The 57671-nt window shown below is 64.1% G+C and carries 39 protein-coding genes and 1 pseudogene (2 of these 40 running past the window's edge); 15 read left to right on the forward strand and 25 right to left on the reverse strand.

The window, feature by feature from the left end:
• From I4U41_RS18510 to I4U41_RS07735, 7 genes are all read right to left on the reverse strand, one after another.
• A protein-coding gene (locus I4U41_RS18510; protein WP_206860571.1) for an autotransporter-associated beta strand repeat-containing protein crosses the window boundary here: on the reverse strand, positions 1 to 6484 show its 5' portion. Its footprint begins 5018 nt before the window's first position; only the first 6484 of its 11502 coding nucleotides appear in the window; its start codon is at positions 6482 to 6484; the stop codon falls past the left edge of the window.
• A 222-nt stretch (positions 6485 to 6706) separates the two neighbouring features.
• Positions 6707 to 7168, reverse strand: a complete 462-nt coding sequence (locus I4U41_RS07710; protein WP_206860572.1) for a YMGG-like glycine zipper-containing protein — start codon at positions 7166 to 7168, stop codon at positions 6707 to 6709.
• Positions 7169 to 7223: 55 nt separating this feature from the next.
• Positions 7224 to 7970: a hypothetical protein gene (locus I4U41_RS07715; RefSeq protein WP_206860573.1), complete on the reverse strand. Its 747-nt coding sequence runs from the start codon at positions 7968 to 7970 to the stop codon at positions 7224 to 7226.
• A complete protein-coding gene (locus I4U41_RS07720) occupies positions 7970 to 8458 on the reverse strand; it encodes a phosphate-starvation-inducible PsiE family protein (RefSeq protein ID WP_206860574.1) in 489 nt (162 codons plus the stop codon). Before I4U41_RS07720 ends, I4U41_RS07715 begins: the two co-directional genes overlap by 1 nt.
• Positions 8459 to 8528: 70 nt before the next feature.
• A complete protein-coding gene (locus I4U41_RS07725) occupies positions 8529 to 10910 on the reverse strand; it encodes an arylsulfatase (protein ID WP_206860575.1) in 2382 nt (793 codons plus the stop codon).
• 426 nt (positions 10911 to 11336) lie between these two features.
• The gene (locus tag I4U41_RS07730; protein ID WP_206860576.1) at positions 11337 to 11807 is read right to left on the reverse strand and encodes a 2,4'-dihydroxyacetophenone dioxygenase family protein; all 471 of its coding nucleotides are present in this window, start codon (positions 11805 to 11807) and stop codon (positions 11337 to 11339) included.
• Between the two features lie 81 nt (positions 11808 to 11888).
• Positions 11889 to 12392, reverse strand: a complete 504-nt coding sequence (locus I4U41_RS07735) for a hypothetical protein (RefSeq protein ID WP_206860577.1) — start codon at positions 12390 to 12392, stop codon at positions 11889 to 11891.
• Between the two features lie 302 nt (positions 12393 to 12694).
• On the opposite strand from I4U41_RS07735, the gene I4U41_RS07740 reads away from it, so the two are divergent.
• The 3 genes and pseudogenes from I4U41_RS07740 (at position 12695) to I4U41_RS07750 (ending at position 15669) form a co-directional block, all read left to right on the forward strand.
• Positions 12695 to 13741 (forward strand): helix-turn-helix transcriptional regulator, encoded by a 1047-nt coding sequence (locus tag I4U41_RS07740; protein WP_206860578.1) that lies wholly within the window; start codon positions 12695 to 12697, stop codon positions 13739 to 13741.
• A gap of 665 nt (positions 13742 to 14406) precedes the next feature.
• Positions 14407 to 14796, forward strand: a pseudogene (locus I4U41_RS07745) (tyrosine-type recombinase/integrase); the annotation flags it as partial.
• Between the two features lie 45 nt (positions 14797 to 14841).
• Positions 14842 to 15669: a DUF6216 family protein gene (locus tag I4U41_RS07750; protein ID WP_206860579.1), complete on the forward strand. Its 828-nt coding sequence runs from the start codon at positions 14842 to 14844 to the stop codon at positions 15667 to 15669.
• Positions 15670 to 16636: 967 nt separating this feature from the next.
• Here the strand turns inward: I4U41_RS07750 and I4U41_RS07755 are convergent.
• The 5 genes from I4U41_RS07755 to I4U41_RS07775 all read right to left on the reverse strand — a co-directional run bounded on the left by I4U41_RS07755 (position 16637) and on the right by I4U41_RS07775 (position 20987).
• Positions 16637 to 16981 (reverse strand): hypothetical protein, encoded by a 345-nt coding sequence (locus I4U41_RS07755; RefSeq protein ID WP_206860580.1) that lies wholly within the window; start codon positions 16979 to 16981, stop codon positions 16637 to 16639.
• Positions 16932 to 17507, reverse strand: coding sequence for a TniB family NTP-binding protein (locus tag I4U41_RS07760; RefSeq protein WP_206860581.1), 576 nt, complete (start codon positions 17505 to 17507; stop codon positions 16932 to 16934). The genes I4U41_RS07755 and I4U41_RS07760 overlap by 50 nt, the downstream gene beginning before the upstream one ends.
• The gene (locus I4U41_RS07765) at positions 17504 to 19021 is read right to left on the reverse strand and encodes a Mu transposase C-terminal domain-containing protein (protein ID WP_206860582.1); all 1518 of its coding nucleotides are present in this window, start codon (positions 19019 to 19021) and stop codon (positions 17504 to 17506) included. Before I4U41_RS07765 ends, I4U41_RS07760 begins: the two co-directional genes overlap by 4 nt.
• A gap of 692 nt (positions 19022 to 19713) precedes the next feature.
• A complete protein-coding gene (locus I4U41_RS18640) occupies positions 19714 to 19944 on the reverse strand; it encodes an antitoxin Xre/MbcA/ParS toxin-binding domain-containing protein (protein WP_425492567.1) in 231 nt (76 codons plus the stop codon).
• Positions 19945 to 20027: 83 nt separating this feature from the next.
• A complete protein-coding gene (locus I4U41_RS07775; protein WP_206860584.1) occupies positions 20028 to 20987 on the reverse strand; it encodes a YeeE/YedE thiosulfate transporter family protein in 960 nt (319 codons plus the stop codon).
• Between the two features lie 786 nt (positions 20988 to 21773).
• On the opposite strand from I4U41_RS07775, the gene I4U41_RS07780 reads away from it, so the two are divergent.
• Both I4U41_RS07780 and I4U41_RS07785 read left to right on the forward strand, forming a co-directional pair.
• Positions 21774 to 22988 (forward strand): epoxide hydrolase family protein, encoded by a 1215-nt coding sequence (locus I4U41_RS07780; RefSeq protein WP_206860585.1) that lies wholly within the window; start codon positions 21774 to 21776, stop codon positions 22986 to 22988.
• 97 nt (positions 22989 to 23085) lie between these two features.
• Positions 23086 to 24297, forward strand: coding sequence for an epoxide hydrolase family protein (locus tag I4U41_RS07785; RefSeq protein WP_206860586.1), 1212 nt, complete (start codon positions 23086 to 23088; stop codon positions 24295 to 24297).
• Between the two features lie 10 nt (positions 24298 to 24307).
• Here the strand turns inward: I4U41_RS07785 and I4U41_RS07790 are convergent, their stop codons facing one another.
• Entirely contained in the window at positions 24308 to 24763 is a 456-nt protein-coding gene (locus tag I4U41_RS07790; RefSeq protein WP_206860587.1) for a MarR family winged helix-turn-helix transcriptional regulator, read from the reverse strand.
• A 278-nt stretch (positions 24764 to 25041) separates the two neighbouring features.
• Here I4U41_RS07790 and I4U41_RS07795 point away from each other — a divergent pair, with 278 nt between their 5' ends.
• The 5 genes from I4U41_RS07795 (at position 25042) to I4U41_RS07815 (ending at position 28047) form a co-directional block, all read left to right on the forward strand.
• Positions 25042 to 25488, forward strand: a complete 447-nt coding sequence (locus tag I4U41_RS07795; protein ID WP_206860588.1) for an Ohr family peroxiredoxin — start codon at positions 25042 to 25044, stop codon at positions 25486 to 25488.
• Positions 25489 to 25565: 77 nt separating this feature from the next.
• On the forward strand, positions 25566 to 25841 hold the full coding sequence (locus I4U41_RS07800; protein WP_206860589.1) for a hypothetical protein: 276 nt from the start codon (positions 25566 to 25568) through the stop codon (positions 25839 to 25841).
• Positions 25842 to 25862: 21 nt separating this feature from the next.
• The gene (locus I4U41_RS07805; protein ID WP_206860590.1) at positions 25863 to 26558 is read left to right on the forward strand and encodes a cytochrome c biogenesis CcdA family protein; all 696 of its coding nucleotides are present in this window, start codon (positions 25863 to 25865) and stop codon (positions 26556 to 26558) included.
• 3 nt (positions 26559 to 26561) lie between these two features.
• The gene (locus I4U41_RS07810) at positions 26562 to 27119 is read left to right on the forward strand and encodes a thioredoxin family protein (protein WP_206860591.1); all 558 of its coding nucleotides are present in this window, start codon (positions 26562 to 26564) and stop codon (positions 27117 to 27119) included.
• Between the two features lie 190 nt (positions 27120 to 27309).
• The gene (locus I4U41_RS07815; protein ID WP_206860592.1) at positions 27310 to 28047 is read left to right on the forward strand and encodes an SDR family NAD(P)-dependent oxidoreductase; all 738 of its coding nucleotides are present in this window, start codon (positions 27310 to 27312) and stop codon (positions 28045 to 28047) included.
• Between the two features lie 1356 nt (positions 28048 to 29403).
• On the opposite strand, the gene I4U41_RS07820 is transcribed toward I4U41_RS07815, so the two are convergent.
• The 3 genes from I4U41_RS07820 to I4U41_RS07830 all read right to left on the reverse strand — a co-directional run bounded on the left by I4U41_RS07820 (position 29404) and on the right by I4U41_RS07830 (position 42028).
• A complete protein-coding gene (locus tag I4U41_RS07820) occupies positions 29404 to 37572 on the reverse strand; it encodes a calcium-binding protein (RefSeq protein WP_206860593.1) in 8169 nt (2722 codons plus the stop codon).
• Between the two features lie 875 nt (positions 37573 to 38447).
• Complete coding sequence (locus tag I4U41_RS07825; protein ID WP_206860594.1) at positions 38448 to 39869, reverse strand: HlyD family type I secretion periplasmic adaptor subunit; 1422 nt, start codon at positions 39867 to 39869, stop codon at positions 38448 to 38450.
• Complete coding sequence (locus I4U41_RS07830) at positions 39866 to 42028, reverse strand: type I secretion system permease/ATPase (RefSeq protein WP_206860595.1); 2163 nt, start codon at positions 42026 to 42028, stop codon at positions 39866 to 39868. The genes I4U41_RS07825 and I4U41_RS07830 overlap by 4 nt, the downstream gene beginning before the upstream one ends.
• Positions 42029 to 42653: 625 nt before the next feature.
• Here I4U41_RS07830 and I4U41_RS07835 point away from each other — a divergent pair.
• The gene (locus I4U41_RS07835) at positions 42654 to 42791 is read left to right on the forward strand and encodes a DUF3653 domain-containing protein (protein ID WP_206860596.1); all 138 of its coding nucleotides are present in this window, start codon (positions 42654 to 42656) and stop codon (positions 42789 to 42791) included.
• A 131-nt stretch (positions 42792 to 42922) separates the two neighbouring features.
• Here I4U41_RS07835 and I4U41_RS07840 read toward each other — a convergent pair whose 3' ends face one another.
• Both I4U41_RS07840 and I4U41_RS07845 read right to left on the reverse strand, forming a co-directional pair.
• The gene (locus I4U41_RS07840; RefSeq protein ID WP_206860597.1) at positions 42923 to 43588 is read right to left on the reverse strand and encodes a hypothetical protein; all 666 of its coding nucleotides are present in this window, start codon (positions 43586 to 43588) and stop codon (positions 42923 to 42925) included.
• On the reverse strand, positions 43585 to 44010 hold the full coding sequence (locus tag I4U41_RS07845; RefSeq protein WP_206860598.1) for a DUF4124 domain-containing protein: 426 nt from the start codon (positions 44008 to 44010) through the stop codon (positions 43585 to 43587). Before I4U41_RS07845 ends, I4U41_RS07840 begins: the two co-directional genes overlap by 4 nt.
• 554 nt (positions 44011 to 44564) lie before the next feature.
• Between I4U41_RS07845 and I4U41_RS07850 the strand changes: the two genes are divergently transcribed.
• Positions 44565 to 44840, forward strand: a complete 276-nt coding sequence (locus I4U41_RS07850; protein ID WP_206860599.1) for a hypothetical protein — start codon at positions 44565 to 44567, stop codon at positions 44838 to 44840.
• 377 nt (positions 44841 to 45217) lie between these two features.
• Here I4U41_RS07850 and I4U41_RS07855 read toward each other — a convergent pair whose 3' ends face one another.
• On the reverse strand, positions 45218 to 45487 hold the full coding sequence (locus I4U41_RS07855) for a hypothetical protein (RefSeq protein ID WP_206860600.1): 270 nt from the start codon (positions 45485 to 45487) through the stop codon (positions 45218 to 45220).
• A gap of 318 nt (positions 45488 to 45805) precedes the next feature.
• Between I4U41_RS07855 and I4U41_RS07860 the strand changes: the two genes are divergently transcribed.
• Entirely contained in the window at positions 45806 to 46801 is a 996-nt protein-coding gene (locus I4U41_RS07860; protein ID WP_206860601.1) for a GlxA family transcriptional regulator, read from the forward strand.
• Positions 46798 to 47931, forward strand: coding sequence for a heavy metal-binding domain-containing protein (locus tag I4U41_RS07865; RefSeq protein ID WP_206860602.1), 1134 nt, complete (start codon positions 46798 to 46800; stop codon positions 47929 to 47931). Before I4U41_RS07860 ends, I4U41_RS07865 begins: the two co-directional genes overlap by 4 nt.
• Before the next feature lie 142 nt (positions 47932 to 48073).
• Here I4U41_RS07865 and I4U41_RS07870 read toward each other — a convergent pair whose 3' ends face one another.
• The 6 genes from I4U41_RS07870 to I4U41_RS07895 all read right to left on the reverse strand — a co-directional run bounded on the left by I4U41_RS07870 (position 48074) and on the right by I4U41_RS07895 (position 57110).
• Positions 48074 to 48751, reverse strand: a complete 678-nt coding sequence (locus I4U41_RS07870; RefSeq protein WP_206860603.1) for an alpha/beta hydrolase family protein — start codon at positions 48749 to 48751, stop codon at positions 48074 to 48076.
• 11 nt (positions 48752 to 48762) lie between these two features.
• Positions 48763 to 49470: a DUF72 domain-containing protein gene (locus I4U41_RS07875; RefSeq protein ID WP_206860604.1), complete on the reverse strand. Its 708-nt coding sequence runs from the start codon at positions 49468 to 49470 to the stop codon at positions 48763 to 48765.
• Between the two features lie 97 nt (positions 49471 to 49567).
• The gene (locus tag I4U41_RS07880) at positions 49568 to 51685 is read right to left on the reverse strand and encodes a DNA/RNA non-specific endonuclease (RefSeq protein ID WP_206860605.1); all 2118 of its coding nucleotides are present in this window, start codon (positions 51683 to 51685) and stop codon (positions 49568 to 49570) included.
• 32 nt (positions 51686 to 51717) lie between these two features.
• Positions 51718 to 53451 (reverse strand): gluzincin family metallopeptidase, encoded by a 1734-nt coding sequence (locus I4U41_RS07885; protein WP_206860606.1) that lies wholly within the window; start codon positions 53449 to 53451, stop codon positions 51718 to 51720.
• Positions 53452 to 53540: 89 nt separating this feature from the next.
• Positions 53541 to 56435, reverse strand: a complete 2895-nt coding sequence (locus I4U41_RS07890) for a caspase family protein (RefSeq protein ID WP_206860607.1) — start codon at positions 56433 to 56435, stop codon at positions 53541 to 53543.
• Positions 56436 to 56549: 114 nt separating this feature from the next.
• A complete protein-coding gene (locus I4U41_RS07895; protein WP_206860608.1) occupies positions 56550 to 57110 on the reverse strand; it encodes a flavin reductase family protein in 561 nt (186 codons plus the stop codon).
• A gap of 287 nt (positions 57111 to 57397) precedes the next feature.
• Here I4U41_RS07895 and I4U41_RS07900 point away from each other — a divergent pair, with 287 nt between their 5' ends.
• Positions 57398 to 57671 carry the beginning of a BCCT family transporter gene (locus I4U41_RS07900; RefSeq protein WP_206860609.1) on the forward strand. It continues 1295 nt past the right edge of the window, so 274 of the gene's 1569 nt are visible here — the first part of the coding sequence; it begins with the start codon at positions 57398 to 57400; the stop codon falls past the right edge of the window.

Raw genomic sequence — 57671 nt, forward strand, 5'->3', positions numbered from 1 at the left:
CCACATCCAGTACGTCGTTGCCCGTGCCCAGATTGCCGTTGGCCAGCAGCGTGCCGCCCTGCCCTATCGCGACAGTGTTGTCGCCGGCGCTGCCAGTGATCACCGCTGCGGTGCCGGCGCCGCCTGCGACCGTGCCGTCCACGTTCAGTGCGGCGCTGTCGGCCAGATCGATGGTTGGCGTCTGCAGCGTGCCATCGACGTCCAGCGTGCCGCCGTCGATCGTCGTGCCGCCGATGAAGCTCTGGCTGCCGGTCATGCTGGCGGTGCCGGTGTTCTGCTTAAGCAGCGTTTCGAAGCCGGCGGCCTGGCCGCCGTCGAAGGTGAGCGCCAAGGCGTTGTCCAACACCAGTTGGTCGTTGCTGCCAATGCCTGCGTCGACGCCCGTGCCGGCGATTTCGGCACCGTCCTGAAGGATGAAGGTGTCGTCGCCATCACCCAAGGCCAGGGTTCCGGTATCGGTGTTCAGAAGCCCGGCCAGTGTGACCGCGTCGGCGCCGCCGCCCAGGTCGCCGTCGGCATGCAGGGCGCCGCCGCTGTTGACGTTGACTGTGTTGGTGCCGGCGCTGCCGGTGAGCGTGGCGATGCCGTCGCCGCTGGCAATGGACCCGTCGACGTTCAGGATGGTGTCGTCTGCCAAGGCCACCGTGGACGTGTCCAGCGTGCCGTCCACATCGAGGGTGCCACCGTCGAGGTGGGTGCCGGCGCTGTAGAGATGCTCACCGGTCAGGGTTAGCGTGCCGGTGTTCTGCTTGGTCAGAATGTCGAAGGTGTCGATGGCGCCGCCGTCCAGGGTGTAGCCGAGGACGGTGTTGACCACCAGCGTGTCGGTGCCGCCACCGGAGGCGTTCACGCCGCTCCCCAACATCTGTGCGCCGTCGTTGAGCACCAGGGTGTCGTCGCCGTCGCCTAGGCTCAGCGTGCCGGTACCCGTGTCCAGGGTACCGGTAAGGTCGATCGTGTCGTTGCCGTCGCCCAGGTCGCCGCTGGCCAGCAGCGTACCGCCGGTGTTGACGGTAACCGTCTGGTTGCCGATGTCGCCGGCGAGCGCGGTGGGCGCCGGGCCGTCCGCCTGCACCGTGCCGTTCACGGTCAGGGCGGAGGTGCCGGTCATCCCGACGGTGGACGTCTCCAGCCCGCCGTCCACCTGCAAGGTGCCGGCGCTGAGGGTGGTCGCGCCGATGCTGTTGCCCGCCGAGGTCAGCACGCTGGTGCCGCTGCCGACCTGCGCCAGCGTGCCGGGACCGCTCAGGGTGCCGTCGAACGTGAACGTGTCGCTGCGATTCAACGACAGCGTCGATGTCGGCGAGTCCACGATCACGTCGCCGGCGCCGGCATTGCCGGTGGTGCCGCCGTTGCCGATCACCAGGTTGCCGTCGTTGATGACGGTATTGCCGGTGAAGGAGTTGTTGCCGGTGAGGATCCAGGTGCCACTGTCGTTCTTGGCCAGGGTGGTGGCGCCCGTGCCGTTGTCGCCGATCGCACCGCCGAAGATGTTGTCGCCGGTGTTGGTGCCGCCCACGGCCATGGTGCGGGCGGTGTTGGTGCCGGTCAGGGCCACCGCGCCGGTGTTGGTGAACTGCAGCGCGCCGGTGCCGGAGGACTCGAGGAAGGTAACCCCGGTATCCAGGGTGAACTGACGGTTGCTGCTGTCACCGGTGCCGGTGTAGCGCAGCGTCGAGCCGTTGCCGATCACCAGGTTGGCCGCCGCGCCGGACGAGGCGCCGATGGAACTGGCCACGCCGCCGTCGGCGAACTCGTCGACCTCGAGGATGCCGCCGTTGATACGGGTTACGCCGGTGTAGGTGCTGTTGGCGCTGGTCAGACGCCACAGGCCAGTGCCGGTCTTGGTGAGGGACGTGACGCCGGCGCCGCTATTGTCCAGTTGCGCGGCGAAGATGTTGGTGCCGGTGTCGGTGCCAGTGAGCGTCAGCGTGCGCGCGGTGGTGCCGGTCAGGGTGACGGGCCCGGTGAAGTCGAACGCGATGGCACCGCTGCCGGCGGATGCGATGGAAGCACTGCCCCCCAGGGTGAACTGACGGTCGGTACTGCCGCCGGTCCCGACATAGTTGAGGGTGCCGCCGTTGAGGACCAGATTGGCAGGATCGGACGTGGACGCGCCGATCGAACTGTTGACGCCACCGTTTGCCAGGCAATCTACCGACAGGAATCCGGCATTGACGGTTGTGGTACCGCTGTACGTGCTGTTGCAGCCAGCGAGCCTCTGGTTGCCGCCACCATTCTTGACCAGGTTGCCGGTGCCGGTGACAGCACCACTGTAGGACTGATTGCCGCCATCGAGAATGGTCAGCGTGGCGCTGCCCAGGTCGATATTGCCGCCGTTGGTGCCGCCGCCGATCAGCGAGGTCACCGCGGCATTGAAGCCACTGAGATCCAGCAGCACGCCGGCGGCATTGTTGAGCGTCATGTTGCCGCTGGGACCGAACGCATTGGTCGCTCCTGCACGCAGCACGCCGCCTTCGACCTGGGTATGGCCGGTGTAGGTATTGGTCCCTGACAGCACCAGGGTGCCGGCGTTACGCTTGATCAGCGTTCCCCCGCCGGTCACGGCCCCTCCGAACTCCAGAGTGGTGCCAGCATTGATGACATTGATGCCGCCGGCGGCGGTCAGTTGAAAGCCGCGATCGATGGAGACGCTGCCACCGGTGTACTCCAGCGAGCCGTTGTTGAACACCAGGTTGGTGGAAGCGGCATTGGAGGCACCGATGCCGCTGGCCAGGCCGCCGTCGGCCAGGCAGTCCACTCTAAGGTTGGCGCCTTGCAAGATGGTGGCACCCGTATAGGTGTTGTTGCAGCCGTTGAAGGTCTGGGTGCCGCCGTCGGTGCGCAAGATGCCGCCGGTGCCGCTGATGACGCCCGAGTAGTTGCCGTCGCCGCTGACAATGCGCAAGGTCGCCGAGCCCAGTGTGACGTTGCCGCCGTTGGCCCCACCACCATTTAGCGGGCCGATGGTGTTGTTGAAGTTGTTGAGGTCCAGTGCGACGCCAGCCGCATTGGCTAGCTCCATGGTCGCGAAAGAATTGCCGGGGGTGCCGAAAGCCTGGGTGGAACCGGCGCGCAGGGTGCCGGCATTGACCGTGTTGCCGCCGGTGTAGGTGTTGGTGCCGGAGAGCACCAGCGTGCCGGCACCGTTCTTTATCAACCGCCGGTTCCCGCCTGCCGCCTCTACCACCGTGCCGCTGATGGTCAGCGTGGTCGCCGCATTGCTCACGTCGACGGTGCCGATGCTGGTGTTCCCCCCCAGAGTGAAGCCGCGGTTGGTACTGGTGGTGGCGCCGGTGTACTGCAGGCCGCCGCCATCCAGCACCAGATTGGACGATGCCGCCGAGGACGCGCCAATGCCGCTGACCTGGCCGCCGTTGGCCAGCGTTACCACCGACAGCAGACCGCCGGCGACGGTGGTAACGCCCGTATAGTCGTTGGTGTCGTTGGCCAGGGTCAGCGTGCCCGCGCCGGACTTGGTGAGTCCCGCACCGTCCGGACTGGTGACCAGGCCGCTGAAAGTCAGGTTGGCACCGGCATTGGTGACCTCGACAGTGGCGCCGAGGATGTCGCCGGACTTGACGGTGGTGAAGCCGCGATCGCTGCTGGCGGTGCCGCCGGTATAGCGCAGGGTGCTGCCTTCCAGCACCAGGTTGGACGAATCTGCTGAGGAGGCGCCGATGCCGCTGGCCACGGCGCCGTTGCCGATGTTGCTCACCGACAGGGTCCCCTCCAGGACCTGGGTCGCTCCGGTATAGCTGTTATTGGCGTTGCCCAGGGTCACCAGTCCGGTGCCGGCCTTGGTGAAGCCCAGGTTGTTGCCGTTGTCTACGACCTGCGAGGCAATGGTGAAATTGCCGCTGCCGTTCTGCTGGATGGTCAGCGCATCGCCGATACCGCTGCCACCGGTGATCATGCCGTCGGTGATCTGCTGGTTGGTGCCCAGCACCGAGGGCGCAACGATGATGGGTGCATCCACGCCCAGGATCTCCCCCCCTTGCACGGTCACGGTGGTGGAGACCGGCTGGGTGTAGCGCAGGCCGCCCAATTGCACGCTGCCGTTCACCGTGCCGAAGAAGCCGTCGACATCGGTGATGACTTCGCCGCTCAGCCAGTTGGCCGCGTTGTCCTTGTCGGAGTAGTCGTCCTCGACGAACGCGAGGATGTTGCCACCCTCTACCTTGGCGTAGTCGGTGCCGTTGACCGTGGCCCAGGCCAGGAACATGTCCGCGTTGGTGGTGGTGATGTTGCCGCTGCCGGGCAGGTTGAAGTTCAGCAGCCCGCCGGTACGGGTGATCGTGCCCAGATTGACGGTCATGCTGCCGCCGCTGCCCGAGCTGGCGCCAATGGTGTTGTTGCCAGCGGTGATGTTCACGCCGTCGAACGTCTGGGTGCTGGCCTCGCCGGCGGCACCGATCACGTTCAGGGTGCCGCCGTTCATGTTCAGGGTGGAGGCGCTGGAGAGGATGTTGCCGGTAGGTCCGCCGGCGCCGCTGAAGTCTAGGTTCAGAGCGCCACCACCGATCGTGGTGTCGCCGGTGTAGGTGCTGGCGCCGGTCAGGGTCTGGGTGCCGGCCCCGAGCTTGGTCAGGCCGCCGATGCCGGAGATGCTGCCGGCATACGTGGCGCTCACGCCTTCGTCCATCTCCACGGTCAGCGTGGCGCTGCCCAGGTCGACGGTACCGCCGGTGCCGGTCAGTCGGGCGATGGTCTGGTCGAAGCTGCTCAGGCCGAGGGTGCCGAAGTTGACGACGAAGGTGTCCGAGGCACCGAAGGCGCCGGCCGTTCCTGCACGCAACACACCGCTGTCGACGATGGTCTGGCCCGTGTAGGTGTTGGCGCCGGTCAGTATCCAGATGCCGTCGCCGCCGCTGCGCAGGTTGCCGGCGCCGGAGATGACGCCGGTGATCACATTGTTGTTGCCGGTGAAGCTGCCGCCGAGGGTGGCGGTGTTGGTGATCGCCATGCTGCCGCTCAGCGTGAGCGCGCCGGTGCCGTCGTTGCTGAGGGTGCCGTTGCTGAGCGTCCAGTTGCGGTTGCTGCTGGCGACGGCGCCGGCATAGCTCAGGGTGCCGTTACCGCTGATGGTCGTGCCCGTTCCGGTACCCAGCGAGCTGGCGACACCGCTGTCGGCGATGGTGCCTGCCACTGCCTTGCCCGCGCCGCTGATGCTGGCGCCGCCGCTGAAGGTATTGGTGTCGCCCAGGGTGACCGTGCGTCCGGCATCCGCGACGAAAGTGACCGGGCGCCCGTTGTTGCTGCTGATCACGCCCAGCAATCCCAAATCGGCGGTTTGCGCGTGGAACTGCGCACCGTTGCCCGAGCCGCCGCCCAACGCGATATTGCCAGTCAGGGCCAGCGTGCCGGTGCCTGAGTTGCGGAACGTAATCGTGTTGCCCGGGCCGGCGCCGGGGTTGATGTTCCAGTTGCGATTGGAGCTGTCGCCATCGCCGACGTAGCTAAGGGAAGAAGCAACTTGAGACACGCCCGACAGCGTGATCGTGCCGTTGGCGGCAGTGGTCGGCGCCCCGAGCGAACTCGCTTCACCCAGGTTTCCAATCGAGGTGAAGAACTTGGTGCCGCCACCGACGAAACTGGTTGCGCCGGTATAGTTGTTGGCGTCGTTGCTGATACCGCCGCCGCCATTGAAGGTCAGGCCGCCGGCGCCGGTGAAGAAGGCACTGCCGACGCCCGCGCCTGCGATGGTGGACTGGCCCGGTCCCCCGAGGATGACGGTGCGGTTGGCCAAGTCGCCTCCGGTCGTTCCGGCGGTGAGTGAGGCGCCCGCGGCCAGGTTGATCGTGTTGCCTGCGGCGCCCAAGGCGGAATTACCGTTGACGCTCAGGCCGCCTGCGTTGATGTTGATAGCGCCGCTGAAAGTATTGGCACCGTTCAACGCCAACGTGCCCGTGCCGGTCTTGGTCAGGCCAGCATTGCCGGCGATGACCGAGTTGATGGTCTGGGTGACCGCGCCGTTGCCCGTATTGATGCTCGGCGTGGTGCCGGCCAGCGTCAGGGTGCTGCCGCTGAGCGTGTAACCGTTGCTCAGGAAAGTCAGGTTGTGCACGGTGATCGGCGTGCCCAGGGTCACCGTGCCGGCGGTGCCGCCAAAGAAGGCGTCATCCAGCGCGGCGTTGTTCCAGGCGCTGTAGGGGCCGCTGACGCCGTCGTTGTTGGGGCTCCAGAACGAACCGATCGTGTTCCAGGTGCCCGTGCCGCCCAGGCCGATGCCGGTGTTGTTGGGGTCCCACCACCGGTCCGCGGCCCACGTCGGCAGATGCACGTTCAACAGCGCAAGCGCAATGCTCACGCGAAGCCGCCAGCGCCCCCTTGATCCGGCGTCGTTGACTCCTTCCATCGAGGGCCCTGAGCAATCAACGCTGGCATCCACGCCCCTGCCCTTGCCGCACCGCGTGGCCAGTTCCGAGGCGACGACCCACGCACCCAATGCCCTGGACCAGATGATGCGGAATACGCGATTCATGACGCCTCCTTGGCTCGTTACGCACACGTGGGCATACGATGACCGGACAGGGATGCCGCCTTTTGCGCCGCGAGAAGCCGGAGGCCGGGGACTGACATCAGCTAGTCGGCGATCAGGAACCTCGACGCCTCTGCGTTATCGGTACAGCGCGCCACACCGATCAAGCCGAGCCATCCGCATGCGGCGGTCTGCATTGCTCACGCTGAGCATCCCGTCCACCACTCACTTCACCGTGTACCCACGTCCCTGCATGCAGGCCCCGTAGGCCCGGTAATAGGTGTCCATCGTCTGCGCTTGCGCCGCTTGCGCCTGCTGGGCTTGGGCCGCATGGTTGCGGCGGGCACGCGCACCACCGGCCAGCACACCGGCGGTCGCGCCGATTCCCGCGCCTTTGCTCGAATCGCCGTTGGCGATCTCTCCGATGACCGCACCGCCCGCAGCGCCTCTCAACGCGCCGGCCATCCGTTCGCCGTGCGGGCCTGTCTGCGGCGGCGGCGGCGTCGCGGAAGCAGCCGCCGGGTCGATGCCCGTGGTCTGCTTGGACCAAGCCAGGCACTGTGCGTCGTCGTTGGCCTGCTGTGTCGCATCCTGGTTCTTCGCCGGATACGCGACGGGCTTCTGCGCCCAGGCGAACGTGCTCACTGCTGCCAGGAACGCAAACGCGAGACATGAAGCGGTACGCATTCCACACCTCCTGATCGGAACATCCACAAGGGTTCCCTCGCCGCGCCAGCTTCGGTCAGAACACGAATCCGAAGCCGACCACCGGCCCGTTCAACGTGATGTCGGTGCTGCTGTTTCCGGTTTCCACTTCGACCGACAGGTAGCGGTAGCCGAACAGCCATGCGCCGTGCTTCACGCGGTATTGCGCGAAGGCGCTGGCATTCCACGTCCCTTCGGTGTCGCCGAAGGAACCGTCGCCGCGCAACGTCAGCCCCCACCGGTCCGACAAGGCCCACGTGTAGCGCGCGCCGAGCATGAAGTCGCTGTAGGACTTGTCGATGTTGCGCTCCGACGGCACGAATACGGGATTTACCGGATCGAACCGGACCTTCAGGTCCACGTCGACGTAACGCAGGCCGCCGAAGACGTCGAGTCCGCGGTAGCGCCCTTCGCCCGGACTCCACACGGCAGCCAGTTCGAACAGTTGCGAATCCAGGTCGGACTGGGTCCGGATGCGCGTGAAATCCTTGTCGTCCTCGAGCCCTAGGAAGATGTAGTCGGCGAATATGCCGAACCGTTCGCCCTGGCCTTCGGCGTGAACCTGGAAGGCGCCGTCGATCTTGTCGACGATGTCCGAGAACGAGGTGTCGGTTTCCGCCGGCGGCTGGCCGGTGCGCAGGTCCGTGCCGATGCTGGCCGCCCACAGGTACGGCGCGACCATCCATTCCCATTCCTCGTCCTGCGCGGCCCGTGAAGGAAAGGAAGCGCACAGGATGCAAAGCGCGGCGACCGCGGCCGCCGGATGTTTCGATAGCCTGCTCATCAGTCGATCTCCTCACGGTCGGGGCCGGGCGCGGTCGCCGCGCCCGTGGTCCGGTCGGTCCTTGCCCGGTGGCGGACCAGGAAATAGCCGGTTGTCAGCGCCAGGATCAGTGCCGCGACGCCGAGCAGGGTCACGCCGTTGGCGGATTTCAGGTCGATGTCCACGATGTGCCTGGCGACCGCGATCACCGCCACGACCATCACGATCTCAAGGCGCACCCGGTGCCCGTGGAGGTACGCGCGCACCGTTTCGATCAGTTCCAGGCCGATCAGTATCAGCAGGATGCCGGCGAATCCCTGCTGCATCGCCGCGTGCAGCTGGCCCACCGAACCGATCGCCATCAGGTGGGCCTGGATACCCCTCACCAGCAGATAGATCAGCTCGAGCAAGCCCAGCACAATCAGCGCCATCAGGAGCATTTGCACGCCCGACAGCGCGATCTTCTCGAAGACGCGGGTGAAACGTTCGCGTGGCCACAGGTCGTTCATGCCGTCGGTTCCAGGCCAGTCATTCGGGAAAGAGACGGCGTTCGTACACCGTCTCCGGTCCGCGGAACGTCTACTTCAGGTACTGCACGTTGAGGCGGTCGATCTTGCCGTTGAACGCGAACGGCTTGCGGTCGAAATACGCCAGCGAAACCGGCGAGTAGCTGTCGCGACCCACGTCGAAGGCGTCGTTGGCGGTGAACGTGAGCGGCGCCGAACGCGGCACCCTGCCCTTGGCCACTTCCTTGCCATCGATACGGACGACGACATCAAGCGGCCCTGCGTGCTCCGTGCCGGCCTTGCGCGTCTCGACCTCGATCTTCACCTTGCCGCTTGGCAGTGGGGCGGACGACGCCAGCTGCGTGCGCTCGATCTCGAACAGGTTGTACTCGTAGGTCAACATGCCCTTATCCACCCACAGCGCGACGCCACCCGAAAACGCACCCAGTGCGTAAAGCACGCCTTGCGAGTCCGGCCCGAGTTCAGTCTCGATGGTGACCAGGTTGCTGCGCGCGCCGACCTTCGGCGCGGTGAACTCGGGCACCCCGATGACGTCCTGGGTGAAGGCGAATTCGGTGGCAGGGTTGGACGGCGCATCCTCCGGATGGAACACCGCCGACCACAGGCCGCCGCCGACCGGCCACACCTTGTTGGCCTGCGCGTCGCTGTCGAATGCGCGCTTCAGTTCGGCGACCTTGTCAGGATGCTTCGCCGCCACGTCCTTTGCCTGCGAGTAATCGGTGCGCAGGTCGTGCAGTTCCCAGGTGTCGTTGCTCGGCGACCACGTCATGATCGCCGGGTCCACCCCGGCCTTCCACGGGATGCGGGGCCCAAACACGGACGCGATCCAGTCGTCCTGGTAGTACGCGCGGCTGCCCATGATTTCGAAGTACTGGCCCTTCTTTCGCCCCGGCGCCTTCGGCGCGTTGAACGTGTAGGCCATGCTGATGCCGTCCAGCGGGTCCTGGCTGATGCCATCGACCTGTTTGGGCGGCGTGATGTCGAGGACGTCGTAGATCGTCGGCACGATGTCGTTGACGTGGTGGAATTGCGAGCGCGGTGTCCTGTCGGGCTTGATCGTGCCCGGCCAGGACACCACCAGCGGGGTGCGTGTGCCGCCGAAGTGCGCGGCGACAAGCTTGGTGGAGCGATGCGGCGTGGAGCCCGCCCAGGCCCAGCCGGCGTGGTACATGTTGTCGGCCTTGGGCGAACCGAGCACGTCCAGACCGCCCAGCTCGTTCATGGCGGCGATGTGGTCCTTGATCTCGGTGCGGATGCCGTTCTGCGCGAGCAGCTCGCTGAGCGAGCCGTTCTGTCCTTCCGCGCTGGAACCGTTGTCGCCCCACACGTAGAAGATCAGCGTGTTGTCGCGCACGCCCATCTCGTCCAGCGCATCGAGGATGCGACCGGCCTGGTGGTCGGCATGCTCGGTGTAGCCGGCGAACACCTCCATGAGGCGGCGCTGGAATGGTTTCTCGTCCTCGGGAATGTCGGCCCATGCAGCGAGGGAGTCCGGGCGCGGCGTCAGCTCAGTGTCCTTCGGGATCCAGCCGAGCTTCTTCTGCCGGGCGAAGACCTCCTCGCGCATCTCGTCCCAGCCACCGTCAAACTTGCCCTTGTAGCGATCGGCCCACGACTTGAAGATGTGGTGCGGACCGTGCGCGGCACCGGGCGCCCAGTACACGAAGAAGGGCCGATCCGGCGTGAGCGCGTGGACCTGCTTCATCCACGACACGGTCTTGTCGGTCATGTCCTCGGTGAAGTGGTAGTTCTCCTTACCGTGGGACGGGTCGATGCGGACGGTGTTCTCGACGATGGCCGGCTCCCATTGCGACGATTCGCCGGCGAGGAAGCCATAGAAGTAGTCGAAGCCGATGCCCTCGCCCGCCGGCCAGTCGGCGTAGGGGCCGACCGCAGTGGTTTCGTTCGCGGGCGTGTTGTGCCACTTGCCGAAGGCCGCCGTGGCATAACCGTAGTAGCCGAGCACCTTCGCGGCGGTGGCCGAGGTGCGCGGAATCCGGCCGGAGTAACCGTCCCAGTCGTTGGCGAGTTCGGCGATCTGCCCGTTGCCGACGCGATGGTGGTTGCGACCGGTGAGCAACGCGGCGCGCGTGGGCGAGCACATCGCGGCATTGTGGAAACGGTTGTAGGAAACGCCCTGCTTTGACAGGCGGGTCAGGGTCGGCGTGTGGATTACACCACCGAAGGTCTCGGGCAGCGCGGGTCCGACGTCATCGAGCATGATCACGACGATATTGGGCGCATTGGCCGGCAGATGCGGCTTGGCCTGCAACGGCGTGTACGTCGACTCGGCGATGGTCGGACCGGCCTTGCTGCCCGAAGGTTTCGGCGGGAAAGGCAACGACTCCTGGGCGAATGCGGGCGCCGACAGCAACAGCGCGCCGATCGTGATGGCCAGACTGCGAACCTTCAAGCGCTTGCTGGGAGCCTTCATGTGATCCTCCTGTCCGGATGACGGATCCAGACCGGGCATGCCCGGTCACGTTTCGATGGCTACGGCGTGGTGTTGCGGCGCGCTCGGCCCGCCAATCGGCGGAGGGCGCCGGCAGCGAAGCAGGCATCTGCGGCGGAATCGTCATCACGCGTAGGCAGCCGGCCTGTTCGCGCCTGCGGCTTCCCATGTGCCGTCCTGGCTCGAATGCCGGGCCGTGCATGACTCGTCCGTACGTCTCTCACACGCGTATCCTTACCGTGCAGGCCGCGTCGAAGACCTGTTAAATAGCCTCCAGATACGTCAAGGCTTCGTGAATGCATGTGACGTAGCGCGCACGGGCGCGGCGGCAGACCGCTCCGATCCCGTGGGGCCGAGCCGATAGCAAGTCGTGAAGACAACCACTGTTCGTCTAGCACATGGGCGCCCTCATTCGAACGATGTCAGGTCGCGCGGCGTGATGCCGGCACGCTCGCAATACGCCAGATAGCGCTGGAGTCCGCTCTTCCAGTTCTCGACGGCCAGCACTCGCTCGGAGTCGTCAAAGAAAATCACGTCCCCGACGACGATGTTTAGCGCTACCACGCGCCCTCCCCGGCTGACCGCTTCGGGTGTGTGGCTGGAGGCGGCGGTCTCGAAGACAATGCTCCCGGGGCAAACGATCCAGTCGTGCTCCCTATACTTCCAGCGGCCTTCGATGGTGTAGACGATGACCGTTCCCGAATGCCGATGGCGCGGCAGCGCGGTCCCCGCCGCAACCTTGATCAGCACGATCATCTCGCCTCGGATTGGATCCAGTCGAAAGTACTTCAGCAGGACATTGTCGGCGTAGGGAGAAAACGGCACCCACGGCAGGGCCTCATCGTCGACGAGCGAGGTCCGGACGTGTTCGTAATACATGGCGCCTCCCGTGACTGCTTCACCAAGCGGTACCGGCCGTGCAGTACCGAATCAAACTAACCCTCGTCCCGTGTCCGACGCCTAGTAATCGCTCAGCACTTCCCCACCGGTCGCGATCGAGAGATGCGTGGATTTCCGCCTGGATTCGTGCTCTCTTGCCAGATGAGTGATGACGGCGTTCATGCCTGCATCGCTCCCGATAGCGATGTCATGGACGGGCTCGCCGTCCTGGTGCACAGTTCTCAGCCACTGAGGTGCCCTGTCGCCGTGCACGGCGGTCGCAGCGGCCAATGCTGTCCGGTAGCGCGCATCCCGCAGCGCGCCCTGGTGGAACTCCTCGAACACTTCAAGGAAGTCCCGACCCCGTGCGAGTTGCAGTCCCGGAAGCTGCGGCGTTAACGTGAAGTCGAAGCGCTCGATCGCGGCGATGAGCAGTTGCGCGGTATCACGGTCTAGGCTGTGCTCCCCGTGGGTGGCCGATTCTCGGATGAGCTCCATGGCACGCCGTTGGCACGCGAGATACAGTCGATGCAGCGAGCTCTTGCTGTGCGGGTTGGACATCTCTTGTTGCAGGCTCGTGCTCATCCCTGGATTCCTGAAGGCCAACCATGCGCCGACGACACCTGGCATCCACGGCGGGGTTTCACCGCCGACGACCGAGGACCGGACGTGCTTCTGAGACATGGCACCTCCTATAGCGAGCGCGACATCGGCCGTCTTAGAATCGGCGGCGATGGACAGCACGTCGGTCCCGTCCCGCAGAGCCGGATGGGTCCTGGCATGCTTATCGTCAACGGAGAGGCGGGCGTGCGCGATGTCTCGGGCGGCCATCTTGCTGTCACTTCTCGCCACAGCACCAGTTCGAGCTCTCTATCGGGAGAACATCGATGAGCATCGTGCGCAGGGTTCCGGTCCGTTACCTCGTCCTGCTGCGGGATTGGCTCGCCACGCAGGACATCGATACCTCCGCCCTCCTTCGCATGGCCGGCATCGACGCAGCCAAGTTCGATCAGCGGGATGCCACGCTAGAACCGCTCGAGATGGAGTCGTTCATCGCCAGCGCACGGCGCCTGACCGGCCGCAGCGATCTCGGCTTCGAGATGGGCCGTCTGATCAAGATGACGTCGCACGACCTGCTGGGCTTCGGCATGCTCAGCTGCCGCACTATCGACGAGGTGATGCGGCTAGTCGTACGCCACTACCATCTGATGACGGAGACCTTCACCTTGCGCTACCAGCGTGAGCCCTCCGGCTGCGGCGTGGCGATCTATACGCCTGCGATGGCGATGCCGCTGGAGATGTTGCGTTTCTATGTGGAGGCGCTGGCGATCGCACACGACAACCAGATAAGGCTGATGCTTGCGGGAGCCGGCGGTAGCTGCGAGGTGTACATCGCGATGCCTTCCCCGCCGCACATCGCGCGTTATCATCGGCTGGCACCGACGCGCTTCCATTTCGACGAGGGATCGCTACCGGGCGTTCGCGTCGTGATGGCGGCAGAGGTGATGGACCATGCTTTGCCGCTTGCAGACGCACGCGTCGTCGAGGATGTCGATCGCCGCTGCTACGCGTTGGGCCAACGCCCGCCGAGTACCAGCCAGGACTGGGTGGAGTACCTGCGCATGGTGCTTCGCCAGTCCGAAGGGGAGGCTCCGACGCTTGAGAACATCGCCCACCTCAATCACGTTTCGGCCCGCACGATCGACCGCTATCTGAGGCGCGAGAACATGACCTTCCGCGAACTGTCTCACGAGGTCCGATTGGAGCGCGCCTGCCGGCTGCTGGAGGATCCTGCGCAGACCGTCGCCCAGATTGCGTTGCGGCTTGGCTTCAGCGATTCGGCGAACTTCAGCCGAGCATTCAAGCGCGCGATCGGCATGTCGCCAAGCGAACACCGGCAACGCGGCCGCTCCCCGTCCGGCATCGTGGAGTAGACGGTCGCGCAGGAGGAGTGGCCTCCAGGAAGGCACAAGCTGGTCGCCGGAAATCAGCACGCGCGTCGACGGTACACCTTCGATAACCTGACCTAATCGTCAGGGTCCGAACGACTGCTGCCGGCGCTCAGCAAGCCATGCATGCGCAGGACCGCATGGACCGACGGCCGCGACCTGACGATCGAATACCGAAACCACGACAACAGGTGCTGAGCAGGTCGCGTCGGAGCTGAGCCTCAGGGGCATCGCGTGCCCCGATAGGTCGGAGGTATGCTCTTGCCACGCACCGCTATCGAGAACCTTGGAGGTTATGTCGTGCGAATATGTCGACTCAGGGCCAATCGCTCTCGCATGCGAGTCAAAAGCTGGTTGGGTGCCATGTTGGCCGCGGGCCGCACTTCGCCTCCCTGCCGTTTGCCGAGTCATGAAGCCGTTTGTCGGTGTTATCGAGGGGAGCCAGATGGGTGTGCCGCCGTTCGACCCGAATGTAGTGCAAGCGGTACTGTTCGACGTCTACGGCACGTTGCTGGCGATTGAGCCACGACGGCCGTACCGACAACTGTTCGAAGCAGTTCAAGTGAACGTTCCTACGCTCACACGAGAACAGTTCGCGCGCGACGTGATGACATCGCCCTTGACCCTGCGAGAGGCCGCCGCCCATTACCAGCGCAACGGCAGAAAAGCCGGTCGCAGGTCGCGCAGCCGACGCGTTGGCTGCGTGGCTGGACGCGAGCGGCGTGCAGGAGGGGCCGCTATTTCGGCGGCTATGGAAGCGGCGCCTCGGACCAGGCCTGTCGCCGGCGGCGGTCGGCGCGATCGTGCAGCGCCGGGCACGGGCCGCAGGACTCGAGGGCGACTTCGGCGGGCATAGCCTGCGCGCCGGTTTCGTCACTGAGGGCGCGCGCCAAGGCGTCGCCCTGCCCGCTCTGATGGCCATGACCGAACACCGGTCGGCCGCCAGCGTTATCGGTTATTTCCACGCCGGCAAGGCGCCGACCAACCCGGCGGCACGGCTACTAGACGAGGCGGCCGGCAATGGCGACCTCAAGTCCTGACATAGCCTGCCGATAACCCATCGGTTCCCCATGGATGAGGCTCGCATGACCGTTGATTCCTTCACCACCTTGGCGGCGAATGCCTCTTCCTTGTTGGCATTGCTGTTTGTCCTCACCGCGGTGCTGATTTGGTGGCGCACAGGCTCGACGCACGTGTTGCATCTCCGACTGTGGCGTTGGTTCGTCGGCAAGCAGGAGGTGGACGACCCGGTGGTGCGAAGGGTCATTGCCGAGCAGAGCAGCCTGATGTCGTTTCGCTTCATGACCGGCGTCGCAGCGGACACGCTGCACGATGCGCAACGCATATCCGACCTGGCAAAGGATGGCAACATTCCGCTGGCCTTGATCGACGCGGCGGGGCGTTACTTCAATCCTGCCGAACTGACGGTCGATGCAAAGCGTTTGCCCAAGCCTGCATTTCAGATGGTCAAGATGGTGTGCTTCGGCGTGTTGCTGCTGATTGCCATGAGTTTTTGCGTCATCATTCCACAGCGTCACGTGCTGGTGTCGTTGAAGGAGACCGGAACTTGGCTGTGGCTGTCTGACACTAGTGCGAACGCGTTCGGGCCCGCCCTCGACGATCGAACACGCCGCTTTGACGTCGGCAGTTGTCCGAGCGGCTCCTCGACGACGAGGGTCAGCGAACGAGACCAGACCATCCTGTGCGGGATTTGGCGCGACGCAAAGGCGGCGCCCGTGCTTACCGAAATGTTGCGCGAACAACGTCTCACCTTTGCACTCGCCCTAATGCCAATCCTCCTGGGGATGGCAATGGTCGTGCTGTCTTTCCGACGCGGTAGAGCCGCGCGTCGGCTATCGGAGATCTTAGTTCTTCGGAAAGCCGCCGAGGTTACGCCTGCCGTACCTGGTTGAGAGTAGGTTCAATGCAACGCTTCGATCGAACAAGGACCCCGATGCGATTGTGTTCGTCCGCAACCTAGTGCAGGAGAACGTGGTTCCGACAAACTTCTGCTTTCGCCTGCGCCCAGATGGCAGAGCGCTACGCGCGCGCACCATCTGGTCGATGCGATGGTGCGGCGCCCTGTTCTCCCAGCGCCCCATCATCCAGTGCCAGCCGGCGTCGGGAATCTCGATGGGCGAGCCCTGTCCCTCAAGTGCGCACCAGGTGAGGTAAGCACCCCATAGCGCCGATACCCGCTGCCCCGGAGGCATGAGCCCAATGCGTGTCGGCCGGCCCGGTGGGAAGCGAATGGGCCGAGCGGATTCGTACCAGGGCGCCCACGACGTGTCGCACGATTCAAAGATGCTTGGGCCGTAGTCGGTCTGGACGCCCCAGTTGCGCATGACCAGAACCAGCAGGTCACGACGCCAGAGGCACTCCTCGGGAGGCAGCGCCGCGGCGCAATAGGACTCGAGGCTGACCCAATCGTCGAGCCAGTCACAGAGCTCTGCCACGTGTCGCATGCGGGGCGTTTCCAGCGAATCTGCATGGTTCAGTACGAGTCGAGGGTGCTGGTATACGAGAAGGCGGCAGTGGTCTGAGCAGCGCAGGCGACGCGCGTCCAACCAATCGATGCGCACGGGCCACCTGACTCCGTCGTCCTCAACGACTCGACACTCGGGACAAAAGACTTGGCGCCACTCTGGCGCCAAGCGCCAGCTTACCGGCACAGCCCTCACCTGGCCCAGCGCGTCGGGGAAGTCCGTCCACCGCTGACGGCGCGGTCGCTCCGGTTCATTCGGGTCTGCATCCAACCAACGTGTCCACGCGCGTGTACTGATAGGCAACTTTGACTTCGTTGCCAATAACCATGAAGCGCGGCTCTCCCGAACGCCGGGCGTTGCCCACCTAGGTAGATCAGCCATACTACGCATGGCGTTAACTCCGGCCGTCAGGCGGCACCGTGCACTCGGCCGCGAACTCCAGAATCGCGACGTCGATGTGGGGCATGCCTCGCTCGAACGCGAACCCCGCTGCGTCTCGAATGAGATCGAGCAGCGGACCGATGGAGGTGTAACCGTGGGCCATTAGCCAGCGAACTATTGGCATGCCGTCGAGATGTGATGGCTCCGGCAGCGGAATCTGTCGTTCAACGGCAACCAGGAACTGTCTCAACTCCATCGATTCCGCCCATGGGTTGATCTGGATGCGGCGGAAACGGCTCTTAAGTTGATCATCCTTCTCCAGTACGTTCCCCCACCGATTGGTGGTCGCAATCGCCACCGTGATTCCGGCATTCGTGATTCTCTTCAGAAACGACAAACAAACATTCTTGCTGACATGAGGCTCCCCCATTGAGCAGGTTCCCGCCCTCATCGATCAGCAACTGCCGTACGCCGTATGACTCCAGCAAATCGACAGCCTCGTTGGCAGAAAGATCACCAAAACCGGGAAGGCACTGCTCGATGATGCCGCTGCGCAAGCTCTTCGGATTCGTATCGGACGGACACTCGACGAACGCGACCGGGATTGGTCGGGTGCCCGCCGGATTGCGTTCTTCAGGAGGGTTGAGGCCAGCGTAGTGGCTGAGGAGCCTTGACTTTCCAGCACCAGGCGCGCCCAGCAGATGAATGCTTCTTGGGCGGTCGCAACCCGCATCCACGCGACGCAGGAAGCTTAGCCATCTCAGCAGCGCGACGCCTTCAGCGTACGGGATGAACGGGAGCGTGCGCATTGCACGCGTCTTCACTTCAAAAGCTTCATTCACAAGTTTCGCGGTGTGATCGCCGAGATGGGCATAGGTACTCATGGGACCTCCGCGCTCGTTGGATCAAGGGGCGTCACAGCCGAGGCATAGTCGACAGAAGCGGCCGCGGCGCGAACATCTGGCCTCATCGGGCGACGCGCTTGTTCCTTCCTGGCCTTCTTAGATTCAGCCGCGGCATTGTCGATCAGTGCTCGTTTTGCCTCCAAGGAGAAGAAAAGCTCGTCCTCATGGGCCCTTCCCCTCCGGGGACGAAGATCCTTTCTCGCCAACTTCAGCTCTAGCATCGAGAAAGGTCCGCGTGTTCGATCCGAAAGAGGAATATCTATGAAGTCGCCGTTGCAGCTCAGGAACACACACGACAGATCTCCCTGGTGATAATGAACGCGGTGCCGAACATGACTGTTGATGAACGGAGACAGCGCCGCATCCCAGTACCGGAGTCCGAAGAGATGAAGACCGTCTCGCTGAACTCGGCGGTACTCATAGGGAAGGAATCCGAGGAGGAACTCTCGGCGGTCTGCAATTACTGGCGGCAACCGAACGCGACCGTCGGCACATCTCCACGCCTCATCCCATACCTCGCGAGGGGTTCGATCGTTCAATCCGCGGTGTGGCGTGTTGTGATAAACCCCAGCAATTTCTTGAGCAGTCCACTGCTGCAATTCGGTCAAAGTCAGCGTCGCCTGCGCCTCAGAGTCGTAATCTCCACGCCGCCTCGAATTGGAGAAGGTTGTACCTGGAAGCATATGCACCTTACCCATCAGCGTGCCGATGTACCGCTCTATGTACGCTCCGAAGTGCGGCCGACGGACTGGGCGTGAGTTGACGCGGATCCCCATGCGTTCACACTGCGTCCGAATGGCCTTCGCCCTAAACGTTTTTGCATTATCCCAGTGGACGGATTCCATTTTTCCGAACATGGGGTAGTCCAGCGTTTGCTTGAGCGCTTTCAACCATGCATTCTTTGGAAAGCACGCATGCTCCAGACACAGGCCGACCGAGGTTTGGTTTGGATCGTCTAAGCTGATGTAGTACCCAAGAATGCAGCGGGTGAATACATCGATCGCCAGCGTTATCCAGGGTCGTCCGATCGGAAGCCGGGATGATGGACTAGCGACTATGACGTCCATCAACGCGTGGTCGATCTGAACGATCTCGAGCGGGCGCCGGACAACAAGACCGCGGGCGCAGGGGGCTTGCAGCGCATCGCCTTCGTGCGGCCCAAAGCGCCTCCGCGCAGTCAGCAGCGGGTCAAGACTGCGGATGCGGGAACGAGTAGTTCGGAGGCATGGCGGTTTAAGCCCGGCCGACCGGCAGAGCCATTCGGCATGTGCATGCACCGCGGCCAAGGTGCCCCGTTCACGCTTGAGGTAGACCTCCTTAATGGATCGCTCAATGATCTTTTCCTTCTCGACCTGCAAGATCCGACAGCCAGGTGCATTGCCTCGCAGTCCGTCCAATTGCGCTGCGGGATTGTCATCATCGAGATAGCGTGCATATCGCCGATTAACGGTTCGTAGAGAAACATGCATGCGGTTCGCGATGGCCAGACGCATCGCGTAAGGCGCCCTCCCAGATGCGGGCAATGCAGATAACTGGTCGCACCACTGTCTCGCTCTCGCTTCGCGCTTGGGGTCCGCGAACTCAGCGGTCAGGACGGACCTAGGCGTCGGCGAATCGACGACAAAGGGTCTGATCTCATCGATGGTGACCCATATGCTCTCACCAGATCCGCAGATGCGGACTTGGATTCGATCAGCGCCGCACACGGCCGCAACCTTGGCTGCGCGTCCTTCGCACATTACGAGTTTTCCCGGCTCGACGTAGAACGTCGGCTTCGGGGCATGCACGCGAGCCCTGTTCAAAATTCACGCTTCGCCAGAACGCAGACGCCCTGCCCTCTTGACGACGGGCGAAGTTGCGAGCAGGCTAGGATCAACGGCGGACAAACCGGTTGATTCAAGGGCCCGAGCCTGCACGCTCGGGCGTTTTGATTTCTAGCCCTAGGCATCCATACGATCTAACCGATAGGCCTCCGCCGTTGGAAGGATCAATGGCGAGACAAAGCACCTATTTGTAGCGCGTCATGGACTAGCTTTCTAGCCTGCCGGCCGATGATCGGACGCATTTTCCGCCCAAAAAATGGGCATTTGGCGTGCACTCAAATGTGGCAAAACCGTCAAGCGGACGCGCCTTAAGGCGCTTCACCCTTGGGGCAGCGCGATAACTCTTTAGCCGTCGATCGTGCTTAGGTGAAGTTTCCGTGGTCGATTCGGGTGAGTTCGTCATAGACCAAGCGCCTGCCTTGCTTGGAGCTCGACAGCGCTAACGGTGTCGCCCCTAACACTGCGCTGTACGCTCCGAGCCATCGCCTTGCCTTGGCTGAATTCCCGAAGACCGACTCAGCTTTACGGAGTAGAACTAGCCGAGCTCGCTCAGCTCTGTTACCTGAACTCTGTGCACCCATTCTGGTTTCCATGCGCCGGAATCCACAGATGATACTGCTCAAGATTCTCAACTCGATCAAGCCGCCTGACTCTACGGGACGCCGATGCTTCACTTTCAGTGCGCACTAGCGTTCGGCGCTTGCCTGCGTCCATGCCATGCAATGACGGTGGCGATATAGATCGTGACGGACATGCTCGCGAAGGCGATCCATGCATACGGCAGGAGCAAGGGCATTCCAACAAGCAGCAGGCTGTCGTTTCCGCCAGGGACCAATGCCGCTCCCGCTCCCATCAGGATCCCGCCGATCAGGCAGCGCCACGCAGGTGCGCCCTTGGGTAGCCTGCTACCAGACATGTCCGTGGTCCATCCCCCAATCAAGGCTCCAACGAACAATGCGGTGAACAGGAGCAGACTCAATGCCCAGTCGAATGCTGTGCCACGTACCAGCGCGGCCAAGGTATCGGTATACGACCAGCTGCCGACGGTCACGAGCACCATGAGGAACGACAGCCCCATCACTGTGGTTGCCACATGTGGCGACCAGACGTATCGCATCGGTTGAACGCTCGCACGCCAGATGCTATGGCCATGCAGTAAGAGCCGCGCGATGAGCAGGACAATGCACGTCGACATCAGCCAGGCTGACGCCATGAGAACTACCGAGCGGTCGTCCAGTTGCTCGGGACCGACCTGCCAGCCCATCACCATACTGCCAAGAGCGAAGCCTACGAGCGTCGCAAGGTAGGACCAGTGTCTTGCACCAATACGGGCAATTGTGCCAATGGCGCAGGTGCCGTTAATGAAGGAGCCTAGGCCGAACACCGCGCCTCCGGCAACCGTGGCTGCACCCATCCGGTACCCATGCGGTACGCGTGGAAGGAGGCCCAATCCATCCAGGACCACCAAGCCGCCGCCGACCCAGAGAGCGGCTTCCATCAGCGCCGCGAGTCGGAGGAACCGATGTTCCGTGACGATCTCCCGTATCGCCCCTACCGTGCATATCGGGCCACGTTGATTCGCAAACCCCATCAGGCCGATGGAGGTCATTCCTACTATGACGACGATGACATCCATTGCACAGCCTCGTTTCAGACTGCTGATGCATCCTCTCCTCCGTTCTGGGCAGAGACGCTTGTCAAGCTGCTATACAGCTGTACATCAGCGCTGCGTGCCTCAGGCGGTGTTGCGAGTGGATGTCCTTTGACGGGGCGGAGATGGCGGCGCGTAAGCTGCCTCGGTTTGCGCTCGATTAACCCTATCGTCGCGGCCAGCTACCTGGAACACTCCAACGGGTTTATCGAGAGAAGCTCGGCGGCCGTCTCGTCCACGAGATTACGAAGATCGTACGACATGTTCCGCTGGAGACCCAATCAAAGGCAGCGATGCCGAAGCATCACGTTTGGCAAGTATCACGCCAACCCGGTCGGAGCATCGACGCGCGACGAACGGCAATTGCGAACCGTTCATCGAGAGCGTAGAAAGTTTAGGCCGGCAGACACGTGGAGATGGCGTTCCATCAGTCGCAACGACTGATCGGACTGGAACGCCGAGCGTAGGGAAATCGAGTCTTGTCGCGTACGGAGTACGCCCGCCCTCATGGATCGAAGCGATGCGCCGCGAACTCGTGTTTGCGGCGGCCGGGCGCGTTGCCTTCCGGTTAGCAAATCGCAGTGAGCGTTCTTCAAAGACCACGCACGCGGACCACGTCCACGTGACAGGTAGCTGCGCGCCAAAGGAGGCCGTATGCCGAGGATTTCTCACCCTGATTTTTTGACGAGACGCAGGCTCTGCGGAGCCGCGGTGGTGACGATCGCCGCGACGCCGCTCGGGCTACTCAGTTGCTCAGACAGGAAGACAGCCATGAACGAAGTCGCAGAGAAGAAGCCGAAGGCCGCGGCATCCACCGATGTCCGGCCGTTCGAGTACCAGGCCAGTGAGGCGGATCTCGCCGATCTGAAGCGGCGCATACAGGCCACCCGGTGGCCTGACGCCGAAGTAGTCAAGGATCAGAGCCAAGGCGTGCAGCTGGCAGTCATCCAGAAGCTGGCGAACCATTGGGCCAATAATTACGACTGGCGCAAGACGGAAGCACGGATCAATGCTGTCCCCAACTTCCTTACGAGCATCGACGGCGTCGACATTCATTTCATGCACGCCAAGTCGAAGCATGAGAACGCCCTGCCCTTGCTTGTCGCGCACGGCTGGCCGGGATCGTTCGTCGAACAGATGAAGCTCATCGGCCCGCTCACGGATCCGACCGCACACGGCGGCACCGAGGCGGATGCATTTCATCTGATCATTCCGTCGATGCCGGGCTACGGCTTCTCCAGCAGGCCGACCACGACGGGGTGGAACCCTCCACGCATCGCGGACGCCTACAACGAGTTGATGAAACGGCTTGGTTACACGAAGTGGGGCGCGCAGGGTGGAGACTGGGGCGCGGTCGTGGTGGACCTGATGGCCCTCAAGAAGCCGCCGGGTCTGGTCGGAATCCATACCAACATGCCCGGCGTGGTGCCTCCTGATCTCGACCAATCGCTGTTCCGCGGAGAGCCGATCCCCGAAGGCCTCTCGGAAGAAGAAAGAAAGTGCTGCGAGCAGCTGGCCTTCACCTACAAGCACATCGGTTACGCGATCCAGATGGGCGATCGGCCGCAAACTCTTACTGGGTTGTCGGATTCGCCCGTGGGCTTGGCTGCCTACATGCTCGACCACGACCCGAAGAGCTACGAAATGATCGCGCGCTCGATCAACGGAACGCCCGAAGGACTCACGCCGGACGACGTGCTCGACAACATCACACTGTTCTGGCTCACGAACACGCCGATCTCCGCAGCACGGCTGTACTGGGAAAACAAGACGCCTTACTTCTCGACGAAGGGCGTAACGATTCCCGTCGCCGTCAGCGCGTTCCCCGACGAGCTGTACACCTCGCCGAAGAGCTGGGCCGAGAAGGCGTATCCGCAGCTTGTGTACTACAACCGACCCGCCAAGGGCGGCCATTTTGCGGCCTGGGAACAACCTGCCCTGCTTTCCCAGGACGTCAGGGAAGGATTCAAGACCTTGCGCGGTTGAGTCAAACACGGGCGGCCGGCAGCTCTTCGCTCCGGCCGCCTCTTGCGTCATATCTGCCCCCCCTGCGTGGCAGCGGTTCGCCGTCGGAGGACTTCCCATGAGCACCATCGCAAACGGAGTGGTGGCGCCCCGCGCCTCCATCGAGCCGCGAGCGTTCGCATATCACGCCACGGAGGAGGATCTTCTCGATCTCAAGCAGCGTATCGATGCAACCCGATGGCCGGACCGCGAAACGGTTGCCGGTTCGGCTCAGGGCGCCGAGCTTGCCACGATCCGCAGGCTCGTGGATCGTTGGGCCACGCAGTACGACTGGCGAAAGATCGAGAGCCGGATAAACGCGCAGCCGAACTTCCTGGTGACGATCGATGGAGTTGATCTCCACTTCATGCACGTGCGCTCGAAGCACGAGCACGCGCTTCCACTACTTATCGCACACGGCTGGCCGGGTACGTTCGTCGCGCTGATGAAGATCATCGGTCCGTTGACCGACCCTACGGCCTACGGCGGCGAGGCGTCCGACGCGTTTCATCTGATCATCCCCTCGATGCCAGGCTACGGATTCTCGAGCAAACCCACGTCTGCCGGCTGGAGCCCGGTACGTGTAGCCGGCGCTTACAACGGCTTGATGGCAGGATTGGGATACCCCCGCTGGGGTGCGCAGGGAGGCGACTGGGGCGCGATCGTGGTCGAGCAGATGGCCCTGGCGAAACACGCGGGACTGGTTGGAATCCACACGAACATGCCCGGCGCGGTGCCTGCGGAAGTGGATGCGGCGCTGCTTCGCGGAGACGCTCCGCCAAAAGGTCAAACCGATGAGGAATGCCAGGCGTGCGACCAGTTGGCATCGGCGTATCGCCACATCGGATACGCGCAGCTGCTGGGCGGTCGTCCGCAGACGATGACGTACCTGGCCGATTCACCTACAGGACTGGCCGCCTTCCTGATAGACAACGTGCCAAAAAGCTACGAGCTGATGGCGCGCGTGATCGATGGCGCAGCTGAAACGCTCACGATCGACGACCTCCTCGACAACATCACGCTGTTCTGGCTGACGAACACGGCGATTTCGGCCGCACGCCTTTACTGGGAGAACACGACGCCCTACTTCTCGGTCAAAGGCATTTCGCTTCCCGTCGCGGTGAGCGCGTTTCCGGACGAACTGTTCGTCACACCGCGCAGCTGGGCAGAAAAGGCGTATACGAATCTCGTGCACTACAACCAGTTGCCCCGCGGCGGGCACTTCCCGGCATGGGAACAGCCCGAGCTGTTCGTGCAGGAGGTCCGCGCCGGCTTCCGTAGCTTGAGATGACGTGCAGCCCTTAGGACTGCTTGCCCGCGAACTTCAGCAGGTTCGTGCGCAGGTCCACGATCTCCTTCTGGAGACGCCTGAATTCAGTTGCGGACATGCCGCATGCTTCCACGAGGTCCGTGCCAAACGCCTTCTCGCGCAGACGCCTCCCGCTGTTGGTCAGCCGCACGCGCACCTGGCGCTCGTCGGAAGGATCCCGCGTGCGCTCGACATGGCCCATGGCCTCCAGCTTCTTGAGGATCGGCGTCAACGTGTTCGACTCGAGGAACAGCTTCTCGCCGAGGCTGCCGACCGTTTGGTCGTCTTCTTCCCAGAGGGCCACGACGGTGACGTACTGCGTGTACGTAAGGCCGAGCTCGTCCAGGAGCGGACGGTAGACCTTTCCGAATGCAAGGTTGGTCGAATAGACGGCGAAGCAGAGAAACTCAGCCAGTCGGGTGTCTTGGGCGTTCTTGTTGGCTTTCATTGGGTCATCTCCTGAATGGCACGCATTTTATCGCATCCGATGCAATCGTAAGCGATTACTTCCTGAATGGAGCAGGCAGGCTCCTGCAGGGTCTGAACCGGCTCCTGCGCAGATTAACGCACACGATCTAATCGCACACGATAAATTAGCGCTGAACCAAGCCGGCTTCCCTTGTTGACCGACCAAGTCCGCCTCCCTAGGATGCGCTCCATCGCATGCGATCTAATCCTATGCGATATACATAAGCCTCACCACCCCTCCCCATACGAGACACCGCCATGACCAAGATCGAGAAGCTGCTCTTCACCGGCAAGACCCACACCACGTTTGCCCGCGCGCCGTCCGGTGCGGACCACGGCTCCGTCAACCTGTCCCTGTCGTCCCCTTCGCATCCCGGCCATGAGCTGACGTTCCCGGATGTCGTGGCGCATCCGACCGCCGAGCAACTGTTCGCCGGCGCCTGGTCGTCCTGCTACATCACGGCGATCGGCCTTGTCGCAGCGCAGAAGCGCATCGCGCTGCCGTCCGACATCTCGGTCGACATCGACGTCGACCTGGGCCAGGCCGGAGCCGAGTGGCTGCTGCGCGCCAAGTTCGAAGTGCGCATCCCGGGCCTGCCGCAGGACGTCGCCGAGAAGCTCGCCCACACGGCGCATGAGATCTGCCCGTATTCGAAGGCGACGCGCGGAGACATCGAGCTGGACGTGAACGTCGTCACTTCGTGACACATCGAGCGATCGGTCGCTCCCAGCCGGGAGCGACCGATCGCTCGATAGACAACGCATCGCACCGAGGAATCGCCATGAACATCGAACGTAGCCCGTACCACCCGATCAGCTGTGAATTCCACGATCGCCTTGAAGACCTGGCGACGCTCCGCAAAGCGGTGCGAATCGATTACCGCGACGAATCCGGTATGGAGCAGGTCCGCGACGCCGTGATCACGGACGTCATCGCCCGCGATGGGGAAGAGTTCGTCGTCCTCGACTCGGCCCGGCACGTGCGCCTTGACCGGCTAATCGAAGTCGATGGGGCGAGGCTTTCGGACTACGAGTCGTCTGACTCGTGTGGCGTCTGATCCGGCCTCGAGGGCAACACAATGATTGAGCTTGCGCTGGCCGGTGCCGCGGGCATCGCCACCATTCTGTCGCCTTGCATCCTGCCCGCGCTACCCATCGTGCTCGCGACGACGGCGGGCCGCGACCGGCATGAGCCTGCGCTGATCATCGCGGGGTTCGTGGGCTCGTTCGCACTCGGCGGTATCGCGCTTGCCGCGCTATTCGGTTCGTCGGGCGAGTGGCAGGAGGTGTTCCGGACCGGTGCCATCGTGGTGCTGCTGCTCGCCGGGCTAGCCTGCCTGTGGAGTACACCCTTCGAGCGCCTGGCCGCGATGGCGCAAGGCTGGTTCGCGATGCATGGGGAACCGCAGGGCCCACGCACTCGGAGATCGGGCCCGCTTCTGGTTGGCGCTTCCCTCGGCCTTGCCTGGACGCCATGTGCGGGACCGGTGTTGGCCTCGGTGCTTGCACTGGCGGCGAGCGCGCAGGCGCCCGCGAAAGCGGTGGCGCTGCTGGCGACCTACGCCTTGGGTGCTGGGCTGCCCATGCTCGCCATCGCCTACGGGGGAAATCGCCTGTCCAAGCGGCTTGCCGTGCTCACGAGCAAGGCGGATCTGCTGCGCAAAGGGTTCGGTGCGACCGCCGTTTCCGTCGCGCTTCTCCAACTCTTCCACTACGACATCGCCTTCATTGCCTGGGCGACGCAGTGGCTTCCTTCCGTTTCAACCGGACTCTGAACCATGATCAAGCCCACCCTCACCGTCCTCGCCGCCTGCCTGCTCGGCGCCGCCTGCACCAGCGGCGCGCAGGAAGATCCGCTCGAGCCCACACGTGGCCCAGGCCTCGAATCCCCGAAGGCCCCGGATTTCACCGGCATCAACCATTGGATCAACAGCCATCCGCTCTCCCTCGGCCACCTGAAGGGCAAGGTTGTGCTCGTCGAGTTCTGGACCTACGACTGCATCAACTGCATCCATGTCATGCCGCATGTGAAGCAGTGGCATGAGCGCTACAAGGACCAAGGTCTGGTCGTTGTCGGCATGCACACGCCCGAGTACGGGCACGAACGCATCCTGGGCAACCTCGAGGAAGCCGTGAAGCGCTTTGGCATCAACTACCCGGTGGCACAGGACAACGACTACGCCACCTGGGATGCGTTCGGTAACCGGTACTGGCCTGCGGTGTACCTGATCGACCAGAACGGGAGCATCGTCTACCAGCACTTCGGAGAGGGTGCCTACGACGCCACCGAAGCACAGATCCGCCGGCTGCTTTCCGGAAGTGCGGCCGCAAGCTGATGCCGCCCCTCCTCGCTGGCGGCGCGCAAGCCTCACGCACGCCCGATTTGTATCCCAATGCACAAGGAAGCCTCCTGGATGCATTGGGCGACGAGCGTGGACCTTTCCAACATTCGCCGGATACATAAGTGGCGCGCAATGTGTCAAAGCCGGCGGAAAGTCCGCCGGCTCCGTCACGAAGGATGAGATCATGACAAACCTGCCATCTTCGGCTCGCAAAGCCGCGCTGGTATTCGGCGGTTCGCGCGGCATCGGCGCCGCTACGGCTCGCCGCCTGGCCCATGAGGGATATGCGGTCGCCCTCACCTATGCCTCGCGCACCGACAAGGCGGCCGAGGTAGTCGGGTCCATCGAAGCCGACGGAGGCGTGGCTATCGCGTTGCAGGCGGACAGTTCCGACGCGAATGCGATCGCCACCGCCATGGACGCCGTCGAGCGACTCGGACCGCTTCACGTTGCCGTAGTCAACGCCGGCATCTACGAGGGCAGCCCTCTGGAGCAGTTCCCATTGGACATGCTGGACCGAATGCTCGCCATCAACGTACGCGGGGTGTTCCTCGCGGTGCAGGCTGCCGCGTCGCGGATGGCCGACGGAGGCAGCATCATCACGATCGGCAGCAACACCGCCGTGCGCAGCGGCGTCGTCGGGAGCAGCGTGTACGCGATGACCAAGGCCGCCGTGGCCACGCTGGTTCGCGAACTGGCGCTTGATCTCGCCCCTCGCAAGATCACAATCAACAACATCCAGCCGGGCCCGATCGGAACCGACATCACAGCCGGTTTCCTCGATCACCTCGTCGAGGGCAACCCCCTGAAGCGCGTCGGTCGTCCGGACGAGGTCGCTGCCCTGGCCGCCTTTCTCTCCGGAGCCGAGGCGCGCTATATAACAGGCGCCAGTCTGACATTGGACGGCGGCTACTCCATCTGACACACCAGCCGATTTGGTGTCGAAAGGCGAATTTATCCCAGAAGCTCGTCAGGGACCTTACCTGTCCGGCTGTATCGGATGATGGCATCCCGAACGCAGCTGGCATTCTGAGGATCTAAAGCCTCCCGTTCGCGCGCGAGGGAGATGATCTGTGCTTCTAGCTCTTCAATTTGAGAGTGGCTTGGATTTGGCTTCCTCTCCTCGGCGCCGATCTCGCTGCTCAGGCTCCCTATTCGCGAACTAATGAGCTCGCGTGCCAATTCGTATGCCATACCCTGCAAGTAAGTCGACATCGAAATCACCCGTCACACGCCTACGGACAATCTTCGCACACCCCTCTCTGTGGCGCGACAAGATGGAAATGCGCCCTGAAGATCCCATTGCAGCAACATGCCCCCGACGTGGCGACTCGGAGGAGTATGGGCCTCAATTGCTACCCTCCGTAGCGTGACGAATCCCTGCTCCTCTTAGAGCGAGCCCGCATACGGGCTGCACATCTTTCGTGACGTATGCAGTGACTGAGCAGGTATTTCGTGGCAAATGCGCCGTTGTTGTTGGGGCCGAATCGAATCAGTAGCATCAAGGACGTACATCTTGTTGATTCCAAAGGCCGTCGTTCAAAAGGACAAGAAAGGCATCAGGACGACAGGGCTTTTCTGACTCGGCGGTCCTCATGGGCTGCCGATATCTCAGGTGGGTGGATTGCTAAATATGTGAGTTCTTAGCGGGTGAAACTTTGAGTTTATTGACGTGCTCTGTGATCACTTCCGAGGAACCGCCCGTTCGCCAGCCAGAACCGCCCATTTGTCGACCAACAATCGCCCGCTTTTAGTACCTCAACCAAGAACGCCCCGACGAGCGAGCAACCACCGACAACCCGCCCGCAATTTCTCAGGCAAAACGCGGCCGCCGTATTGGTAGACCGGAACTGTCTAGACGCTGGCTAATGGCCGGCTGGCGCGGCACCAACAACAACATGCTCTGTAGCCTCTTGAGCGCTTCAACAAGATGCCTGGGTTCGACTGCGGTTCGAGGCACGATTCTTGTGGTGTCGACTCTGGAAATTTTACCGCGTGCTCCGTGCAAACTTTGCCGAGGCAGATTGACGTCTCGGAGCGCGCTGGCCCTTGTGATTGACCGTAACGTTGCGGCCCGCACCTTAACGTGGGGACTGTTAAGGTGGAAATTCGAATGTTAAGGCTACGAAGAAGCGTCAGGGTCGGGGGCAACAGCGGCAGCAATGCTGCCGAACCGCAAAGGCGGGGATCGGTTTTTTGCAGCGGGCTGCAATAGGCGATCGCGTACTCGAACCGAAATATGGGAAGGCCCGGATACCCGGGCCTTCCCATTCACCGCCTACCGTTCCATGTAATGCAGGTGTGTGTTGCGATGGCTCTGGTGCATGCCGCCGCCCCAGAAGTGACGTTCGAAGTGATCCTCCAATCCGGTCCCGTCAGCCAGCCCAGTCGAAGCGCCGCCGAAGCTGCTCATCGCCTCCACCAGCGATTGCAGTTCGCGGCTTGGCGGTATCGGATCGTTCGCGACTGCCGGCTCCGCCCCAAGACCGCCGAGCACTTCCATTGCGTCCTTCCAGCTTGTGTTCGACGGCGTCGAAGATGCTGACGACATATCCGGCGACTCGGCCGCGATGGTGGAGGTGATCGCCAACGGCGTTTTGCTCGCGAGCTGCGTCATCATCGGTGCCGCCGTCGAGGACAGCGGCGCCAGCAGCGAGCCAAATTGCGAGGCGGGAATCGCGTTGCCTCCGGCGGGCTGCACGTAGGCGATCGCGTACTCGCCACCCAGGAAGTGCTTCGCCACGCGCACCTGAGTGGCCGCATTGCCGTCCACGCGCACGATCAGGTCGTCGACATCGCGGTGGAAGGTGATGCGGCTGCGCGCCACGCTGTGCGCGCTGCTGTTGAAGTGCAACCAGTCCGTTCCACCGCCGGTGTTGTCGATCGTGTCGGCGCCGCCACCGTAGATGTACTTGTCGTTGCCGGCGCCGCCGAACATCTGGTCGTTGCCGTCCTCGCCCACCAGTTGGTCCGCGCCGGCGCCGCCGACCAGGATGTCGTTGCCGGAGCCGTTGTGCGAACCATTGCCGCCCGACAGGTAATCGTCGCCATCGCCGCCGTCGAGCTTGTCGTCGCCGTTGAAGCCGAACACCGTGTCGTTGCCGCCGAGGCCCCTGATCAGGTCGCGGTCGTTCGTGCCGAGCAGCTGCTCGCCGGCCGCGGTGCCGGTGACGATCGACGGGTAGTCGTCGTCATCGCCGCCGCCCGGATCGCCACCGCCACCCACCAGCGCATTGATGGCCGCGGTATCCAGCATCGCGCCGCTGGCCGGTTGCACGAAGTCGATGGCGTTGTCGCCGCCGAGGAAATGGTTCGTGACCGTCACGGTCTGGCTGGCGTTGCCGCCGACGGTGATGACCAGGTCGTCGCCGGTCCGCGCGAACGTCAGCTGCGCGGCCGTGATGCCGTTGTTGAAGAACACGCCGTCGAAGCCGCCACCGGTGTTGTCGATGACATCCTGGCCGCCACCGTAGACGTAGTCGTCGTCCCCTGCTCCGCCCAGCAATGTGTCGTTGCCGTCTTCGCCGGCGAGGGTGTCGTTGCCGATGCCGCCTTCCAGGCGATCGTCCGCCGAACCCGAACCGCTTCCATTGCCACCGGACAGGTAATCGTCGCCGTCGCCCCCCTGCAGCGTGTCGTTGCCACCCAGGCCGAACAGCTGGTCCGCGCCGGCCATGCCCTTGATGAGGTCCTTGCCGCTGCCGCCGACAAGCTGTTCGCCGGCCGCCGTGCCCTCGATCACCTGGTCGAACCCGGTGCCGCCACCCGCGACGATCTGGTTGATCTGCGCCGTGGTGAGATAGAAGCCGCCGTCGGGCTGCACGTAATCGATCGCCGCGTCGCCGCCGAGGAAGTGGTTCACCACGCGCACCGCCTGCGTCGCCGCATTGTCGACGCTGATCAGCAGGTCGTCGCCATCGCGGGAGAACGAGAGGTCCTCGGCCGTGATGCCATCGGTGAAGAACACACCATCGAAACCGCCACCGGTGTTGTCGACAATGTCGCTGCCCGAGGTCGCATCGACAACGTACTTGTCGTCGCCTGCACCGCCGATCAGCATGTCGTTGCCACCGGCGGCGACGATCGTGTCCGATCCGCCGAGGCCGTGGATGGCGTTGGCTGCCGCGTTGCCGGCGATGTAATTGTCGAGATCGTTGCCGGTGCCGCCGATGGCATCGCTGCCCATCAGGAACAGGTTCTCGATGTTCGCTGATAGCGCGTAGGTGGCGGTGGTCTGCACCTGGTCTGTACCGCCGCCCGAAGCCTCGACCACCACGTCGTCGGCATTGTCGGTGACGTAGACGTCGTTCCCGGCACCGCCTTCCAGATGATCAACGCCTTCGCTACCATCGAGGTAGTCGGCGCCATTGCCACCCATCAGCACGTCGCTGCCCGTGCCGCCGAACAGCGAATCGTCGCCGTCGAGGCCGTACAGGCTGTCATCACCGTCCAAACCGCCGAGCGTATTCGCGCCCGAGTTGCCGGTGATGATGTTGTCCAGCTCATTGCCGTTGCCGTTCCTGATGCCTTCGACGAGGATCAGGTTCTCGACGTTGCCGGACAGCACGAGGTTGGTTTCATAACGGCGTTCGACCGTATCGGTGCCCTCGCCTTCGTTCTCGTAGATCCAGTCCTGGCTGGTGTCGTTGATGAAGTAATCATTGCCGGTGCCGCCATGCATATCGTCGCCGCCGAGACCACCGTCGAGGCGGTTGTTGCCGGCGTTGCCGGTCAGGACGTTGTTGCCGTCGTTACCGATTGCGTCGATGTCGGCACTGCCCAGCAAGCTCAGGTTTTCGATGGTCGCGTCCAGCGCGTAACTGATGCTCGACTCGACCGTGTCGGTGCCTTCGCTCGCATTCTCGATTACCACGTCGCCTGCGTTGTCGACCACATAGACGTCATCGCCTGCACGGCCGACCATGCGGTCGGCGCCGGCAGCGCCATCAAGACGGTTGGAGGAGGAATTGCCCGTGATCACATTGGCGCCGGCGTTGCCCGTGCCGCTGTAGGCACCATAAGCCTCGTCGAGCATCAACGATTCGACCTGCCCAGAGAGCGTGTAATCACTGCGGGCTATCACGGTGTCGTTTCCTCCTCCTGCGAGTTCGATCACCACGTCATCCGGGCGATCAATGATGTAGGTGTCGTCACCGGTGTCGCCTTCAAGACGGTCGGCGCCGTCGCCGCCGTCGAGCGTGTCGTTGCCTGCGCCGCCGCGAAGCTCATCCTGTCCGTCCTGGCCTTCGAGCAGATCGTCGCCATCGAGGCCATCCAGGCGATTGCTTGCCTGGTTGCCAAGGAGGTGGTTGCCTTCCGCATTGCCGGTGCCGTCGATGTTGCCGGCCCCGGTGAGTTCCAGTGACTCGACATTGCCCACGATCGCGTAGCTGACCGAACTGCGGATGATGTCCGAGCCGCCCTCGGCGTTCTCCCCCACCACGTCGCCGATGTCGTCCACGACATAAATGTCGTCGCCATCACTGCCCGTGAGCTGGTCGGCTCCAGCGCCACCGTTCAATGTGTCATTGCCGACGCCACCAGCGAGAACGTCCGCACCTTCGCCGCCTAGGAGGATGTCGGCACCGTCACCGCCGTCCAGCTGATCCTCGCCGATGCCGCCGTCCAACTCGTCGTTGCCGCCAGCTCCCAGCAGCACGTCATTGCCAGCCTGCCCCAACAGGATGTCGTTATCGGCTTCGCCGTACAGGTGATCGACGCCGTCGCCGCCCTCCAGGCGATCTCTGCCCACGCCGCCGAACATCATGTCGTCGCCAGCCTGACCGAACAGATGGTCGTTGCCGGCATCGCCCCGGAGCTGGTCGTTGTCGGCGCCGCCTTCCAGGCGGTCATCGCCTTCACCGCCACCCAGTTGGTCGTCGCCTGCATCGCCGAATATCTGATCGGCGCCGTCTCCACCGGACACGATGTCGGCGCCGCCGTCGGCGTGGATCACATCGCCGCCACCCAACCCGGAAATAGTATTGGCCGCGTCGTTGCCGTAGATCACGTCATCCGCGTCACCGGCCTTCATCACTTCGAGGTCGAGCGCGGCGGCGTCCAGCGAAACGAGGACACCATCGCCAAAATCGACGACCAGCCCGCGTCTCGCCACACCCGTCGCCGGATCGAACCAGCCTGCGAACGTCAGCTGGTCGCCCGGGCGCCCGCGGAAGTACAGCACCAGATTCTCGCCATCGCGACGGAAGTAGGCGTCGGATGGCGCGCCACCCGACAGGACCAGGGTGCTGGTGCCGCTCTCGTCGGTGATTGTGTCACTCCCGTCGCCGGCCGAGTACCGGTAGGTGTCGTCACCGTCGCCGCCCTGCAGAATGTCGTTTTCGACTCCACCGCCTAGGTCATCCTGACCGCCACCGCCGTAGAGGTTATCCACGCCAGATCCGCCCGCGAGCACATCGTCGCCGTCACCGCCTTGCAGCGTGTCCTGCCCATCGCCGCCGTGCAGCGTGTCCGCGCCGCCGAAGCCCTCCAGCACATCGTTTCCAGCCTCACCGGTCAACAGGTCGTCACTGTCGTAACCACGCAGGGTGTCGTCGCCGGCGCCGCCATTAAGCACCAACGCCTTGAGTTGCGCGAGCGACCACGTCGTGCCGTCCGCGAAGCGAACCTCGTCGATAGCGTACCCGCCGTCATCCTCGAAGAAGCGCAGGATCGTGACTTTGTCATCGCTGTCGTGGAGCTTCAGGATCAGATCGTTGCCTTGGCGTACCCCCTCGACATCGTCGGGCGCGATTCCGCCCAGGAACTCCAGGACATCGCTTCCGGTACCGCCGTCGTAGTTGTCGATCGTGTCCCGCCCGTCGCCACGACCGAACACGTATACGTCGGAATGCATGCCGCCAATCAGCTGGTCGTCGCCCGCGCCGCCGGTGAGCCGGTCGTGCCCCATCCCGCCGTCCAGGCGGTCGTTGCCGACGTCGCCCGCCAACACGTCGTTGCCATCCATGCCGGAGATGGTGTCGTTGCCTGTGTCGCCAGCGATCGTTTCGTCGTTGTCGAAGCCGACGATCACGTCATCGCCCGGCGTCGAAGCCACGATCGCCGCCTTGATGTCCGCAATGGTCCACACGGTGCCATCATCGAACGCGATCGATGTCACTGGCGACAGGTTCGGAAAGTAGTCGCCGTCAATAGTGGGATCGTACTGAAGGAAGAAGTTGTCGATGACGACCGAGGCGTTTCCGTAGAAAACCTTCAGCGCGAGTCCGGAGACCTCGAAACGCACTTCCGACGGCGCCACGCCTCCGGTGATCTCAAGCCTGCCGCCGATGGTTGTCCCCACCGGTATCGATGCGCCGAGTGAGACGATGTAGTCGTTGCCCGTATCCGGTCCGACGACGTACGTGTTGAATCCGTCGCCGCCTGAAAGGTAGTCGTTCTCCGTGCCGCCCTCGAGCCTGTCGTTTCCGGCGCCTCCGTAAAGGTAGTCGATGCCCGCGCCGCCTCGCAGAGTGTCGGCATCCTCTTCGCCATACAGCCGGTCCCCACCTGCGCCGCCATCCAGCTTGTCGTCTCCGAGTCCACCCCAGATGTGATCGTCGCCTGCACCGCCGTCCAGATCGTCCAGTCCCTCGTGGCCGGCCATCTGGTCGTTGCCATCACCGCCCGAGGCGTCGTCGTTGCCACCGCCGCCACTCAGAATGTCGTCACCGCCACCGCCATCCAGCCTGTCGTTGCCCTCTTCGCCGTACAAGTTGTCGATGCCGACGCCACCGGAGAGCACGTCATTGCCTGTTCCTCCACTCAGGTTGTCGTCGCCATCACCGCCGACGAGCTGGTCGTCGCCTGCCTGCCCGAACAACTTGTCGTTCTCGGTTCCACCATCCAGCAGGTCGTTGCCGCCGCCGCCCTGAAGCTCATCGGCTCCGGCTCCGCCGAACAGCTGATCGTTTCCGTGAAACTCCTCAGCCACCTGGGAGCCGTCGCCGACCAGCAGGTCGTCACCACTGCCACCCCACAGCGAGTCGCCACTGCCCTGACCAAACAACGTGTCGTTGCCCTCGCCACCCTTCAGCGAGTCCTTGCCGTGTTTGCTGCCATCCAGGTTAACCGCGTCGCCTTGAAGCTCGTCAGCGCCATCACCGCCGTCAAGGTCGTCATCCCCGCCACCGCCGAACATGAGGTCGTCGCCGGCGTTGCCCTCGATGTGATCGTTTCCGTGCCGGACGCTGGCAAAGCCATTATCGCCCCAGATGGTGTCGTTGTCGGCGCCGCCCAGGATGTGGTCATTGCCGTCGTCGCCCGCGATCTTGTCAGCGCCAGTTCCGCCATCGATGTAGTCCTGGTCGGCATCATCCTCGTCCGTGGCGACGTCGCCCTGTCCTCGACCGGCCAATTCGTCGTCGCCGTCTCCACCGTTGATGATGTCGTTGCCGCCGCCGCCGCCAACGCGATCATTGCCTGCGCCGGCGTCAATCACATCGTCGCCATGTTTCACAGCGGCGCTGGAAACCAGGGCCGTCAGGTGGACATGGGGAATCGAGTCGAGCGCCAAGTCACCCTGGATCAGGTCGTCGCCTTCTCCGCCGTTGATCAGGTCACCATCGTGTCCGCCGTTGATAAAATCGTTGCCGTCGCCGCCCAGGATTATGTCCGTGCCTTCGCCGGCATGAATGCGGTCGTGGCCGTGGCCGGCGTCGATGTAGTCGTCGCCACTCCTGAACAGATTGGGGTCAAGGTCGCCTCCGCCGGCCGGCGCAACGATCACATAGCCCGAGTCCAGAGTGGCATCGCCTGTCGCGGCGCTGCCGTCATTGGTCTTGACGTACCAGCCGGCGCCCTTGGCAACCACCGAGGCACCCAGTCTCGCAATCTCCTCGTTGATCCGATCCAGTTCAGTCTTGCCGTTCTCGTCCCGTGAGTCGTCGCTGTTGTCCCAGGCGCGCAGATTCTGGAGCTCGGATCCGTCGAGGATCAGATCATTGCCGTACCCGCCGATGAGGCGGTCGCTGCCGCTCCCGCCGAACAGCAGGTCGTTGCCGAGGCCGCCGTCGAGTTCGTCATCGCCGGCGCCGCCCTCCATGCCGTCATGGCCGTCGAGCGAGGTGAGCGTGTCGTTCCCATCATTCGTGCCGACCGCACCGAACACGTCATCGCCAATGGTCAGCGGCGCCCCATTCGGCGGATGCGTCTCGTCGAACCCCGGAAGCGTTATACCCAGATCGCCGTTCTGCCAGTTCTTGACGACGATGCGACCGCCGGCCTTGCCGTCGCCGAGGCGACGGATGATCACGAGGGATTGGCTTTCGCCGGTACCGACCACGGCCAAGCGGAATGCGCCATTCGCCGTCTCCCAGGCACCGAGTGATGCATGGCGGATGTTGTCGAAGCCAACTCCAGTGCCAGAGATCTCAAGGCTGTTGAACGTGATTCTGCCGAGGCCGTCCGAATCGACAATGACGTCTTCGGAGTCTGACGACGCAAGATCATCAGTTTCGAACGCATAGGTATCGAAGCCATCACCACCGTCGAGTATGTCATTGCCGTGCCCGCCTTCAAGCGTATCGGCGTCCTCACCGCCCAGCAGCGTGTCGTTGCCGGCTTCACCATGGATCGAATCGTCGCCTGCTCCGCCACTGACGTAGTCGGAGCCGCCACCTGCTCTGACGATGTCGTCACCACCGAGAGAAACTATGGCGTCAGCGCTATCAAGTCCCACAAGTGAATCGCCGTCGCCATTCCCGTACTGCAAGCGATAGCCCAGATTCGGCAGGCGGACTGAACCTCCTTCGCTCAGCACGCGCGCAATTCGAGCCGAGAGCAGCTCATCTTCCGGCGTACCGAAAACACCATCAAAAACCTTCTCGGCAGCATCGCCAGCCAAAACGCCGGCCAACCCACCTATAGTCGCAACCATAAGAACCATTACGGTCGCTGGCAATGCTGCCCCAGCGAGGACAATTGTTGCCAGGGCCGCTGCCGCCTCGCCAACAAAATAGCCTACGACCACACCGCTCACCTTGCCCCAGTCCCGGGTCGCAATGGCCATGGTCAAGTCGGCCACGGTCAGGGCCTTGTCCAGGAAGGGAAGGACCTTGCGCCCCGTTGCCCCCTCTCCAAAGAAGCCAATGTTCGCGTCAATCTTGGAGTTCAATTCAGCAACAAATGACTCCACTTTTACATGAGCATCAATCGCAGCGCTTTGGTAGAAATCAACCTTTGATTGGAACACTTCAACCCACTTCAAACAGAACGCTCGGTAAGCCGGCGAACCATTGGATGAGGCGCGTTCTGCAAAGTACTTTGCTACCTCTAGATTCTCCTTGGCACTGTCGAGCAGACGGGCAGCCGCTGCTTCGTAATTGAGATTCCCGAATCGGTCCGTCAACTCCTCCGGACTCTTCTGAAGGTTTGCAAGGAATGAGGCCGTGAACATTGCCCCTTGTTCCTGCAACTTTGCTTGCTCTTCCTCACTGATTCCGTTCATGGGCTAGTCTCCGTTCGGTCAATGGCGATGCGAGTGATTGAACAGCCACCAGGCATATCTTGCTGACAGCATCAACAGCAACGACATGCACGTGAATATGATTCCATACATCAGACCGAGCCAAATCTTCGAGGTCGATGCCAGGAGGACAAACAATCTGATCCTCGTGCCGCGATAGTCACCGTCGGGTGGTAGAAGGAAGGCGAACCACGCCAACAAGATCAAAGCCCCTAGAAAGAATGCCAAGGACCCCAATAGTCTTCCAGTTCCCATATGCGTGCCTTCGCTTCCGGGATAGCAATAGGTGAGGCATGCCGCGGTAACCGGGAGCAATGCGTACATAACCAGGAAGTACCCAGGCACTCCGCCACCGCCTACGTCCCCGTTGGCTGTAAGAGTGGCAACAGTCGGAATGGACGCGATCAGCCCATCGCACCACAACCTTGGAATCGCCGGCGTGAGTAGTGCTGCGAGCATGCTTATTGCCACGTAACCAAACACAATGACTTGAATCTGCTTAGAGCTTCTGTGAACCATTGAGGGCTCCAGTAGGCATGTTGCCTTGAGTTTCGCCGCTGACCAACCTTGTGTATCGAGGACCGAAACCGCGGATAAAATGGCACTTCTCATGGATGGACGCGTGTTCGTGAGATCGTCGTCGGCCATGACGTTGACCGTTAGCGCACCCCCAAACGTGGCAACTGGGGAGCTCAGCACCGGGAAGGGCCTCGGAGAGGCCAAACTTCTGATCCCAGCCAAGCTGGAGATTGATGGATGACGCGAGTTCGCCGCATCCCATCGGTACGACAAGGGATAGGCTCTCGGCCAGGCCGACCGTCGTCATAGGCCAGCGATCCCTTGAGATTGGCACCTTCCTACCTTTCACGCAGCGCTTCTCCGCCTCTCTGCCGTAGGGGACCGAACAAGTAGTCGATGACTCGCCGTCTGCCCGTCCTTATCTCCACACTCAACGCCATGCCGGGAGTCAGTCCCACATCGACGCCGTCTATGTTCAGCGCCGCTGCCGACAGCACAACCCGTGCGGGAAACACGAGCCCGAGTTGCTCGTCCTGCGCCGCGTCATGCGACACGCTTGCAACGGTGCCCGTCAGGTACCCGTAGCGCGTGTACGGGAAGCTCTCGACCTTCACCGTCACCGGCTGCCCGGCGCGCACGAAACCGATGTCCTTGTTGAGCACCGTTGCTTCAACCTCCAGCGTTTCCCCGTTCGGCACGACGACGAGCAAGGGCTGCGCCGGCGTCACCACGCCGCCCACCGTATGCACCGCTAGTTGCTGCACGGTGCCGTTGACGGGTGCGCGCAGGGTCATCAGCTTGTCGCGCTGCCCGGTCCTGGCGACTTCCGGGGTCAACTGCGCGACCTGCGCGGTGGCCTCGCGCAGTTGATCCAGGGTCTGCTGGCGCGTGTCGGTGATGAGCACGCGCAGTTCTTCTTCCGCCGCGCTGAGGGCGGACCGTATCTCCTGCACGCGATTGCGCTGCGTGGCGAGGTCGCGTTCGGCGGCGATCCGCTCCTGCTCGCGCAGCAGGTACTCGTGGCGCCCAACGTATTTGCCTTCGACCAGCTTGCCGTAGTCCTCCGCACGCGCCGTCGAGATGCGCGCCGATTCGGCCAGAGGTGCAATGGTCGCTTCGGTCGTGCGCAGTTCGGCACGGCGTTGCGCGATGCTCGCCTGCAGGGCGTGGCGCCTGGCCTGGTAGGTATCGAACTGGCTGCGCACCAGGGTCTGTTCGGCGGTGAGACGCTCCTGTGGGAGATCCTTCGCCGCCGACAGGACGGGCGGCCGATTGCTGTCGAGCGATTCCGCCAGCGCATCCAGCCGAAGCGCGGCAAGGCGCGCGTTCACCAGTGCTTCGTCCGCTTGTGCGTACGCCGCGCCGGTCGCGGTTGCGTCCAGTTCGATGAGCAGCTCACCCCGCTTCACGACCTGTCCGTCGCGCACCAGGATGCGTCGAACGACGCCCGTCTCGGCGGGTTGCACGACCTTGCTGCGCGAATCGACCACAGTCCTGCCCGGTGCCACCGCGACGATGTCGAGCTGGCCCAGGATCGCCCACAGCAACGCCACGCAGAAGAACGCGATGATGATGCGCATGGTCCAGCGCGCCGTCGGCGACACCGGCGTCTCGGTGAGCTCCAGATGCGCCGGCAGGAATGCGCGTTCGTCCGCGCTGCGCTGCGGCGGATCGAGCTGGCCGCGAATGGCCCACACTGAGCGGAAGATCGCCACGTAGCGCGCGATGAAGTCGCGTAGCCCCAGCAGGACGTGCTTCATGCGATCCCCGATTGCAGGCGGTGAAGATGCGCGTAGTGGCCGTCGGGACGTTCGATGAGTTCGGCATGGCTGCCGCTCTCGACGATCCGCCCTTTCTCCACCACGACGATGCGATGGGAATGGCGAACGGTCGACAGGCGGTGCGCGATGATCAGCACGGTGCGTCCCTCGCAGATCGCCCGCATGTTGTTCATCACGGCGTGCTCGGACTCGTAGTCGAGCGCACTGGTGGCCTCATCGAAGATCAGGATGCGCGGATCGGTGATGAGAGCACGCGCAATGGCAATGCGCTGTCGCTGGCCGCCGGACAGTCCGGCGCCCTGCTCGCCCACCTTCGTGTCGTAGCCTTCCGGTAGTTCGGTGATGAAGTCGTGCGCGCCCGCGAGCTTCGCCGCGTGGATGACGCGCTCAAGCGGCATGCCGGGATCGCTGAGCGCGATGTTCTCGCGCACGCTGCGGTTGAACAGGAAATTCTCCTGCAGCACCACGCCCAGCTGGCGGCGCAGCCACGCGGGGTCGGCCAATGCCACGTCCTGGCCGTCGATCAGCACGCGTCCGCGTTCCGGCGTGTAGAGGCGCTGCACCAGTTTGGTCAAGGTGCTCTTGCCGGATCCGGAGCGGCCGACGATGCCGATGACCTGCCCCGGTTTGATGTCCAGTTCGATGCCGGCCAGCACTTCAGGCGCATCGGGTCGGTAACGGAACGACACGCGTTCGAACGTGACCTGCCCCTTGATCGGTGGCAACGCCATGCGGCTGCCGGGGATCTCGGTGCGCGTGTTGAGGATGTCGCCCAGCCGTTCGACGGAAATGCCGACCTGCTGGAAGTCCTGCCACAGCTGCGCGAGGCGGATGATCGGCGCGGCCACCTGCCCGGCCAGCATGTTGAAGGCGATGAGCTGGCCGACCGAAAGCTTGCCTTCGATGACGAGCTTCGCGCCCCAGAACAGGATCGCCACGCTGGCCAGCTTCTGCACCAGCTGCACGCTCTGCTGGCCGATCGTGGCGACGCGCGTCACACCGAAGCCGGCGCTGACATAGCCGGCCAGCTGGTTGTCCCAGGTGCGCGTCACTCGCGGGTCCACCGCCATCGCCTTGACCGTACCGATGCCGCTGACGGTCTCGACCAGGAACGACTGGTTGTCGGCGCCGCGCGCGAACTTCTCGTTCAGGCGTTTGCGCAGCACCGGCGTGACGAACGCGGAAATCAGTGCGTACAGCGGAAGCGACAGTACGACGATCAGCGTCAGCCAGCCGCTGTAATGGAACATCACCGCGAGGAACACCACGGTGAAGAACAGATCCAGGACCGAAGTCAGCGCCTGTCCTGTCAGGAAACTGCGGATGTTCTCCAGCTCGCGCACCCGCGCGATGGTGTCGCCCACGCGTCGGGATTCGAAGTACGCAAGCGGCAATGCGAGCACGTGGCGGAACAGGCGCGCGCCAAGCTCCACGTCGATCTTGCTGGTGGTGTGCGAGAACACGTACGTGCGCAGGCCACTGAGCACCACTTCGAACACCGCCATCGACACCAGGCCGATCGCGATCACGTCCAGCGTCGTCAGGCCGCGATGCACCAGCACTTTGTCCATCACCACCTGGTAGAACAACGGCGTCACCAGCGCGAACAACTGGATGAAGAACGAGACGACGAAGACTTCGAGCAGCAGCTTGCGGTACTTCACCACCGCGGGAACGAACCAGCTGAAGTCGAACTTCGCCAACTCGCCCAGCACCGATGCGCGCGAGGCGATCTGCAAGAGGCGTCCTGCGTAGCGCGACTCGAACTCCGTCATCGACATCGCGCGTGGGCGCTTCTCGGCGAGGTCGTGGATGAGGACCTGTTCGCCGTGGACCTTGGCGACGACGAACGCATCGCCATCCGGCAGGAGCGCGAGCGCAGGCAGGTTCGCCATGGCGATGCGCGCGGCGGGCTGCGTGGTGACCTTGGCCTTAAGGCCGAGCTTCTTCGCGGCGAGCAGGAGCGTCGTTTCATCGAACGCTTCGCCATTGTGGCCGAACTCATGTGCCAGCTGCGCGGCGTCCGCGGCGATGCCGTGGTACTGAGCCAGCAGCACCAGACCCTGCAGCCCAAGATCTTGCCTCGCATCAGCTCGCGCGCCTTCCACGACGGAAAGCACCGCACTCCCCTGTGCCATGCCCGCAATCCTTGCCGACCTAGGTAATCCCCTAAGCCATGAGCATCGTCAGGATGTGCCGTGTGTGTCAAGCGGAATCGGTGTGCGGCCCGACAGATTTCCACTTCTGATCAGTGGCGTGATATCGAGCACATTTGGGCTGGCGCCATGCGCATGCAAGATATGCGCTCACGGCCCGGGTGCAGACACCAAGACGCGCCCTGGCCGGACGTCGCAAGACACCCGGTTTGCACCGGGTCCGGTTGTCGCACCAGGTGCAACTTGTCCGGGACAAGCCCAATCAGACCGACGAGGTCCATCACCGTCTCTGCATAGATGGCGAACATGCTCGAGACCTTCAGGATCAAGCTCATGCCGCGGGCCTGCCCGCCCACGTTGTCCTGCTCGTAGACCTTGGTCCAAGATCGTGTCGCTACGCCGCAAATTGGCCCTAGATCGTGTCGCCGGCTGGCATGCGGGGACCCCATGCAGGAATCACAACTCACAAGCCTTTGATTCCCATTGGTTTTTCCCCGCGACATCAATCAGGAACACCGACAATGGCGATGCGGGCTTTTCTGACTATGCAGCGGTCACATCCCGCCGATATCGCTGGCAAACGCCTCATTCCCCCGGGAGCGCTTGCTTGAACATCGATTTCGAAGACGAATGGTACGGATGGCGGCTGCGAGGCCGCCATCTCGTTTCTGAGGACGGCCAGCGCATGACCGTCGAACGCCTGCGCGGGCTGATGTGGCGGGACAAGATGGAGCTTCGGCTCTAGGGTTACGCGAGCCGACGCGCAGCTGAGAATGGGCGTCAAACGGCATCTCGTCAGCAGCTTGTGAAGGTCGTTATCGTTGAGCTGGCAGAAGTACGTCATCACGGCAACGTCGGTTCGTAACTCGCCTGCGCTCATCCATGCTCGCGATGCAATCTACGAAGCTCATCCTCGATGGGCTCAAAATCCTGTGCTCGCTTGCGGCCTGCACAATCCAGCTTGTTCAAAAAATAGGCCCCGCCGGCAATCCCGCGAGACAACACATAACGGAACTCCTCGGGGAGAACGACGGGGCCCATTCCGCAGTCAGCTTCCGCCCAAAAGCTCTGAATCCGTCGAATCTGTGAAGGGGCACCGCCTATGAACCCGTGCAGGCGAAGCATCGTCTCAATGCGCTCCCGGCTGACGTCGTAGAGGTTGCCCTGTATCGCTTCGAAGTTCTTCAACGCCAGATCTAATGACACCAAGTGGGCACTGATCGCTGAAAGGACGGCTTCCTTATGCGCTTTCCATGCGGCCTCATCCGTAGCAATGAGCCCACTATTCACGTTGCCGGCGTAACGCCGCCATTCGTCGAAGTTGGTGAATGCCTCGAACTCAATCAGTCGATCGTAGACATTGCGGAAGATTGCCACCGCAGTAGCCTCCAACGAGTCCGACCGCTTCTTAAGCTGGTTATTCCAGAGTTTGAATGAGCCCAAGACGGCGATTGCCGCAGCTGCGACAGTGCAAAGCACCGAGGCCCAATCCGATACCGTTCCAAAGTCGAGCGAATCGGGACAGAAGATTGGGGCCGTCATTTGCAAGCCTCCCGAACGCGATTATCGAGTTGCTGCAACAACTCGTAGGTGCGGCGAATCCCGACTGCCTCCAGCGTTCGTTCACGCGACGCCTTCGCGGCATCACATGCGGACGGATTCCGCGCGCCGTCCTGGCGAACGCGATGACCAGCGGCACCGCCACCCCGGCTGGTGCCCGCGAGTTGAGAGAGGTAACGCGAGTCCGCCTCGGCCTGCTTGCGCTGGTGGTAGCGCCGCCAAAGCTCATCATTGCTGGGCGGCGCCTCCGGCGTCGCATCCCAGCTGCGGGTCTGCGCGTAGCCGGCCGGGCATGGCCCGCTGTAAAAGTGCACCGCCCCACCCTTGCCCACGCACCTATTGACAACCTGCGCCGAAGCGCTGCCGGCGATTAGCGCGGCAAACAGCACGATTCCCTGTCGCATTGCTCCATCCGTCCCCCTATGGACTGCGACGAGGGTACCAAAAGCCGACTTGGCGGAAGGGCTGTTGGCCCTCAATAGCGGTTATCCCTGGGCTGCGCCCACACTTGCGACGTTTTCAGCCGGTGAGACGACCCAAGCGCACGGTGCCGCCATGACGCGCGACGACCTTGACGACAAACCCGGGCACGGTCACTCATCCGGCGTCGCACCCGTTCGGCGATCTTGTCCCGCGCTCCGGGACGGGCCGTCACCCGAAGATGCGCAGCGCGAACGCGCGCGGCGCGCCGGGCGTCGCAAGAAGGATGGGTGGAAAAAGTACCTGTAGCCGGAAGAACCGACGCCATGGCCGCGCTATGCCTTCTCGCCGCCAGGCATCGGCGGCGGCGCACCGATGATGACGCCCTGAGGTGACGATGCGGAGGTCTCGGTGCGCGAGGCTTCCTCATTGCCGTTCGGAAGGCTCGCGCCGGACGCTTGAATGCGTGCGGTGGCGCGGAGGCCGCCCGATCGCGTGATCTTCCGGGCGCGACGCGATACGTGCAGGCACTCGCGCCATGGTCACGACCGATGCGGTATACCTGCGCCTGCACAGCAGCGATTACATGGCGCTGTCGTCATCGGGCCTCCGTGCAGCTCATGCACGGGTCCATGTCATGCACAATTCGCCTGAACGGCCGGACGATGTTCGTCCGGACGAATCCGACAGATACGAAGCGGTCGTCGCGGAAAGCCGGCGGCTTCGCGAAGACCTGGCGATCTCGATGATCGGGCTGCGATCGACGCTCGATCGCTTCGAGGATGCGATTCGACGTTTCTCCGGGAACGACTGACCACGCGCACGCAAGCGCGGTGGACTAGGGATCGCCCGGCCTGCGCGTGCGATCGCGGCTCAGCCACACGAACATGGCGACCAGATTCGCGTACGGCGTCTCGATGAGCGTGATCTCGATGAGCGTGTCCGTCGACATGCGTCGGCCCCGCCGTGGACGGACGAATCAGGCAGTTTTCGGCTGGAGAGGTCGTTCCCGCCTGCGAAGTGGCGTCGTGCCCAGGACCTCGATGCGACCTCCCGCCCGGTCGAAAGCGGCCATGTCGGCGGCGAGCCTCGCACGCGCGGCATCCCGATCGACCAGGGACAGCCCCCGGGCAGGAAGAACGTAGTAGTTGCCGCCGCGTGGGCGAGTGCTGGACATGGCGGGTCCTTGCATCAGCCGATGAGCGCCGAGGTGGTGCTTCGTTTGTGGCGTCGCCATCCGGAACATTCGTGGAAGACGTAATCGGCCCAGCATTCGCGCAGCTCGAGCATTCCCGTCTCGCCGATCGCGCTTTCCAGCATCTGCGCGATGGATCGCGGCAGGTTCTCGTCCGAGATGCTGAACACCAGCTCGGCCGGCGGGCTGAAGTCGGGCGGTCGCGAACGCGCATTGCCGTCGATCAGCCAGTAGCTGGCCGCGGCGCTGTAGACGAGGATGTGCATTGGCCGTCTCGTGCGGGAGGTGCACGAGGCGCTCCGGGATCCGGACTGCCGCATGAGCGCCAGTCGGTGCGAACACACAGTAGGCGGTTGCGGGTGAACGCGATGCATGGAGCCATTAAGAGGGCGCCGTGCAATGCACCCGGACTCGCGTCGGGGGCGCCGGCTTCCCGGACGTGCAGCTCCCGGCGATCCGGTTGCGCGCTCATGCATGGGTTCCCCGATGGCGCGATCGGCCGGATTCGCGTCGCATGCGACGTACCCCATCGCGCTATCCTGCGCCGCATGCGCCGCACACGTTCCCCGTCCCGGCCGCGATCCGTGGGCCTCATCCTCTTCGACGGCGTCACGCTGATGGACGTGGCGGGGCCGATGGAAGTGTTCGCGACCGCGAACTCGGTCGTGGCGCCCGCGGTGGCGTACAGGCTGCGCACGTACGGTGTCGGAGGAACGGCGCCGGTACGGTCGGAGGCGGGTGTCACGCTCGTGCCCGATGCCCCGCTTCCGCGACGTCCGACCGTGGACACGTTGCTGGTGCCCGGTGGGTCCGGCCTTCGGCGGCCACAGGTGCTGGCGCAGGTCGCCAGGACGCTCGCACGTGCACGGCCGCGATGCCGACGCATCGTCTCGGTCTGTACCGGCGCATACGCGGTCGCCGAATCGGGGTTGGCGAAGGGCCGCCGCATCGCGACTCATTGGCGCTTCGCCACCGACCTCGCGCACCGCCACCCGGACGTGGAGGTGGATGCACGTGCCCTCTTCCTCCAGGACAACGGTCTGGCCAGCTCGGCCGGCATCACCGCCGGCATCGATCTGTGCCTGTCCCTGGTGGAGGAAGACCTGGGCCACGCCACCGCACTGGCCATCGCGCGCGAGCTGGTGGTCTACATGCGGCGCAGCGGCGGGCAGGACCAGTACTCCGAGCCGCTTCGGCTGCAATCCGGGACGAGCGACCGGATCGGCGACCTGGTGTCCGGCATGCTCGCGCGCCCCGATGCCGATCTCAGGCTCGATGCACTCGCCGAACGCGCGCATCTCAGTCCGCGCCAGCTGCAGCGCAGGATCGCGCAACGCTACGACTGCAGTGTCACCGACCTCATCGCCCGGATTCGCGTGCAGGAGGCGCAGCGGCTGCTGTGCGGACGCCAGTCCATCGGCGAGATCGCGGCGTGCTGCGGTTACGCCGACATCGATGCATTCTCGCGCGCATTCCTCCGGCGAACCGGATTGCGCCCATCGCAATGGCGGGCGAGGTTCGCCGAACGTGCGCCGGTGCACGGCCCGGTCGATTCCACCGGCTCGGAGGCGTTCGAATGATCGCGCGATCGTTGTGCCTTCTGGTTGCACTTGCCGTTCCGCTGTCGGCACCGGCGGCGGGGCCGCTTCGTTTGCCCGGAAGCGTCGAGCGCTCGACGTACGTGTGTCCGCCCTGCCCCCACGTTGCCGATCTCCTGCATGCGAAGCCGCACGATGCTCCCGGCACGTGTCCTGTCTGCGGCATGAAGCTGGTCGAACGGCCATCGCCGCCGGATGACGCGCCGCCGCTGTTGCGCGCCGGTTCGGGAGCGTTCTCGTTGTCCGTCGGCCCCGGAGGATCGCGCGAAGTCGCGGTCTACTACCACCGTCCGCGCAGCCTGCAGGAGAATTCCCGCGTGCTGATCGTGCTGCCCGGGGCCGGGCGCAACGCCTGGGATTACCGCGACCACTGGATCGAAGCGGCCGAGCGTTCCGGTGTGCTGGTGTTGTCGCCGCACTACCCGGAAAGCCGCTATCCGCGATTCTGGAACTACAACCTCGCGGGCATGATCGCCGACGTCGTGATCGACCCCGACGCCCAGGCGTTGGCCGGGTACCGGATCGTGACCGATCGCGGGCAATGGCTGATCGACGACATCGATCGCATCTTCGACCAGGCGGTGCGTGCAACGGGATTGAAGACGCCGCGCTACGACCTGTTCGGTCATTCCGCCGGCGGCCAGTTCCTGCACCGCTTCGCGATGTTCGCCGACGACGGCACGCGTGCCGACCGCATCCTGGCATCCAACTCGGGCTGGTACACGGTCCCCGACGCCGACGCACGCTTTCCTTACGGCCTGGCCGACGCGCCGATCCAGCCTCCGCAGCTCGCGAAGGCTTTCGCGCGACGCCTGGTGGTGTTTCTCGGTGGCTCTGACGACGCGAACGAAAAACGCGGCGATCTTGTCCATGGTCCGGCCCCGGACCGGCAGGGCCTGCATCGACTGGCACGCGGCAAGTACTTCCACGGGAAAGCCATGGAAGCCGCGACGCGCATGGGCGTCGCATCCCGCTGGACGCTGGTGGTGGTCCCCGGCGTTGGACATGATCCCGGGAGGATGGCGCAAGCGGCGGCCCGCTACCTCTATGGCCAACCTTCCGAGATCGGCGCAGTGGAACCAGGCGCGGGCGCGGACACAGCTGGCGATTGAGTCACGGATGGGATGGCGATCAGAACGGGCAACGCAAGTCAGGTTCGCATTGCGCGGCGCACCGAACGTGGGCGTCACACCAGCTGAAAACGATGCGCCGATTGGGCGCAATGCCCTGCGCCCCGGTCAAGCGGTCCCAAGCTCAGCGATCCAGCACGCCGTCGATCCACGTCGCCATCGTTCCAAGCAGCTCCTCCATGACCTCCGCGTCGTTCCGACCGGAGCGCACCAGCACATGGAAGGAATGATCCGCGTGCTCGGACCACCGCAGCGTGGCGCGAGCGCCGAGTCGCTGCACGACCGCCTGCATCAGGTCCATCTGCCCCAGCTCGTCGCGCGTGCCCTGCAGGAACAGCATCGGCACGTCGATATCGGACAGGTGCGCGGCACGTTCGTCGGAGGGCTTCTTCGGCGGATGCAACGGGAAACCGAGGAACGCCAACCCGTGCACGCCCGGCAGCGGCGATTGCGCCTGCGCCTGCGAAGTCATGCGCCCACCGAAGGATTTTCCGCCGGCGAACAACGGCAGCTCCGGCCGTCGTCGCGCGGCTTCCGCGACTGCCGCGCGCACCGTCGCGTGCGCGAGCCGCGGCGTGTCCGGCCGTCGCGAGCCTTGTTCCATGTAGGGAAACTGATATCGCAGGCTCGCGATGCCCCGCTCGGCCAGCCCCTCCGCCACCGCCGCCATGAACGGATGCGCCATGCCCGCGCCCGCACCATGCGCCAGCACGTAACACGCCCGCGCGTGCGCAGGCACCTGCAGCAGGCCCGACACGCGCACGCCCGTTTCGACTTCGATGGAAAGCGGTTGCGTCGACATGCTCCCCTTCCCTACCGCGTGCACAGGCGCATGAGCGTCTGCGCGTACCCGGGCGCGGTCGGCTCGTGCATGAAGTAGACGTGGACGCGCTGCCACGCGGTTGCCAGAAGTCGTTCAGCCCACCGCGCGAGGTCGGCTTCCGAGTAGGTTTCAAGACGCAGCCGCACGTAGCTCCACGACGCGGTTTCGACCAGCGGCGGTGGCGCGTCGTCGTCGCGCTCGGACAGACACAACGCCGCGCCGCCGGCCTTGAGCGCATCAAAGACCTCGTCGTCGAACCAGCTGTCGTTGCGGAACTCGAACGCGGCGCGGTGATCGGCGGGCAGGACGTGCAGGAAGTCGGCCAGCCGCGGCACGTCCTTCTTCAGGAACGGCGGAAGCTGGAACAGCACCGGACCGCGCTTGTCCCGCAACGTTTCGAGGTTGCGATACAGATAGGCGACCGGATCGGCCGCGGCATCGGCCTTCAGGCGCACATCGTGGGTGATGCGGCGCGGCGCCTTGATCGCGAAACTGAAATCGTCCGGCGTCGTCTCCGCCCAGTGTTCGAGCGTCGCCACTTTCGGCATCTGGTAGAACGTGTTGTTGATCTCCACCGACGGCAGGTGCCGCGCGTACCAGGCCAGCATCCCGTCCGGCTTGATGGTCGCGGGATAGAAATTGCCTTTCCATTCCTTGTAGGAATAGCCGCTCGCACCTGCCTGCAGTCGCGTCGTCATGGTCTGGCCTCGACCGGGGTTGCGTCACACAGGCGGATAGTCTGCCAAACGCGGTGCGAAGGCCATTCACACCACCACGGGCACGCACCCGCAGGCATCATCGAAGAACCAGTTGATCCAGCGCCATCAACACCCGACGTCCTTCGGTCGTGGAACCTGTCAGCGGATCGGCTTCGTGCAGGGCATCCGCAAACGTCACCCTGCTGCGCTGCGTGATCTCCGACAGCGGCACCTGATGCGCGACGAACCGGCCCGGGCGGAAGCGACGTTCCAGGCCGTGCGTCTCGATGGCCTCGCCCTGGTCGAGGATGAAACCGTACGCGCGCAGGCGCCTCCCGCTACCCTCGTCTTCGGCGACCACGACGATCTTCCAGAACGCAATGGGCATCGTGACTTCGATGCCGGAGCCGAAATCGTGCGCCGGGTCGTCGTGCGCGAGGACCGGCCCGGCGAAGACGATCAGCCGGTTGCCGACGTTCCGCGCCTGCTTCGCGATGTGGTTCTCCAGTCCGCCCCACAGGCCGTTGTACTGGAACATGTCGCGGTTGAACTCTTCGTGCTGCGGCGTGCAGTTGGTCCAATGGAAGGTGTCGGCGTTGGCGAACTCCTCCTCTTTCGCCGTTTCGCCCCACGCCGAATCGTCGCGCCGGACCAGATGGCCGCGATCGAACTTCTTCGCCGGCTCGTAGAACTCGAGGTCCTCGATCTGCTGTTCGATCGGAATGCGCGGATCGGCCTTCCACTCGTCGTCGCCGAACCCTTCGCGCGACTTGCGGCGCTTTGCCGGGTCGTAGTCGACGTTCGCGGCCGTCCACAACGCGAGCCGGCGATCCTTGTGCATCACCACTGTGTAATGGTGGTAGCGCAGGTACTTGCGATTGCGCGGGCCTTCGTAGATCTCGTCCTCGGGCGCCTGCGGCGCGGGCACGCGGAAACCGCTCAGGAACCGCTCGTCGTAGCCCTTGCGCCCGGCGTAGTCGGGATCGAAGCGAAGTTTCTTCTCCAGCGCTACCGCGCCGCCGGCAGCGGGCGCGGCCGACGCCGCTGCCGCAGGTGTCGCCGGCGCGCCGCTCATGTAGAAATGAGCCGTGCCGTGCACGGTGATGGTGTTCATCGCGGGCGCTCCGGAAGGCTGGATGTTCGGCGTCGGGATCGAAGTCGGCGCCGGATCCGCGGATTCGTCGGCGACTTCGCGTACCGCGCCGAGCACCTGCGCCAGGATCGCCTGGTGCGCCGCCTTGCCGAGCGACACGCCGTGCAGGTGCGACAGGATCTGGCTGACGCGCGCGCCTTCATTGGCGACCCACTCGATGTCGGTGTGCGGCATGCCCTCGCGCCATACGGTGCGACGGAGCGTCATGATCTCGCCGTTCTCCACGCGCGGCACGCCGCCATGATGCACGGCGACCAGCTCCCAGTCCTTGTTGAAGGCCGGCGATCCGGACGACCCTTCCAGCGTGTCGGTGGTGTACATCAGGAACAGGTCTTCTGGCCCGGGCTCCACGTACACGGTGTTCTTCTGCAGCGCGTAATGCTTCATCCGTCCATCGGGGTGCTGGATGATGTTGACCGCCTGCCCCACCAGGATCTTGCCGAGCGTGGGAATGAGCGACACCGCACCGAAATCGCGCAGCGCGCCCGCGCCGATGCGTGGCTGGTCGGCAAGCGCCACGATGGCGATGTCCAGCGCTTCGCTGCTGTAGAAGAACCGCGCCGGATCGAATTCGTAGACCACGGTACTGCGCGGGTTGCCGACCTCGTCGAGCTCGAAGTTGAACTGCGCGCCGGACGATCGCGTGTCCTCGGCGCTGTCGAAGACGTGCCAGTTGGTCATCAGCAAGCCGGGCGCGATCAGGAATCCAGTCGCATAGCCATCGACGATGCGGCCATCGTTGCCCAGGCCGACGATGCGCGCGACCGGCCGCCCGGCGCGTCGGGCTTCGGGCGTCGGTGCGTTCTGTTCCCACTCCAGCGCATCGCCGATGCGCCGTTCAAGGAAGGGACCGGGACCGCCGGGGCGGATGATCGCCCTCGCCTTGGTGGTTTCGCGTTTGATGAAGTTCTTCAGCTGCGCGGGGCTGGCCGCGTCAAGCGGCCCGCCCTTGGCGAGTTGCGCGGCGGTGCGCGCGCGCTCCTCGCCCTTGCCGGCGAAACGCACGCCGGCCTTGAGCATCACGCTGCGCTTGCGCGCCGCTGTGGCGCGGGAATCGTGCATGGCAGGCCTCCGTGGCTGGCTCCTTGCATTGCTCAGCGGCGACGATGGATGTTCCGTTGCAGCCGCGCCGACACCACCGATTGCTCCGCCCACGCCGCATCGCGGACATCCTGTCCCTGCGTGCGCAGGTAATCGCGCTGGGCCTTGAGGCGGCGCTTGCTGTCGAGGTGCTTGGAAACGGCGTAACGGACCGCGCCATCGGACGAAACCACGACGGTCGATCCGCCGAGGAACCAGCCCTCGCGCACGCGACGTTTCTGCACGACTTCCGATACCAGGTCGAAGCGCACCTCGCCGCTGATGCCGACGCGCCGCACCGTGCGCAGCGAGACGATCTTCGGCGGCAGAACGCTGCGACTCGGCGCGACGAGACCGAAATCGCGGGCGCGATCCGACCTGCAGATGGCTTTACCGAATGCAGTGGCGGCGCGCGTTACGGCACGGCCTCCGTCGTCGACCGGCCAATCGCAAAGGCCATCGGCGAACACCAGGCCGAGGTGGCGGAAATCCAGTTCCGGCACGGCGATCCGCCCCGTCTCAGGCGGGCACCACAACAGGCTGTCCTCGCCCAGGTCCGGCACTTCGGGCACGGTCACGCGGTATCGGCGGAAGGACGTGACGAACGCCTCGCGATAGCCGATCGGATCGTCTGGCACCAGCTCGGTGTCCGCGGTGATGATCGCGCGCAGGTATTCGCCGAAGCTGCAATGCAGTGGCGGGCAGTAGTCGATGGCGCGGATCACGATGTTGAGGAAGCGCCGCGCGAGCTGCGTGGCTTCCTCGGCCAGCAGATACACCGCTTCTGACGGCAGGCGTTCGCGATACAGCTGGAGCACGCCGCGCAATTTCCTGGTCTTGCGCTGGTAGATGCGCCGGAAGGCCTCGAACACGGCCGACACCAGCACCGCGCCGAGGTCGTGTTCCTCCTTCGTTGGATCGTCGTAACCGTACTTGCGCTCGACCACCGTGTCCTCGAGCCCAGGCGACAGGATCGCCGTGCGCAGCGGATTGTGTCCGTCGATCAGGTCGAAGCCGAACTGGCGGCCGATCTGCACCAGCAGCTCCGAATCCAGGTCGTCGCCCTGCGAGGCCTCGATCGCGTCGCGCACCAGCTCCGGCTGCGCGAAGCGGAGGAAGATCGCCACCAGGTCCGAGAAGCCTTCGTGCAGCGCCGCGACGTCACGATGCGTCGGCCGCAGGAAGTTCGGACGCAGGCCATCGAGCAGCGCGTGGCTGGTTTCGTGCGCGACGATGTCGCGCGACAACGCAATGTACACGTTGCTGCCCGGCTGGTTACGGTACTGCGCGAATTCGGCGGCGCGTTCGTAACCGAAGCACAGCGCGCCGAGCTCGCGATCGTAGTACGCGTTGTCCTCGTGCATGAAGCGCGGATGGATGCGCAACCTTCCCTCGGCCCCGCTCTCCACTCCGCCAACGCCGATGGGCCCGAAGCCCGGGTCGCGCCCGAGCGCGAAGCGGAAGCGCTCGTAGGTCTCCATGCCGACGGCGTACACCATCTGCTGCATGAACTGATGATTGCTGCTGCTCGGTGGAAGGCCGTCTTCCATCAGCAGTTTGTGCTGTTCGAGGTCGACGGGCGTCGCCACGTTGCCGGTCCTCTCATCGATGTCCTCGACGATGAACACCGCCCCGGCCGGTCCGGGTTTCAACGGCTCGTATGGAATCGACAGGGTGATGTGCGCTCCTTCGTAGCGGCTACGGCTGGGATCGTGCGAGAACGCGCGCAGGCGACGGCGCGTCGGCATGTCCGCAGCCGGCGATGGCAGGCGCGCACGATGGATGCCCCCGAGGTCGTCGCGGAGTTCGAAGTCCCACGCTGCCGGCGCTTTCGCGCTCATCGACCGCCCAGCAGCGTGCGCTTGCCGAGTCCGGGCTCGGGATTCCACAGTCGCGGATGCTGGCGCGCGGGCGACCCGAGTTCGCCGATCACCGCGTCGATGAACGTCTGGTTGCTCCAGCCCTCGCGCACCGCCGTTTCGAAGACCGCCATCGCCGCGCGCGTGAAGTCCCCTTCGCCACTGCTTTCCCAGGCGTATTCGCTGTCCCGGCAGGCGGCGAAGTGCGCGACGCCGCGTCTCGGGCTTGCCGACGCCGGGCTGGCCGAAGCGTTGCCGCCGCGTCGTGCGCTCCGTTTGGACGCGCCGCGCACCTCCATGTAGCGGTTCACCGTCTCATCGTCGAAGCGCATGAGGCGCGGTCTCGTTCCATCGCTCGCGGCGCGTGCACGCGCACGACTGATCGTGCCGGAATGGCAGCAGTCCATGAACAGCGTCAGGGTGGCGCCTTCGGGCAACGCGCGGGTGATGCCGCGCACGTCGTCGTCGATGAGCATCTGTCCCGCGCGGTAGTCGAACGGTACGAACGCTTCGTCGAACTTCTCGTCCTCGTCGCCGCTCACGTCCGGAAGCTGTGCGCCGTGGCCGGAGTACTGGAACACCAGTTCGTCGCCGCTGCGCGCTTCATCGACCAGGCGCTTCAACGCGTCGTACATCGCCTGGCGCGTGGCCTGATCGTCACGCAGCGGACGCACCGTGAAACCGCAACCGGTGAGTGCCTGCGCCCAGCGATTGCTGTCGTTGACGCAGCCCTGCAACGGCTGGTCGGCGTACTGGTCGATGCCGATGCAGACCGCGATACGACGCCTGCCGCCGCCGGTCGGCGGTGGCGGCGAGGCGCTACCGGAGGGCTCCTCGTCGGGCTCCATCCCGGCGCCGGATTCCGCGTCGTCGCCGAAGCCATCGCGGCCGTATTCGTCGATACCGCCGCTGCTTTCGCGCCCCAGGGCCCGTCGGCAACACGGACAGCAGCCGTCGTAATCGCCGTCGCTTGCCGGCGCGATCGGCGCGGCGCGCGTCGACTCACCCAATCCGCATGCCTTGAACGCCGACGCCGGCGGGAACTGCATCGCGCTGCTGGTGGGCTCGGGCGATACGCCGAGCACGCGCGCGAGCACCGAGACCATCGTCTGCGCATCGTTGTCGAAACCCCCGTGCTGGAGCGCGCCGGTCCGCTTGTTCATCAGCCGGGAGCCGCGCGGAGGCGAGAATTCGACCGTGACGGGCGGGTTGCTGGACCTGATCCGGCCATCGTCCTTCGGCTTGAGGTTGAACAGCTTGCGCAGCTCCGCGTCGTCGTACAGATCCTTCTGCAAGCCGAGCACGCGACGGTCGCCGCATGCTTCCCGGACGAAGTACAGCAGCGACTTGCGGTAGATCTTCGCGCAATTGTCGTCGCGTTCGGCCTCGTCGTTCATCGTGTACATGCACAGCTCGCGGATCGGTTTGCCTGTGCCGATCAGCGGTTCGACGTCCGCCAGGAAACGGTCGGTGCGTATCGCCGGCGCCAGGTAGCTGAGCGTGCTGATGACGAAGCCCTTGTCCGTGAGCAGCGGCAGGAACTTCGAAAGAAGGATCGGGCCGGTGCTGTGGCCAACCGCATGCAGCTGCACCTCGGGATACTTCGCGAGCACCGGTGCCAGCACCTGCGCGAGTTGCCACGCACCACCGGCGCGACCCTGTTGCTCCCGGATCACGGACAGGGACGCATTGCCCGCGTCCTCCTTCATCTCGGCCCAGACGCGACGCGCGACGGGTTGGGTGATGCCTTCGAGCAGCCAATCGGTGAAGTCGGTGAACTCGCGCGCGCCGCGTGGCGTCGTGCGCAGCGTTTCGAAGAACCCGGATTCCCAGATGAAGAAGATCGGGAACACACCGTTCCTGAGCCACCACGGCAGCACGGTGTTGGCGTAACAGATGGCGCTGGCCTCGTCGACCAGGCCGCCGTGTGCGTAGAACACCACGTGCGCGGGACGCTTGAGTTGGCGGCGGCTCTCCAGGTAATCGACCAGATGGCGCTCGGCGATCATCCTGGGCGTCACCTGCACGCTGTCGATGTCGCCTTTCGCCGACAGCACGCCCTTCGACAGATTGATCGTATGGCGGCGCAACAGCGCGTCGGCGGGCATCGGCGCGCGCCGCGCGCCCTCGACACCGGGGCCGAGATCGAGCCGCGCCGCGAGCGCCTCCTGTTCCTCCAGCGCCCAGTCCGATTCGGGCACTTCGACCGAGTCGGGATCCTCGATGGCGTTGGCGTCATCGACCAGGCCGTTGACTCCGCGCGCTCCCTGCCTGTCGAACCAGCCGCGCACCTCGCCTGTGTCGAGTACCGCGTCGGATTCGGGCCGTCGCTCGACACCTTCGGCGCCCTGCCCTCCTGCCGCCAGTATCGTGGCGATCTCGGCCTGCATCTTCGCCTTGTCCAACGATGAGCCGGGACACGTCTTCGCCGTCGTGAAATCGCGGTGGAAACGCAGCGCCTTTTCGTCCAGACCGAACCTGCGCAGCACCGCCACGATCACGCCGATCACCGCGTTCCGCTGGTCGCCGTCGAGCGGGTCCTTTCCCTTGTCGAAGTTGCCGACCACTTCGATCATGAACGGCCCTTTCCTCGAGGTGCCGTTGTGGCCGACGGCGCTGGCAGGCGGCGAATCCCACGACCGGCCGGTCCACAGGCCGCCGGCCGGATCGACCGTCAGGTGCTGGGCGATGTCGCTCCAGCCCTTGCCCATGTGGAACGCGCGCATCGCCTCGATCGTCGCCTGGCCGCGGAAATCCGCGCGGCGTGGGCGATCGGTGCAGTGCAGGTGGAATTCCGTGATCTGGCGGCGTGGCTCCCACTGGGCCAGCAGTCGCTCGAAATCGGCCAGACCGATGCGACGAATCGTGGACATCCGTGTACTCCCTTGGGGGGCGGGAGGGTGCCTCTTCTCCCGAACGCCAGCCCACACGGACAACGGCCGTCCGCTCGTCGGCCGGACGCGGATGCTTCGTTGTGACGATGGCGCCTACAGGTTCTGCGGCTTGAACCGGCCACGCCGCGAGATATGCGTGCCAGACACCATGAACTCGCCCTGCCCGCGGTAATGCAGCGTGCGCGGGCGTTTCGGCGTCGGCGCGACGTGCGCCTTCACCACTTCCCAGATGAACATGCCATGCGGCCCGGCCCGTCGCTTGTCGGCCAGCCTGCATTCGAAGTTCGCATGGCACTGCGCGATCAGCGGCGCGCCGACATGACGCGCGGGTTTTGCGCTCAGGCCGAACGCGGCGAACTTGTCGATGCCCTCGGCACCGCTGCAGTTGCCGATGCCGACCACGGTGTCGACCATGTCGGCGGTCGGCAGGTTGATCACGCATTCGCCGCTGCGGCGGATCAGGTCGTGACTGTAGTTCCCGTCCCAGATGTAGCACGCGAACAGCGCCGGCGAGAACTCCAGCATCATGTGCCATCCCATCGTCATGATGTTGGTGCGCTCCTTCCATCGCGAACTCACCAGCACGATCGGGCCGGGTTCGAGATAGCGGCGGATCTGGTCCAGCGGAAAGTCCTTCTTCTTCGGGATTTTCATGCGTCGCCGGCTCCATGTCGCTCACGTGCGCATATACCAGCGATCGGGTGATGAACGTTAGAACGCGCGCGAAGTGGCGCGCGGTCTTGCGCATCATGTCGGCATCCGCGTGCGATTCATCGCAAACGCTGCATTTCATGATCGCGTCACGTAGCATCCATCTCCCGCATACATCGCGACGCTGGGTCCACGCCGCTTCCGCCGGCTGCCAGCTCGAACATCGCGCTTGACGCGCCCGTCGTCGCCGGCTGACTACACTTTCGCCGGGACCGCTGCCGGAGTCTTCCATGGTCTTCCGACTTTCCATCGGCATCCTTGCCGTGCTCGTGCTGATCGGCGTGCTGATGCCCGAAGCGTTCGGCCAGTGGAGCCAGCGCGTGCAGGCCGCGACGCTCGGCGGTGCCGGCTGGTTGTACCTGGTCATCGTGTTCTGCGTGCTGGCCTTCCTCGGCTACCTCGCCTTCAGCCGCATCGGCCAGCTGCGCATCGGCGGAAGCGATGCCGAGCCGCAGTTCTCGCGCGGCTCGTGGTTCGCGATGTTGTTCTCGGCGGGCATGGGCA

Origin of the sequence: Lysobacter changpingensis, from assembly GCF_017308985.1 — a bacterium.
Lineage (GTDB): Bacteria > Pseudomonadota > Gammaproteobacteria > Xanthomonadales > Xanthomonadaceae > Lysobacter_J > Lysobacter_J changpingensis.

Coding starts and splice junctions, on each gene's coding strand:
- I4U41_RS07710 (WP_206860572.1), bottom strand. CDS start 7,168: ATGCGTACCGCTTCATGTCTCGCGTTTGCGTTCCTGGCAGCAGTGAGC.
- I4U41_RS07715 (WP_206860573.1), bottom strand. CDS start 7,970: ATGAGCAGGCTATCGAAACATCCGGCGGCCGCGGTCGCCGCGCTTTGC.
- I4U41_RS07720 (WP_206860574.1), bottom strand. CDS start 8,458: ATGAACGACCTGTGGCCACGCGAACGTTTCACCCGCGTCTTCGAGAAG.
- I4U41_RS07725 (WP_206860575.1), bottom strand. CDS start 10,910: ATGAAGGCTCCCAGCAAGCGCTTGAAGGTTCGCAGTCTGGCCATCACG.
- I4U41_RS07730 (WP_206860576.1), bottom strand. CDS start 11,807: ATGTATTACGAACACGTCCGGACCTCGCTCGTCGACGATGAGGCCCTG.
- I4U41_RS07735 (WP_206860577.1), bottom strand. CDS start 12,392: ATGAGCACGAGCCTGCAACAAGAGATGTCCAACCCGCACAGCAAGAGC.
- I4U41_RS07740 (WP_206860578.1), top strand. CDS start 12,695: ATGAGCATCGTGCGCAGGGTTCCGGTCCGTTACCTCGTCCTGCTGCGG.
- I4U41_RS07750 (WP_206860579.1), top strand. CDS start 14,842: ATGACCGTTGATTCCTTCACCACCTTGGCGGCGAATGCCTCTTCCTTG.
- I4U41_RS07760 (WP_206860581.1), bottom strand. CDS start 17,507: ATGAGTACCTATGCCCATCTCGGCGATCACACCGCGAAACTTGTGAAT.
- I4U41_RS07765 (WP_206860582.1), bottom strand. CDS start 19,021: ATGCGTCTGGCCATCGCGAACCGCATGCATGTTTCTCTACGAACCGTT.
- I4U41_RS18640 (WP_425492567.1), bottom strand. CDS start 19,944: ATGGAAACCAGAATGGGTGCACAGAGTTCAGGTAACAGAGCTGAGCGA.
- I4U41_RS07775 (WP_206860584.1), bottom strand. CDS start 20,987: ATGGATGTCATCGTCGTCATAGTAGGAATGACCTCCATCGGCCTGATG.
- I4U41_RS07780 (WP_206860585.1), top strand. CDS start 21,774: ATGAACGAAGTCGCAGAGAAGAAGCCGAAGGCCGCGGCATCCACCGAT.
- I4U41_RS07785 (WP_206860586.1), top strand. CDS start 23,086: ATGAGCACCATCGCAAACGGAGTGGTGGCGCCCCGCGCCTCCATCGAG.
- I4U41_RS07790 (WP_206860587.1), bottom strand. CDS start 24,763: ATGAAAGCCAACAAGAACGCCCAAGACACCCGACTGGCTGAGTTTCTC.
- I4U41_RS07795 (WP_206860588.1), top strand. CDS start 25,042: ATGACCAAGATCGAGAAGCTGCTCTTCACCGGCAAGACCCACACCACG.
- I4U41_RS07800 (WP_206860589.1), top strand. CDS start 25,566: ATGAACATCGAACGTAGCCCGTACCACCCGATCAGCTGTGAATTCCAC.
- I4U41_RS07805 (WP_206860590.1), top strand. CDS start 25,863: ATGATTGAGCTTGCGCTGGCCGGTGCCGCGGGCATCGCCACCATTCTG.
- I4U41_RS07810 (WP_206860591.1), top strand. CDS start 26,562: ATGATCAAGCCCACCCTCACCGTCCTCGCCGCCTGCCTGCTCGGCGCC.
- I4U41_RS07815 (WP_206860592.1), top strand. CDS start 27,310: ATGACAAACCTGCCATCTTCGGCTCGCAAAGCCGCGCTGGTATTCGGC.
- I4U41_RS07820 (WP_206860593.1), bottom strand. CDS start 37,572: ATGAACGGAATCAGTGAGGAAGAGCAAGCAAAGTTGCAGGAACAAGGG.
- I4U41_RS07825 (WP_206860594.1), bottom strand. CDS start 39,869: ATGAAGCACGTCCTGCTGGGGCTACGCGACTTCATCGCGCGCTACGTG.
- I4U41_RS07830 (WP_206860595.1), bottom strand. CDS start 42,028: ATGGCACAGGGGAGTGCGGTGCTTTCCGTCGTGGAAGGCGCGCGAGCT.
- I4U41_RS07840 (WP_206860597.1), bottom strand. CDS start 43,588: ATGACGGCCCCAATCTTCTGTCCCGATTCGCTCGACTTTGGAACGGTA.
- I4U41_RS07845 (WP_206860598.1), bottom strand. CDS start 44,010: ATGCGACAGGGAATCGTGCTGTTTGCCGCGCTAATCGCCGGCAGCGCT.
- I4U41_RS07850 (WP_206860599.1), top strand. CDS start 44,565: ATGGTCACGACCGATGCGGTATACCTGCGCCTGCACAGCAGCGATTAC.
- I4U41_RS07855 (WP_206860600.1), bottom strand. CDS start 45,487: ATGCACATCCTCGTCTACAGCGCCGCGGCCAGCTACTGGCTGATCGAC.
- I4U41_RS07865 (WP_206860602.1), top strand. CDS start 46,798: ATGATCGCGCGATCGTTGTGCCTTCTGGTTGCACTTGCCGTTCCGCTG.
- I4U41_RS07870 (WP_206860603.1), bottom strand. CDS start 48,751: ATGTCGACGCAACCGCTTTCCATCGAAGTCGAAACGGGCGTGCGCGTG.
- I4U41_RS07875 (WP_206860604.1), bottom strand. CDS start 49,470: ATGACGACGCGACTGCAGGCAGGTGCGAGCGGCTATTCCTACAAGGAA.
- I4U41_RS07880 (WP_206860605.1), bottom strand. CDS start 51,685: ATGCACGATTCCCGCGCCACAGCGGCGCGCAAGCGCAGCGTGATGCTC.
- I4U41_RS07885 (WP_206860606.1), bottom strand. CDS start 53,451: ATGCCGACGCGCCGTCGCCTGCGCGCGTTCTCGCACGATCCCAGCCGT.
- I4U41_RS07890 (WP_206860607.1), bottom strand. CDS start 56,435: ATGTCCACGATTCGTCGCATCGGTCTGGCCGATTTCGAGCGACTGCTG.
- I4U41_RS07895 (WP_206860608.1), bottom strand. CDS start 57,110: ATGAAAATCCCGAAGAAGAAGGACTTTCCGCTGGACCAGATCCGCCGC.